The sequence below is a fragment of the Kitasatospora sp. NPDC114501 genome (assembly GCF_055633695.1).
This window is the reverse complement of record NZ_JBVKDS010000006.1, coordinates 1-57,671: the sequence shown is the minus strand read 5'-3', so window position 1 is coordinate 57,671 and position 57,671 is coordinate 1. Positions and strand designations below refer to the sequence as shown.

Genomic DNA, 57,671 nt, shown 5'->3' with positions numbered 1-57,671 from the left:
CTGCCCGTAGCCGGTGTCGGGGGTGCGTCCGGCCGGGAGCGGGCGCTCCGGGACCGGGGTGTCGCCGGCCGGCCCGGCCGGGCAGGCGGCGAGGGTGGAGACGAAGTGCACCATCGCCGGCCGGCCGGTGGCGGCGAGCCGGAGCAGTTCCACGGTGCCGGTCACATTGGTGCGGCGGTGGGCGCCGTAGCCGCGCACCAGGTTGACCATGGCCCCGGCGTGGACCACGGTGTCGACCTGTTCGGCCAGCCGGCGGTGGTCGGCCGGGCCGAGGCCGAGCCCGGGAGCGCTCAGGTCGCCGGGGACGGCGTGGATCCGGTGGCCGGTCCGGTCGGACCACAGCCGGTACCGGTGCAGGGCGTCCGCCACCCGCCGGCGGGCCGCCTCCGGGCCGTCGGCGCGGACCAGGCAGTGCACGGTGGCGTCGGTCCGTTCCAGCAGGTCGTGCAGCAGTTGGGCGCCGATGAACCCGGTCGCGCCGGTGAGCAGCACGTGCCGCGGCGGCCCGGACGGGGTGCCGGTCGGCCGGATGTCGGCGGGCAGCGTCAGGTCGGTGGCGGACGCCGCGGTGGCGGTCGGGGCGGCGGGCAGGGCGCGGCCGCCGTCGAGCGCGGCGGCCTGGAGCGCGATGGTCGGCGCGTGGACGATGTCCCGGATCGAGAGCGGGGTGTCGAAGCGGGCCGACACCGCGAGGGCGAGCCGCTGGGCGTGGAGCGAGTCGCCCCCGCTGTCGAAGAAGTCGGCGTCGGGGCTGGTGACGGGTTCCGGCAGCAGGGCGTTCCACAGCTCGGCGAGGGCGCGTTCGGTGCTGCTCCCGGTGGCCGTCCAGCCGTTCGGCCCGGTCGGCGCCGGGGACTTCAGGAGTTCCGCGAGGGCCCTGCGGTCCGTCTTCCCGTTGCCGTTCACCGGGACCGCGTCGAGCCTGACGAACCGCTTCGGGACGAGCTCCGCCGGAAGCGACGCGCGGATGTGGGACCGTAGCTGATGTGTCGTCAGATCGCCCCGCACGGTGAAGAACGCGGCCAGGTGCTGGCCGCCGCCGTGGTCGCTGACCAGCACCTTGGCCTCGCGCACCGCGGGGTGCGAGGTGATGGCGTGCTCGATCTCGGAGAGCTCGACCCGTACGCCGCCGATCTTCACCTGCTGGTCGCGCCGGCCGTCGAAGTAGAGCAGCCCGTCGGTGCCGTAGTGGCCGAGGTCGCCGGTGCGGTACATCCGCTCCCCGGGAAGTTCGGGGAACGGGTTCCCGACGAAGGCCAGGGCGGTGCGGTCGGGGTCGCCGAGGTAGCCGGTGCCCAGGCAGGCGCCGCCGATGCAGATCTCGCCGACCTCACCGGTGCGGGCCGGTTCCCCGTGCTCGTCGAGCACGATCGCCCAGGTGTTGTCGATCGGCCGACCGATCGGTACGGGGGCGGGGCCCTCGGGGGACACCTCGTGGAAGACGGAGCCGATCGAGGCCTCGGTGGGGCCGTAGGTGTTGGTCACCCGCAGGTGCGGGAGGAGCCGTTGCAGGGCGCGCACGCTCTCCGGGGCGATCTCCTCGCCGCCGACCAGCAGCATCCGCAGGCTCGCCAGGCCGTTCACCAACTCGGGCCGGGAGTCGAGCAGTTCGACGAGGGCGGTGAGGATGGTGGGCACGAAGTCGGTCATCGTGACGCGGTGGCGCCCGATGACCTCGACGGTGGCGGTGAGGTCGAGGATGTCGTGGGCGCGGGGGATGACGACCCGGCTGCCGCAGGTGAGCGGCCAGAGCAGCTGCCACAGTGAGGAGTCGAAGGTGTGCCGGCTGTTCTGCAGCACCACGTTCCGCGGGGTCGAACCGAACCGGCGGCCCATGGCGAGCAGTCGGTTCGCCAGGCCGCCGTGCAGGTTGAGGGCGCACTTGGGGGTCCCGGTGGAGCCCGAGGTGTAGAAGCCGTAGGCGAGTTCGTCCGGGCGGGGCGGCGCCGGCCTCGACCGCGCGGGGAGGTCCGGCGTGGGCCCGGAGACCGGGTCGACGGCGAGCGCCGGGGCGGACCAGCCGTCCGGGGCGGCGCCGGGGGAGAGCAGGACCGCGGCGGGGCGGCACGCGTCGACCATGGCGTGCAGGCGCGGACCGGGCCACTGTTCGTCCAGCGGGACGAACACCGCGGCGGAGCGCAGCACGGCGAGCATGGCGACCAGCAGTTCGGGCCCGCCGGCCATCACCAGCGGGACGAAGTCGCCCCGGCGCACCCCGGCGTCGGCCAGCCGGCCGGCCAGGGCGTCGACCCGGGCCATCAGCCCGCGGTACGTCAGGGTGCCGCCGGGATGCTCGACCGCGACGCCGTCGGGGGTGCGGGCGGCCGTGGCCTCGACGAGGCTCCAGGCGGTGGTGTCCGGGTGGTGGGGGACGGTGTCGCCGCGGAACTGGCCCAGCTGCCGCTCGGTCGGGGCTCGCATGGATCTCCCTTGGTCGCTGAACGAGGACGGGGGGACAGGGGGCGGGAACGGAGGGCGAGATGCAGGGGCGGGGACAAGGGACGGGAACAGGGGGCGGGAACGCGCGTGGGCGGCCCGGCGCGACCGGGCCGGCCCGCGGCCGCGGCAGATGCGGCACGGGCCGGCCCGGGAGCGGATCAGGGCCTCAACGGGACCGGGGCGGGGCTCAGACCTCCGTGGCCACCCAGCTGATGTACCAGCCGTGGCTCACCGCGTAGTCGACCGTCAGCGGACGGCCGTCCTGCCAGCGGACGTAGATCCGGAAGCCCTTCGAGGTGGGGGTGTAGATGGTGTTCCCGCCGGTGGTCGTCCACATCGAGTCGCGGCCGCAGAGGTTCGCGGTGTAGACCGGCGTCTCGCTGAAGTTGCCGGCGGAGGTGTCGACGTCGATGTAGATGCCGGTGCCGTTGTCCTCCTCGACATGCTGCTGCCAGTCGCCCACGGGCGTGTTGCCGGCGATGAACCTGGGGTTGGACATACCTGTCTCCTCGCTGTGATCACACAAACGGGCAGGGGGGTGGATCAGAATGGATCGCTGGCGCACCAGGGATCATCCACCGCAGCCGAGTCTGAGTGAATCTTCCAGTGATCACAAGAGTGCGGAATTCGAACCGTCGAATTCCGGTTACGCATTTGTGATCACCGCTCCGCCGCAGTGAACTGTGGGGCGGTTACCGCTCCTTGACGACACGTGGTTCGATCGTGCTATACCTGTGACTTCTGACGTGATCCGGTCACCGGACACCCGGGTGCGCTGGTCCACCTGTCTCGGGAAACGCGCCATCTCATATACCGGACCGTCATGATCTGAATTCCCGGGAATCTTCAGTACGCGAGGAGCGCGTGATAAGCATGCCCGAATTCTCTGCTGTCCCGGAGATATCCGTCCCGGATTCCTGGGAGGACCTCGTCCCGGTCGCGGAACTGGCGTACGGGGGCTACGGGCACTCCGTGGACTACCACGCCTCGGCGGCGTCGGTCTTCGAACCCAAACGATCGCTGGTCGCCCGGACCGGCGGCCGGGTCTGCGGGACCTGTGCCGTCTACTCCCTGGAGATGACCCTCCCGGGCGGGCCCCGGGCGGTGGCCGGTCTCGGCTACGTGACCGTCGCGCCCGAGCACCGGCGGCGCGGGGTGATGAGCGGCATGGTGCTGCGCGTCCTGCACACCCTGCACGAGGGCGGCGCCGAGCCGGTGGCGGTCCTCAACACCACCGAGGCCGGGATCTACGGCCGCTTCGGGTTCGGCCTCGCCAGCCAGGCCGCCAAGGTCCGGATCCCCCGGCACGCCCGGGAGTTGCGCGACACGGCCGGCGGCGAGCGGACCGTCCGGATCGGCGGGCCGGAGGAGCACTCCGCCGCGATCGCCGCGGTCTACGCGCAGTGCGTCGGGGAGCGCCCCGGGATGCTCCGCCGGGACGCGGCCTGGGCCGCCCGGGCCGTGCTGGACCTGCCCGACCACCGGGGCGGGAGCGGACGCCTGCTCTGCCTGGTGGTCGAGGAGGACGGGGAGCCGTCCGGCTACGCCCTCTACCGGCTGACCGCGGCCTGGGAGCACTCGGTGCCGCGCTACGAGGTGTCGGTGCGCGAGCTGTTCGCGCGCGACCCCGCCTCCGGCGCGGCGCTCTGGCGCGCCCTGCTCGACGTCGACCTGGCCGGCAGCGTGGTCGCGGACCGGCCGGTGGATGACCCGGTGCTCGCCCTGCTCACCGACCCCCGCAGCGCGGCGCCCGTCCTGCGCGACCAGTTGCACGTGCGGCTGGTGGACGTGGACCGGGCGCTGGAGCAGCGCGGCTACGCCGCCGAGGTCGACGTCGTCCTGGACGTCACCGACCCGCTCTGCCCGTGGAACGAGCGGCGCTTCCGGCTGCGCACCGGCCCCGAGGGCGGCGAGTGCCGGCCCACCACCGCGGCGGCCGACCTGGAACTGACGGTCCGGGAGCTGGGTGCGCTGCATCTCGGCGGCACCTCCCTGGTGCAGCTCGCCCGGGCGGGCCTGGTGCGCGAACTGCGCCCGGGCGCGGTCCGGGCCGCCGCCACGGCGTTCCGCCATGATCCGGCGCCGTTCTGCCCCATCGTCTTCTGACACCCCGACCGCCGAATCCGACGTTCCAACGACCACCGACCGAGCACCGACCGACGCCCGACCAAGGAGCCTCATGCCTGGTCCCGGATACGCGCACTTCGGCGCCGAGGAGCGCCGCAACCTCCTCGAAGTCGTCGACTCCTGGCTCGCCACCTCCGACGCCCACTCCCGCCCACCCGGCGTGGACGCCCAGGTCCGGGGCCTGGAGCGGGAACTGTCCGCACGCTTCGCCGCCCCGCACTGCCTGGCCGTCAACAGCGGCACCTCCGCCCTGCTGGCCGCGCTCGCCGCGCTCGGCATCGGCCCGGGCGACGAGGTCATCGTCCCCGGCTACCTCTACACCGCCTCCGTCTCGGCGATCGTCTTCGCGGGCGCCACCCCGGTGTTCGCCGAGATCGACGAGTCGCTGACCCTCGACCCGGCCGACGTCCTGGCCCGGATCACGCCGCGCACCAAGGCCGTCATGCCCATCCACATGCTCGGCGCGCCCTGCGACCTGGCGGCCCTCGGGCAGATCGCCGACGACCACGGGCTGTTCCTGCTGGAGGACGCCGCCCAGGCCTGCGGGGCGACCTACCGGGGCCGCCCGGTCGGCACCTTCGGCCAGGCCGGCGCCTTCTCCACCAACATCTTCAAGGTGATCACCGGCGGCGACGGCGGCTTCCTGCTCACCCCGGACGAGCGCCTCTTCCGACGCGCCTACTCCTTCCACCACCACGGCTGGTTCCCCTACGGGGAGGAGACCGGCGACGGGGACCTGCTCTTCGGCCTCAACCTGCGGATGAACGCCTTCACCGCGGCCGTCGTCCGCGCCCAACTCGCCCGGCTGGACGCCATCCTGGACCACAACCGCACGCTGGCCCGGGCGCTGTCCGCGGCGATCCCGGCCCGCGACGGCCTGCGCCCGCGCCTGCTGCACGACCCCGACGGCGACTGCGCGACCCTGCTGGTGTACCTCTTCGACGACGCGGCGAGCGCCGACGCGGTGGCCAAGGAACTCGGCACCCGCACACTGCTCCACTCGCCCAAGCACTACTACGGCGGCCTGCCCGAACTCACCGCCCTGATGGCCGGCGACGCCCGACCCAGCCCCTTCCGCCGGCCGCCCGACACGACGCGGCACGACTACCGGGCCGGCGCGCTGCCGAGGACGGACGACGTCCTGGCCCGCTCGCTCGCGCTGACCGTCGGGCTCACCGACACCTACCTGGGCGCCGACTTCGGTCTGACCGCGCGCAGCACCCCGGCCGACGTCGACGCGGTCGCCGAGCGGTTCCGCACCGCCGTGGCGGGAGTGCTGGGCCGGTGACCGCCGCCGACCCGGCCGACCGCGGCGGCCGGCCCGACGCCGCCGACACGGCGCCCGGCACAGGAACCGGCGCCGGCGCGGGTGCCGACGACGCCGACGTGATCGTGGTCGGCGCAGGCTTCACCGGCCTGGCCGCCGCGCACGAACTCGCCCTGGCGGGCCTGCGCTGCCGGGTCGTCGAGTCGGCCGACCGGATCGGCGGCCTCGCCGCGACCTTCCCGGTCGGCGACCGGCAGCTGGAGCGGTTCTACCACCACTGGTTCGACTCCGACCACGAGATCTTCCGGCTCTGCGCCGAACTCGGCTGCGCGGACCTGATCGAACGCCACCCCACCAGCACCGGCGTCTACCACGCCAACTCGGTGTACCGCCTCTCCAGCCCGCTCGACGTGCTGCGCTTCGCCCCGCTGCCCCCGGTCGACCGGCTGCGGCTCGGCCTGTCGGCCGTGCGGGCCGGCCGGGTGCGGCACTGGCGCGAGCTGGAGACGCTCACCGCCGAGCAGTGGCTGGTCCAGCTGGGCGGGCACCGGGCCTTCGAGGTGGTCTGGCGCCCGCTGCTGGAGGGCAAGTTCGGCTCCTACGCCTCCCAGGTCGGCGCCACCTGGATGTGGACCAAGCTGCACCTGCGCGGCGGCAGCCGGTCCCGCTCGGGCAAGGAGGTGCTGCACTACCTGCGGGGCGGTTCCGGCGCGCTGCTGGACGCCTGGCGCGACCGGCTCCAGCACCTGGGCGTGGAACTGCGCACCGGGACCCCGGTCGACGCGGTGCTGGTCGGGGAGCGGGGCGTGACCGGCGTCCGGACGGGCGGGCGCACCCTGCGCGCCCCCCGGGTCCTGGTGACCACCGCCCCCGGCCCGCTGGCCGCCATGCTCGACGGGGCCGCCGGCGCCCACCCCGCCGTCCCGGCGCTGGTGCGCAGGCTGCGCTCCGTCCCGTACCTGGCCAACCTCTGCCTGGTCCTGGAGAACCGCCGGGCCCTGTCCGACACCTACTGGCTCAACGTCACCGACCCGGCGTTCCCGTACGTCGGCGTCATCGAGCACACCAACCTCGACGCACCGGAGCGCTACGGCGGCCGCCACCTCGTCTACCTGTCGAAGTACCTCCCGGTCGACGCCGAGCTGTACCGGATGAGCGACGAGGAGGTCTACCGTCACAGCCTGCCCCACCTGCGCCGGATGTTCCCGCGGTTCCGCGAGGACTGGGTGCACCGCTACCACGTCTGGCGGGCGGAGCACGCCCAGCCGGTGATCACCCCCGGCTACTCCCGGCGCGTCCCCGACGTCGAGTGCGCCGTGCCCGGCCTCTACATGTCGAGCATGGCGCAGGTGTTCCCGGAGGACCGCGGCACCAACTACGCCGTACGACACGGCCGTTCTGCCGGACGGCTGATCGCGGACCGGATCCGCACCCGCGCGCACGCGGGGCTCCGCACGGCACCGACCGAGGAGGCGGTATGAACGACCTGCTGGACATCGCGGCCGCCGAGAACCTGACCGGGGACCAGGTGCACGCGCTCTACCGGAGTTTCGTCAGCCGCAGCCAGGTCTCCCTGGTCGGGGCGTTCGGCTTCGGACACGACCTGGTCGAGAGCGCCGAGGGCTGCTGGATCACCCTGCGCGACGGCCGGCGCATCCTGGACTTCACCGGCGGGATCGGCGTCCTCAACCACGGCCACAACCACCCGAGGATCCTCGCCGCCCGCCGGCGCTTCGCCGAGCAGCGCCGGATGGAGGTCCACAAGAACTACCTCTCGCCCTACGTCGCGGCCCTCAGCCACAACCTCGCCCGGCTGCTCCCCGGCGACCTCGACGTCAGCTACTTCCCCAACTCCGGTGCGGAGGCTGTCGAAGGCGCCGTCAAGCTCGCCTACAAGTACCACGCGGGCCGCCGCGGCACGGTGCTGCACACCGACATCTCCTTCCACGGCAAACTGCTCGGCGCGGGCAGCCTCACCGCCTCGCCCGAACTCCACTTCGACTACCCGGGGATCCCCGGCACCGACTACTTCGGCTACGGCGACCTCGACTCCTTCGCCCTCGCACTGGACCGGCACCGGGCGCTCGACGGCGGCAGCGACGTCTACGCGGTGGTCCTGGAGCCGTTCAGCGCCTCCAGCCTGCGCGAGTGCTCGGCGGAGTTCCTGCGCGAGGTCCGCCGGCTGTGCACCGAACGGGACATCGTACTGGTCTTCGACGAGGTCTACACCGGCTGGGGCCGCACCGGCGCCCTGTTCCACTTCATGCACCACCCCGGGCTGGTCCCCGACGTGGTGACGATGTCCAAGTCCTTCGGCGGCGGCAAGGCGTCCATCGCCGGGTACGTGGCCCGCGGCCCCGTCTTCCGCCGCGCCTACGACAACCTCCAGGACGCCACCCTGCACAGCACCACCTACTACGGTTTCGGCGAGGAGACCGCCACCGCGCTGGAGGCCGTCGCCGTCGCCGTCGAGGACGACTACCCGGGACGCGCCCGCAAGCTCGGCGCCGTCCTGGAGACCGGCCTGCGGGACCTCGCCGACCGCCACCCCGCCCTGGTCGCCTCGACCTCCGGGTGCGGCGCCCTGCACGGCGTCTTCCTCAAGGCCGGGCCGGCCTCGCTCGACCGCCTGCTGCCGCTGCTCCCGGCAGCACTCGGACGCGACGCCCGGCTGCGGACCAAACTGATCACCGGCGCGGTGATCGCCGCCCTCTACCGCGACCACGGCGTGCTCACCTTCTTCGGCTCCAACCACGGACTGCCGCTGATCGTCGCGCCGCCGCTGGTCGCCGAGGAGGCCGAGGCGCAGACCTTCCTCCGGGCGCTCGACGAGGTGCTCGGACAGGGCGCGGTGCGCCTGCTCGGCCGACTGGCCAAGGACCTGGCCGCCGGGAGGCTCCGCCCGTGATGATCGACCTCCTCCTGCGGATCTGGACACTGCGCTACCCCGCCCTGGGCGGGCCGGCCGCCCGCGCGGCGGCCCGCGCCCACGTCCTCGGCAGCCTCGCCGAACTGGCCCCGCACTACCGGGCGGGCCTGGCCCCGGCACTGCGGCTGGTGCCCCTCGCACTCCTGCTGCTGACCGGCCACCGCCCGGCCACCGCCCCGCCGGACGCCCTGCTGACCGGCCTCCGGCGGGTGGAGCGGCTGCCGCTGCTCGGCCGGGCGGTGCGGACGGCGGAGACCCTCGCCCTGTACAGCGGGCTGGACGCCGCCGCGGCCACCACCGCCGGGGACGGCCCCGACCTGCGGCCCGCGCGCGTCCCGGCGTCGTGGACCGCCGAACGGATGGCCGCCCGATGAGCCGGCCACCGCGCCCGATCGACTGCGACGCCCTGGTGATCGGCTCCGGCGCCGGCGGCAGCGTCGCCGCCCTCGGCCTGGCCCGGGCCGGACGCGAGACCGTCGTCCTCGAGGAGGGCCCGCGGGTCACGACGGCCGAACTCGCCGCCGCCTCGCCCGCGCAGAACCTCCGCCGCCTCTACCGCCACGCCGGCCTGGCCCCCATCCACGGCCGGCCCGTCATCGCCTTCGGCGAGGGCTGCTGCGTCGGCGGCACCACCGTCGTCAACGGCGGACTGCTCTGGGAACCGCCCGCCGACCTGCTCGACCGCTGGGCCCACCGGGCCGGCACCGACGGCTACCGCCGCACCGACCTGGCCGGCCACCTGCGCGAGATCACCCGCCGCCTGGGCGTCGCCGCCCAGCAGCCCGGCGACGGCAACCGCGACTCCCGGCTGCTCGCCGACGGCGCCGACCGGCTCGGCTGGCACTGGGCCCCCGCCCGCCGCGCCGCACCCGGCTGCTCGCACGCCAACCGCTGCCCGACCGGCTGCCCGTCCGGCGCCAAACAGAGCATGCTGCTCAGCTACCTGCCCGCCGCCGAACGCCACGGCGCGCGCATCCACCCCCGCACCCGGGTGCTGAGGCTGGGCCACCGCCGCCGGAGCGTCACCGAGGTCCACGCCGTGGGCCCGGACGGCGAACCGGTCAGCTACCGGCCGCGCACCGTGGTGCTCGCGGCCGGCCCGATCGGCACCCCCGCCCTGCTCCAGCGCAGCGGCATCCACCGCCGCCACGCCGGGCGGCGCACCGCCGTCCACGTCAACCTGAAGGTCGTCGCCCGTTTCCGGGAGCCGGTACGGGCCACCAACGGCACCATCTTCACCGCCCAGCTCCAGCACTTCCAGGACCAGGGACTGCTGGTGATGCCCGCCAACCTCACCCCCGGCGCCCTCGGGGCCGCCCTGGCCGGCCACGACCCGCGGACCGTCAACACCGTGCTGGCGGACCTGGACCGGGTCGCCCTGTTCACCGCCCAGGTCCGGGTGGACGGACCGGTCACCGTCACCGCCCTGCCCGGCGGCCAGACCCTGCTGCGCCACCGGATCACCGCCGCCGACGGCGCCCGGCTGCGCTCCGCGCTCCACCGCACCGCCCGCCTGCTGTTCGCCGCCGGCGCCACCGAGATCCACCCGCCGTTCCCGGGCTCCCCGCTGCGCTCGGAGGCCGAGGCCCGGCAGTGCGCCGACCACAGCGCCCTCGCCGACTGGCCGCTGGTCTCCGTCCACGCCATGGCCTCCTGCCCGATGGGCGACCCGGCCCACGGCGGGCTCTGCGACACCGCCGGACGGCCGTACGGCTTCGACAACCTCCACCTCTGCGACGCCTCGGTGCTCCCGGGCGCGACCGGCATCAGCCCCCAGGGCACCGTGATGGCCTTCGCCCACGAGATCACCGAACGGCTGCTCCAGACCACCCGACGGGAGACCACCGGATGACGGACGACCAGACACCGCACCGGCTCCCGGGCGTGATCGAGCCGGACGGACCGGAGGTCACCTGCGACCTCGCCGTCATCGGCTCCGGCATGGGCGGAGCCACCCTCGCCCATGCGCTGCGCTCCTCCGGCGCGCGGATCCTCGTCGTCGAACGCGGCGACTTCCTGCCGCGCGAGCAGCAGAACTGGTCCCCGGAGGCCGTCTTCGTCCAGGGCCGCTACCGCAACGGCGACCAGTGGCAGGACGCCCAGGGGCGTCCCTTCCAGCCCGGCGTCCACTACTACGTCGGCGGCAACACCAAGGTCTACGGCGCCACCCTGCCGCGCTTCCGCGAGACCGACTTCGGCCCGGTCGCCCACGCCGAGGGCGACTCGCCCGGCTGGCCGATCGACTACGCCGACCTGGAACCCCACTACGGCCGGGCCGAGGACCTCTACCGGGTGCACGGCGCCGGCGGCGAGGACCCCACCGACCCGTGGCGCTCCACCGACTACCCCCACCCGGCCGTCGAACACGAGGGCGCGGTCGTCGACCTCGCCCACCGCCTGCGCGACCAGGGCCTGCACCCCTTCCACCTGCCGACCGGCGTCGACCTGCGCGAGGGCGGCGCCTGCGTGCGCTGCGCCACCTGCGACAGCTTCCCCTGCCTGGTCGGCGCCAAGAGCGACGCCGACGTCCGCGCGCTGCGCCCCGCCCTGGCCGGCGGCGACGTCCAACTGCTGACCCGCACGCTGGTCGGCCGGCTGCACGCCGACGCCACCGGGCGGGTGACCCACGCCGTGGCGACCCGGGACGGCAGGGAGCTGACGATCCGGGCCGAGCGCTTCGTCCTCGCCTGCGGCGCCGTCAACACCGCCGCCCTGCTGCTGCGTTCGGGCCTCGCCAACGGCTCGGGCCAGGTCGGGCGCAACTACCTGGTGCACAACAGCACCTTCCTGGTCGCCGCCGACCCCGCCCGCCGCAACCGGGCGGTCTTCCAGAAGACCCTGGGCCTGAACGACTGGTACCTCGCCAAGGGCGGGCGCCCCCCGCTGGGCAACGTCCAGATGCTCGGCAAGCTCCAGGAGCCCATGGTGCGCGCGGCCAGTCCGAACGTACCGGCCGCGGTCCGGCGCTTCGTCACCGACCGCAGCCTCGACCTCTACCTGACCAGCGAGGACCTGCCGACCCAGGACAACCGCGTCCTCCTGGACGCGGCCGGGCGGATCACCGTGCACTGGCGGCCCAACAACCTCGGCGCCCACCGGGAACTGGTCCGGCGCACCACCCGTGCGCTGCGCGCGGCCGGCTACCCGCTGGTGTTCACCCGGCGGATGGGCATCGAGACCAACTCCCACCAGTGCGGCACCGCCGTGATGGGGACCGACCCGGCCACCAGCGTGGTCGACCCGGCCGGACGCACCCACGAGCACGACAACCTCTGGGTGGCGGACGCCTCGGTGTTCTGCTCCTCGGCGGCGGTCAACCCGGCGCTGACCATCGCCGCCAACGCCTTCCGGATCGCCAAGGGCGTGCTGGCCTGAGCCGGGCCCCGGAACGTCGACCGCCCCGGCCCGCAGCGGAGTCCGTCCGCTCGCGGGCCGGGGCCGCTCGGCTGGTCAGTCGGCGAGCTGCTTGGTGCTGAACGGGATGACGACGCGGTAGTTGACCTCGTCGCCGTGGACCGGATGGCCGGCCGGGGAGAGCATCGAGTAGGCGGTGACCTGGGCGCGGTAGATCCGGATCGGGGAGTCCCCGGTGAAGTCCTGCGGCGGGCGGGCCCGTCGGGCCCGCGCCGCCTCGTCCGGGTAGCGCCGCCGGTAGTACAGCTCGCAGCCCTCGACCAGCTCCGCACCCTCCAGGACCTCGGCCCGCGCGAGCGCGTAGAGCGCGTCGCCGCCCCCGCCCGCCGGGTTGGAGTCGTAGACCGTCAGCGAGACCACCGGGTTGGCCGCGATGTTCCGGGAGTGTTGGGTGTCCAGCCCCGAAATCCAGTAGAACCGGTCCTCGTCGTCCCAGGCGTGGGCCAGCGCGGACACCCACGGGACGGCCTGCGGCGAGGCGGTGCCGAGGGTCAGGTAGCGGGTGGAGCGGAGGATCTCGCGTGCGGAGGTGCAGAGTTCGTCGTCCGAGCTGGGCACAGTGCCTCCGGTTCGGTGAGCTTGGGCTGCCACGGTTTCGCACAGGCAAGGCGGGCGGATCGATCGCTCCGCCGGGCGTCCTGCGGCCGTCCGCCGGGACGCCGGTCTTCGCGTCCCCACTCTACCGAGGCCCGGCGCAGCCCAGAAGAGGGCCGCGACCGGCGCCCCGGTCGAGGGCGGTCAGGGGGCGGTCAGGGGGCGGCGAGCGAGCTGAGGACGGTCTGTACCGAGCCGCCCCGGGCGACGGTGACGAGACTGCTCCGGTCGGCCCGGCTGAAGCAGCCGAGGACGGTGCGGTCCAGGACGGCGACGCGGAGGTCCCGGGTCAGAGCGCCGACTGCGGCGGGGAAGACGCGTTCCTGGACGAGCCGGCCCCGGTGGCGCGGGGAGCCCGTGAGTGCGGCCCACTCCCCGGGGCTGTGTTCACGGCCGATGCGCACGCTGCTGCCGAAGTCGATGAGCGGGAGGTCATCCATCGTCCGTCCCTCAGAGGTAGAGCGGGTGGAGGCCGCCGGTGAGGCCGATGTTCAGGCGCGCGTCCTGGCCGGTGCGGACGAAGGCGGAGACCAGGTGGCCGTCGACGGCGCCGACCGCCACGTCGTGGTGGGCGGTGGATCCGTCGGCGCCGCCGCCCAGCCGCGGGCTGGGCAGGTGCTCCTGGACCAGCCACCCCTCGGCGACGGCGAGGGCGACGGCGTCCGCCCAGGCGGCGTCGTCGGTGTCCGGGCCGACGACCACGCCGTGGCCGTTGCTGCCCAGCGGGCGCTTGAGGACGTAGTGCCCGCGGTCGCGGGTGACCCGGCGGACGGTCGGGCCGTCGCAGTGGGCCAGGTTGCGCGACCACGGGACGGCCGGCTGGACGAGCCGGTGGTCGGCCGGGTCGAAGAGGTCGGCGAAGCGGGGGTCGGAGAGGACGGCGAGGCAGAGCTTGTTGTCGCCGAGGAGCCGGGCGCGCAGGCCGTTCTGCACGAACAGGGCGCGTTCGCGCACGGCCCGCAGGTACGGGCCCAGGTCGCCGGCCAGCTGCTGGAGGTCCCGCAGTCGGATCTTGGCGTAGGCGTGCCGGATGGGCTCACCGTCCAGGGTGGCGCCGCCGCGCCGGCCGGTGCGCAGCGCGCGGGGGTCGGCGTGCAGGACGCGGACGCCGAGGGCCCTCAGGCCGTCCTCGTAGGACCGGACGGCGTTGCGGTCGGCGCGGTGCGGATACAGCAGCGCCACGGTGTCCGGTCGTCGGCCGGTCTCCTGTTCGGCGAGGTCGAGCAGCCAGCGGCCGGTCCACGTGGCGTCGTCGGCGGGCAGCGGGCGGGGCAGGTCGATCCCGTGCCGGGTGAGCAGCGGCCGCCAGGCGGCCCGGGCCCGGCCGACCACGGCCAGCCCGCCCGGACCGTTGGCATTGGTCTCCAACACGCCCCACCGGCCGTCGGGTTGGGGTAGCAGGTCGAGCCGCAGCAGGTGCACCCGGGTGTCCCGGGCGGTGGCCGCCAGGGCGCCCAGCGGCTCCGGGACGGTGAGGACCCGGCGCACCCGCGGGTCGTGCTCCCAGGCGGTCACGACGGCTTCGAGCATCCGGGTGCAGGCGGCGACGAGGGCTTCCAACTCCGCGCGCAGGCCCGGCCGCAGCCGCAGCGGGAGGCCGAGCGGCCGCGCCTTCCCCAGTGCCGGGTCGCCCACGGTGTGCGACTCGGCCAGTGCCCGCCCCTCCGCCGTCCCGCCGACCGCGGCGACCTGCCGGGTGAACTCCTGGTCCAGCCCCGGCCAGTCCTTGTCGTCAGCCATGGGAACGATCACGTCCTCAACTGGTCGGGAGCCCGGGCGCGAACCGAGGGTAGTCGTCCGACTACCCGGTCTCAAGGGGGCGGGCGGCCGGCGGCATCGGCGCCCGGCGCGTTCCGGCCGGGGCCGTTCACCGGATGGTGTCGCCGCGCTCCCGGACGACCGTCCAGCCGTCGCCGTCCAGCGCGTGGACGGGCGGCCGGGGCCGCACCCACAGGTGGGCGAACGGCTGGTCGTAGCCGCCGGCGCCGCCGATCACCACCAGGTCGCCCGGCGCCGCGCCGGCCGGCCCGGCGACGTCGTCCGCGAACACGTCGCCCTCGTAGCAGTTGGCGCCGAGCAGCCGGTAGCGGCCGTCGAGGTCGCCCGGCGCGGCGGGGAACTCGATGGGGTGCGCCCGGCTCTTCACCGTACGGGCCAGGTTCGTACCGCCGTCCAGCACCAGGAGTTCGCGCCCGTCCCGGGACTTGCGCACCGCCACCCGGCAGACCAGCGCGCCGTGCTCCTCCACGAGGGAGCGCCCCGGCTCGATCAGCAGGTCCAGCCTCTCCGGGCGCAGCCCCGCCTCGCGGCACCCGGCCGCCACGGCCGCCGCGTACACCTCCCACCCGCGGCCGGGGACTCCGCGGGGCGGGAACCCGCCGCCGACGTCGACCGTCAACCGGCCCTCGGCCGCCTTCGCCAGGTCCCGCAGCACCTCCGCCCAGAACACCAGCGCCTCGCGGTACGCTTCCGGCCCGGAGAGCGTCCCGACCCCGGCGTGCACCCCCCACACCGGCCGGTCGGCCCGGTCCAGCAGCTCCCGCGCCCGGGCCACCTCGTCCGGCACCAGCCCGAACCGCGACCATGCGCCGTCGCCGCCCCGGGTCGCGAGCCGCAGGCCCACCGGCGGGGGCCCGTCGGGCAGTGCGAGCAGGCCGTCCAGCTCGGTCAGCGAGTCGACCTGCACGGGCACGCCGAGCCGGGCCGCCTCGGCCAGCTCCGCCGGGCTCTTCACCGGCCCGTCGAAGACGATCCGCCCGGGGGCGAAGCCGTCCGCCAGGGCCAGGGACATCTCCGGCCCCGACACCACCTCCGCCGTCCCGCCGAGCGCCGCCAGCCGCCGGGTCACCGCCGCCAGCGGATTGGTCTTGTACGAGTACGCCACCGTCAGGTTCGGGAACTCCCGCCGCCAGACCCGCTCCATCTCCCGGTAGCCGGCCCCGAGTCGCTCCAGGTCGAACAGGTAGAACGGCGTCGCACAGCGCTCCGCCACCTCCAGCGCCCCAGCCCGCAGACGATCGTTCAGCACGGTGCACCCACCTCCCGGCACGGTTCGTACGGCTGTGAGGCACGATAGGCCAGCACCACCGGGTTGTCAGTGCCACCTCAAGATGGTCGTGGTGGGCGGGCGACTGCGGAGGGGGGCCCGGGCGAGCGAGCCGGGCACCTGACTTCGACCGGTTCCCGGGGCGGCCGAGACAACGCCGTGCTACAACCTTCTGCGGGCCGCAACTCCCGTTGCCCGCCGGCCCGGTACCGCATGTCCCGTCCTTCCCGCGCCACGCCGCTCGTCCGGCCACGACCCTGGGAGAGCCATGCCCACCGCACACTTCCGCCCCGCCCGCCTGTTGCTCGCCGCGCTGGCCGCCCTCGCCCTCCTGCTCCCGGGCGCGGTCGCCGCGCCACCCGCGAGCGCCTCCACCAGCAGTCTCGACGGCGCCTGGGCCTGCGAGGTCCCGGCCGGGTACGTCTACGACCAGGTGGCGATGAACCGCTCCTGTAGCGGTGGCGGCAGTTGGAACTCGCCGCAGTTCCACCTGCGGACCCCCTACGACGGTCTGACGGCCTGCAAGAGCGCGCCGGGCTTCGTCTACGACTCCATCAGTTGGGGCTACGCCTGCAGCGACATGGCGGGTGTGCGGTCCAACATGTTCCACCTGCGCAAGCCGGCCGACGGCCTCGTCGCCTGCGACGGCACCCCGGACTTCACCTACGACTACCTCGTCTGGGGCCTGGCCTGTAGCACCATCGAGGGCGTCCAGACCAACGCCTTCCACCTCCGCAAGCCGTACAGCGGCCTCTGGGCCTGTGACGTCCCCACCGGCTTCACCTACAGCACGACCACCCAGAACTACGACTGCAGCACCTACCGGAGCGCCACGTCCACCAAGTTCCTCCTGCTCGGCTGACCGGGACCGCTCCCGTCCGCCCGTCCCAGCTCCCCTGCGTCACGACGGCACCACCACGTCCCAGACGACCGTCAGAGGCAGGCCGTCCCAGGCGGCGCGGGCGGGGTCGGCGGCGAACTCCTCGTGGCCGCTGGGGGCGAGGCGTCCGTTGAACACCGGCTCGTGGCAGCCGCGGACCTGGAGTCCGGCCTCGGCGAAGGCGTTCAGGTAGTGGCTGGGCAGGTGGAGGTGGTCGCGCGCGAACCCGCGCCGGCCCTGGTCGGGGACGAGGAGACGCCGGCCCCGGAGCGCGGTGACGAAGGTGACGAAGGGGTGCGGGTCGGAGACGACCACCCGCCCGCCGGGACGGACCACGCGGGCCAACTCGCGGACGGCCGCCGACGGTTCGGGCAGGCGGGTGAGGGCCATGGAGCAGACCGCGAGGTCGACGGAGTCGTCGTCGAGCGGCAGTGCCTCCAGCCGGCCGGCGCAGTACGCGGCCCGCGGGGCCCGCCTCCGGGCCTGTGCGATCAGCTCCGGCGACTGGTCCACCCCGACGGTGCGGTGGCCGCGGGCGAGCAGGGCGGCGGTCTGCCGTCCGGTGCCGCAGGCCGCGTCGAGCGCGGTCCCGGCGGGGATTCCGTCGAGGATGCCGTGCACCACCGGCTCCGCCACGCCGACGACGGCGCCGGGCAGGGACTCGTCCTCCTGGACGGCGAGCCTGCGGATCTCCTCGACCCGGGCCCGCAGAAGCCCCTCGTCGCCGCCGACGGCGTTGCGCAGCAGGGCCGTTCCCTCGGTACCCAGGAGCAGCTCGCGGACCTGGAGTTCGTCGTCCATCCGGTTCCCTTCGGTGGAGACCTCTGTGGTGCGGCCGCTCTTGCCTACCCGGGCCCCCGGCGCGGCAGACGCGCCCGGGATCCGCTTGTCCGGAAGACGCCTGCCCGCTGGCCGAGGCCGGGCCCGGCAAGGCCCGGTTACACCTGCCACCTGGCAGTGGATCAGCTGACCGGCGCAGACCCCGCCGGTCGCGGACTATCGCCGGTCACGGCCCGCCGCCGCTCGCCGTGGCGGCCCGCCGGGCGAGCGAGGTGGTCGAGTGCCCGTCGAGGTAGGGCAGGACGACGGCGTGGCCGTCCCAGCCGCGCAGCACGGCCCGTTCGGGCAGCGTCTCGGCGGTGTAGTCGCCGCCCTTGACCCACAGGTGGGGCCGCAGCCGCCCGAGCACGCGCTCCGGGGTGACCTCGTCGAAGACCTCCACCGCGTCGACGCAGCCGAGGCCGGCCAGGACCCGGGCCCGGTTCTCGGCGGCGTTGATCGGCCGTCCGGGGCCCTTGAGCTGCCGGACGGAGGCGTCGGAGTTGAGGCACACGATCAGGCAGTCGCCGAGCCGCCGGGCGGATTCCAGCAGGGCCACGTGGCCGGGGTGCAGCAGGTCGAAGCAGCCGCCGGTGGCGACCACCGTGCCGCCCCGCGCGCGGACCGACCGCGCCAGCCGCGCGGCGTCGGAGGTGGCCCGGCGGGCCGCGACGCGGTCGGACGCCGGCGCGTGGTGCCAGAGCGCCGGGTCGCCCACGCCGCCGCGGGCGACGAAGTCCGCGGCGGCCGTGACGCCGCGGTGCACGGCCTCCTCGGGCAGACCGCCGTCGGCGAGCGCGGCGGTCACCGTGGCCGCGAAGCAGTCCCCGGCCCCGCAGGTGTCGCCCGCCGCCTCGTACGGGGCCGGCAGCAGGATCGGGCTGTCCGGACCGCGGCTGAGCAGCGCGCCGAGAGGTCCGAGGGTCACCGCGACCCCGGCGGCCCGCCAGTGGCGGGTGAGCAGGGCGGCTCGGCGGGTGTGCGCGGGTAGGTCCTCGCCCAGGGGCTCGCCCTGCGCGAGCACGGCGGTGAACAGGCGGGCCTCGGCGGCGTTCGGGGTGGCGAGCCGGACACCGGGCACCGGTGGACCACCGCGGGGGTGCGGGTCCCACACCAGCGGGACGCGGTCGGTCGCCGCGGCCAGCAACGGCCGCAGCCGGTCGGCCGTGCCCCCGCCGTAGTCGGAGACCAGCACCGCCCCGGCAGCCGCGATCGCCTTCCGGACGGCTTCTCCGGGCGCGCCGGGCACGCCGCCGCCCCGGTCGATCCGGACCAGCGGCCGGTCGCCGGCGCGGACCCGGGTCTTGACGGGCAGGTCGCCGTCCAGGGGGCACCCGACGAGGGTGACCCGGTCCGCGAGCAGACGGCGCAGCTCGGCCGAGGCCTCGCCGTCGCTGACCGCCGTCACCAGGACGACCTCACGGCCGCCGCTCGCCGCCAGCCAGGCGGCCAGCGCGGCGCCACCGGGCCGGTACCGCTCACCCGTCACGTCCACCACCGGCACGGGCGCGTCGGGGGCGAGCCGGGTCGCCTCACCGTCGATGTCGCAGTCGAGCACGCTGTCCCCGACGACGACCAGCGGACCGCGCCGGTCCGTCCGCCGTACCGCGACGCCGCTCATACCGACCCCCTGGAGGCGCGTGTGGTCATCGGGCCACCTCCTCGATCAGGTGCTGCCAGTCGTCCAGGAAGCGCTTCAGGCCGTAGCGTTCGAGCGCGGCCCGGCGGGCCAGTCGGCCGTCCGCCTCGGCCGCGGCGGGGTCGTGCAGGTAGTGGCGGGCCGCCTCGGCCAGCGCCTCCGGCCGGGTGGAGAGCACTCCGGCACCGGGTGGAACCGCCCGCACCACCTCGGTCGTGGCGAGCGCCACCACGGGCATCCCGAGGTGCATCGCCTCCAGCAGCGACAGTCCCAGGGACGTCCAACGGACGGGGTGCAGGTAGACGCGGCGCCGTGCGAGTTCCGCGTGCAGGCGCGCCTGCGGCAGCTCGTACGTCCGGCAGCGTTCCCGGGCCAGGCCGAGGTGGTCGGCCAAGCCCTCGGTGCGCATGCCGAAGACGTCCAGCGGAGCGGCCTCCGACAGCGCGGGCAGCAGATCGCAGCCGACGGTGCGCCCGCGCCGCACGGGCTCGTTGACGACCACGGCGGCCCGCTCCAGCTCGCCGCTGTACAGGCGGCCCGGGTCGACCACGCCGTGCTCCACGACGGTGGTCGGGGCCCGCCCGTTGTCCCAGAACAGCCGGTTGAAGTGGGTCACGTGGACGATCGGCACCCGGTCCTGGCCGGCCATCGGATGACGGGTGTCGGGGACGTCCCCGTGGGGGCTGTTGTGCTCCAGGTAGACGGCCGGCACATCCCGGCCGGGCCGGCGCCCGAGCCAGCGCTCGGCGAGGTCCTGCTCGTGCGGTCGCTGGAGCACCACCAGGTCGATGTCCGTGCCGCGCAGCTCGTCGGGGGAGAGCTCGACCACGGAGGACGGCCAGTCGAAGGTCCGGGCCCGCCCGAGGCCGTCCGGCCCGCGACCGGGCAGGACCGGGACGAGGTAGCGGTGCGGCCCCTGGACGAAGGCCGTCGTCCAGGATCCGTGCACGTGCCACAGCAGGATGTTCACGAAGCCTCCTCGGTACGGTGGAGCGGATCGTCGACGGCGCGGGCCCCCTCGGCCCGAGCCCGGCGAGCGCGGCCCGGGGCGGCCCGGAACCGGGCAGGCGGGTTCCTCCTCACCGGGCGCAGCAGCAGGAACAGCATCGGTGACCGGCCCGCCGACCCGCGACCGGAGTCGGCGGCGCCGCGTTCCCCACGACGGTGCCCGGCCGGTGTCGCACCGCGGTACGGCGGCGGTCGCCGGCGCGTGGCGGCCCGCCGCCACTCGGGTGATCCCGGCTCGGGGACCTGCGACCGGGCGAAGCACGAGCACGTCGTGGACGTCGCGGCCCGCCTCCCGACCTTCGCACCGCCGCCGAACGGTGGCGTGCTCCGAAGGGGTGGGCCACACTGACCGGGAGGTGAGGCTCCGATGACTTCGCTGCGCATTGCCCTGGTGTCCGAAAGGGTCAGCCCCCTCGCCCCGCCCGGCGGCGACGCGGACCTGTTGCGCGCCCACGTCGCGGCCCTGTCCCGGGCCCTGGCCCGCCGCGGCCACCAGGTCACCGTGCACACCAGGCGGGACGACACCCGCCTCGGCGAGCACGTTCCGCTCTGCCCGGGCGTCCTGGTGCACCACGTGGGCGAGTGCCTGGCTCGCGGCACCTCCGAGGAGGACCTGCTGCGGCGCATGGCGGACTTCGGTGAGCGGCTCGCCGACTACTGGATCCACCACCCGCCGACGATCGCGCACGCGCACTTCTGGACGTCCGGGCTCGTCGGTCTGCCCGGCGCCCACTACCTGGGCATCCCATTGGTGCAGACCTTCCACGCACTCGGCGGCAGCGCGGTACGGGGCCACGACGACGGTCGGGGCGTGAGCGCGTCCGGCCGGATCGCCATCGAGACCGCGGTGGGGCGGCAGGCCGACCGGGTTCTCGCGGGCTGCCGGGACGAGCTCGGCGTCCTGAGGGCCATGGGCGTCGCCGAGGAGCGGATCCGACTCCTCCCGCCGGACGGGGACCGCTCGGCGTCGCCCCGGCCGCGGATGGCGGCCCGGCACGACCGCAACCGGGCCGCCGCCTTCACCGAACTGGTCTACCGGGAGGCACTCGGAACCCGGTCGCCCCGCCGAGGGCACCCGTAGCGGGACGTTCGCGGCCGTCCGGCGGAGAGCCGCCGAGTACCGCGCTCCGCCGTGCCGGCCGGCCTCAGGCCGCGACGGCGACCTGCTCCGCGGCCGTGACCGGACCGGCCGACCGGCGTCGCACCGCGGCGGCTCCGCCCACCGCCCCGCCGACCACCAGCCCGCCGGACAGCAGCGCGCCCCGGGCCCCCAGCGACTGGATGGACACCCCGAGCACCAGCGGTCCGGCGAGGCCCCACACGGTGCTGACGCTGCGCCAGGCGCCCAGGACCCGTCCGCGCAGATGGGCCGGCGGGTCGGTCTGGAGGATCGTCGAGACGGCGGTGTCGCCCAGCGACTCCAGCACGGCCATCGGGACGACCAGCAGGGCGAGGAACAGCAGCGTGGGGGAGAGCGCGGCGAAGCACTGGAGCACGCCGCCGGCCGCCGTCAGGACGGCCACCATCCGTACGGAGGGGTTGCGCAGCCGTCCGGCCAGTACCGCCCCGGTGGTTCCGCCGACGGCCAGGACGGTGGCGATCACCCCGAATTCCTCCGCTCCGCCGTGCAGGGCGCCACTGACCAGTGCGGCGAGCGTCAGGCCGTAGTTGCGGCCCAGCACCGAGCCCAGACCGGTCAGGCACGCCAGCGCGACCAGGCGGCGCCTGCTGCAGAAGAAGGCGACGCCGTCCCTGACGCCCTGTCCCGCGGCCGGCGTCCGTGGCGCGTCGGCCGTGACCGCGCCCGCCGCCGGCCGCAGGAACGGGATGACCGCCGCCACCAGGACGAAGGTGATGCCGTTGACCACGTACGCGCTCGCCATCCCGAACAGGGCGACGACGACGCCGGCCGACGCGGTGCCGGCCAGCCTTCCGACACTGTGCACGACCGAGCCGACCGAGATCGCCGAGGGGACGTCCTCCGGCGGCACGAGGTCGTTGCCCAGGAGGGCGCAGGCCGGCCCCTCGACCGTGGCGACCAGCCCGGTGACGACGGCCAGCACCATCAGGACCGGGACACTGAGTGCCCCGAACGCGACCAGGGCCGCCGTGGCGAAGGCGATCACGGCCAGCACCACCTGGCTGACGGTCGCCGTGAGCTTGCGCGGCCAGCGGTCGACCGCGGCTCCGCCCACGAGTCCGAGCAGCAGGCCGGGGGCGACCTGGAGGGCGAGCGACAGTCCGGTGACGGTGGCCGAGCCGGTCAGCTGGAGGACCAGGAGGTTCTGGACGGTCAGCTGCATCCAGGCGCCGACGTTCGAGACCAGGTTCGCCAGTGACCACCAGCGCATGCTCCGGTGGCGCAGGGCGCGCCACGGGGCGCGCGGGGCGCGCGGTCCGGGCGGGACGGCCGGGACGGTCGGGGGGACGGCGGGACTCGGGGCAGGACTCGCGGCAGGACGGGCCGGGCCGCTTCGCTGGGCGGGGAGCAGGGTGTCCGGGGTCGCCGGCGACGCCTTGGTGGTGGGCAGCACGTCTCACATCTGGATCAGGTGGGCACGGGGAGGGCTCCGGGCGGATACCGCGGCGCGGAAGCCGGGCCGGCTCGACGCCGGAGCGACGGAGCGGCGCCGTCCATCCTGACCGGTCGCGGCGGGGTCCCGGACTGACGATCGCGTCACAGCGGCGGGTGGGGAGCCGTCACACCCGGCCTGACCAGCGACGTCGCGCGCCCGGTGGCGTCCGTCACAGCGCGTCGGCCGCTCAGCCGGTCCGGTTCGGTGTGACGCTCCGCGACCGGGCCGGTGCGGCCGGCCCTCCCCCCCCCCCCCGCCGTGGGCGCAGCGACCGCCGGTGGGGCGGGCAGACCCAGCGCGGACTCACCCGACGTAGCGGCGTACGGTCGACGACCGCTGGGGCTCCTCCAACAGCCGCAGGCCTTGTTCGACCCGGGCCGGCAGCCGCCGGCGCTCCCGCAGGACCCAGGGCAGGCCGGCGGCGGCTTCGGCGAAGGCGCGGGCGGAGACGGCGTCGCGGGGGACCGTACGGGCAAGGTGGGCGGTACGCCGTACGACGGTCGCGGGATGACGCCGGAGCCAGGTCGTCCACAGGGTGTTCCGGATCCCGTGGCGGCGTCGCAGTGTCGGGTCGCGCAGCGGTGACGGCCGGTGGTGGACGGTGAGATCGGCGGCGTAGACGAGCCACCAGCCCTTGGAGGCGAGGTCGTGGGCGAGGAGCTCCTCCTCGCCGCCCAGCCAGAGCCGCGGTGAGAAGCCGCCGGCCGCCCGGAAGGCCGAGAGCCTGACGACCGTGGCTCCGGCCAGGAACGAGCCGAGGGCAGGGCCGGGCAGACCCGGCGGGGCGGGCACGGGGGAATCGCGCAGTTCGGCCACGATCGGGTCCTCCGTCGGCGGCCGGTCCGGCGCGGCCGGATCCTCGACCACGATCCGGGCGGTGACGGTGGCGACGTCCGGATGGGCGTCCAGCAGGTCGGCGGCGGCGCGCAGCGAGCCGGGCTCCCACCAGGTGTCGTCGTCGCTGAAGGCCAGGTAGGGGCAGTCCAGCTCGCGGGCGGCGAGATTGCGGCCGCAGGCGCCGAGGTTGCGGCCGGGGGTGAGCAGGCGGACCTCGGGATGCAGCACCCGGACGGCGGCCGGGCTGCCGTCGGCGGAGGCGTTGTCCACGACGACGACGGGCGGCTTCTCGGGCAGGAGCGCGAGCCGGGCGAGGGTGTGGAGGAGCTCGTCGCGGCGGTTGTGCGTGATGACGGCGACGGCGACGCGCTGGTCGGTCATCGGGCCCTCCCGTCGATCGCGCCGGCCTCTTCCAGACGGGCCACGGACTTCTCCACCTCCGGCGGGAGGGGTCTGCGCAGTGCGAGCGCGACGGGGATCCGGGGGAGCGCTCCGGCCAGTGCGCGGGCGGCCTGGGGACTGCCCGCGGCCTCCCGCAGAAGGCCGGCGCTCTGCCGGGCCACGTGGGGCCACGGCCGACGCAGCCAGCAGGTGAGCAGTTCGTTGCGGCGCATGCGCGCGTGCCGGCCGGGCCGGGGGCCGGGATCCGGGTGGTGATGGGCGACGACCTGGGGGCAGTGGGCGACTCCCCAACCCGCCGCGGCCAGGTCGAGGGCCAGCAGGGCTTCCTCCCCGCCGAAGTGCAGCACCGGATGGAACCCTCCCACCTCCAGGAACGCGCTTCGGCGGACGATGCTCGCGCAGGCGAGGAAGCCCAGGACGGAGGGCCCGGGCAGATCGGGGGCCACCCCGAGCGGGGAGGCGGCGAGCTGGTCGTCGATCGGGTCGGCCCGGCCGCCGGGCCCGACGCGGGTGGCTGCCGCGAGCAGCCCGAGCCGCCGGTGCCGATCGAACAGCCCGGCCGCCAGGGACAGCGCCCCGGGCCGCCACCACGAGTCGTCGTCACTGAAGGCGACGTAGGGCGTGCCGAGTTGCTCGACTCCCAGGTTCCGGGCCACCGCGCCCCGGTTGCGGCGCAGGACCCGCACCGCCACGGCGGGGTGGCGGTCGCGTACGGCGGCGGCCGTGCCGTCGGTGGAGGCGTTGTCGAGAACGAGGACGGGCGGGGCCTCGGGCAGGCTCTGGAGCCGGTCGAGGGTGTGCAGCAGGCGTTCCCGGCGGTTGCGCGTGATGACCACGACGCCGATGCGGGGCGCCGGAGCGGGACGGGGGTTCTTCATCGGTCGCCGTCACGTCCTTCCTTCGCACGGGTGTGGAGGGACCGGAGTTCGGACAGGACGTCGTCCGGACCGATCCGCAGCAGCCGTGGGTCGGGGGACTCGCCGTGCGCGTCGCCGGGCCGGTCGTCGTCGGGGCGCTCGGGCCGCCACAGGATCCGGTGGCGGCCGTCGGCCGGCGGTCCCCAGAGACGGGGCGACACCGGGCCGAAGAGGGTGACCGAGGCGGTGCCGAGGGCCGTGGCGAGATGGGAGAGGCCGGTGTCCCCGGCGACCACGGCGCCCGCCTCGGCGACCAGCGCCGCCAGGGTCTCGAACGGCACGTCCGCGGCCCCGCCGAGGACCGATCCCGGAGGCAGGCCGGCCAGGGCGGCCACCTCTTGGGCGAGTTCCGCCTCGCCCGCGCCGGCGGTGACCACCACCGGCCGGCCGGAGCGGCGAAGCTCGCGGGCCACCGCGGCGAAACGGGCGGCCGGCCACCGGCGGGCCCCCGCGTCGGCGCCCGGGTGCAGCACCACCGCTCCAGGAGCGGGGGAACGGACCGCCGGTCGTCGGATCAGCAGGTCGGCGGGGTCCGCGGGGATGCCGTGGGAGCGCAGCAGACGGCACCAGCGGTCCCGTTCGTGTTCGTCCGCGCGCCACCCGGCGCCGCCGGCCCCGCGTGCCGCGTACCCGATGAGCCGCCGGGGCTCCAGGGCCCGCAGGAGGCTCAGGCTCTCCTCGCCGCAGCCGTGCAGGTCGACCGCCAGCTCCGGCGCCGGCCCGTCCCAGCGCAGTTCGCCCGGCACCTGGCGCCCGGTGGCGTCGGTGGCCAGCAGCCGGTCGACGCAGCCGGTGGCCGCCGCCGCCGGGGCCAGGCGGCCGGGCGCCGCCAGGACCAGCTCGTGGCCGGGGTGGTGGCGGCGCAGTGCCCGCAGGGCCGGGATGCCGGTGAGCAGGTCGCCGAGGCCCAGCGCGCGCAGGACGAGCAGCCGCGGCCGGCCGTCGCCGGCGCTCACGCGCCCGCCCCCGCGGGTCCCGGCCCGCCGGGGCCGACGGCGCCGGGCCGCTCCGCCACCACGGGCGGCCGGTTCACGCGACCTCCCCCGCCGGCCGGACGTCGTCGGCCGGGGACTGCCCGCCGGCCCGGCGGGCCAGCGCCGCGTCGAACGCCTCACAGACCAGGTGGAGGGCCATCAGGTGGACCTCCTGGACGGTGGCGGTCGCCTCGGCGGCGACGGCGAGTGTCTCGTCGGCCCGCTCGGCGAGCGGGTTGGGTGTCGGGCCCGTCATCGCCCACACCCCGAGACCCGACCTACGGCCGACGTCGGCGGCCCTGAGCAGGTTGCCGCTGCGCCCCGAGGTGCTCATCAGGACCAGGACGTCGCCGGGCCGCCCGTGCGCGGCCACCTGGCGTGCGTACACCTCCTCGAAGCCGTAGTCGTTGCCGATCGCGGTCAGTGCGGACGTCTCGGCGTGCAGGGCCAGCGCGGAGAACGCGGGGCGCTCGGCGCGGTAGCGGCCGACGAGTTCGGCGGTGAGGTGCTGGGCCTGCGCGGCGCTGCCGCCGTTGCCCGCGACGAGCAGGCGCCCACCGGCCGGCAGCAGGCCGGCCAGGGCCTGGCCCCAGCTGGTGAGCAGCGGAAGCTGTTCACCGCGCAGGGCCCGCACCGCGTCCTCCAGCGCGGCGCAGTGCCGGTCGGCCTCCGCGAGGTCGTGCGCCGACTCGTGGAAGTGAGCGCTCATCACAGTCCTCCCGACGGTGCCGCGGTGCGGGCCTGCGGATCGGGGGCCACGGGGTGGGGGCGCACCGTCTCCCGGTAGATCTTCTCGGTGCTCGCCGCGACCCGGTCCCAGCCGTAGAGGGCGAGGACGCGCCGGCGTCCGGCCGCCCCGAAGTCGCGGCGCAGCCGGTGGTCGCCGAGCAGCCTGGCGGCCGCGGCGGCCAGCGCCGGACCGGACCCGCTGGGCACCAACAGGCCCGTGCGGCCGTCGGCGACCGTGTCGAGGTGCCCGCCGACCGCGGTGGCGACCACCGGCACGCCGCAGGCCATCGCCTCCAACGGGACGATGCCGAACGGTTCGTAGTGCGCGGGGCAGACCACGAGGTCGGCGCTGCGCAGGAGCGCCGGCATCCGGGTGTTGGGCACGCCGCCCAGCAGGACGAACCGGTCGGCCACTCCGTGGTCGACGGCCAGCGCGCGCAGCCGCCGGCACTCCGGGTCGGTGGCCAGGCGATCGGCCGGGGGGCCGCCGGCGACCACCAACTCGGTGTCGGGCAGCCGGGCGAGTGCCTCCAGGGCGGTGGCACCGCCCTTGCGCGCGACGAGCCGCCCGACCATGAGCAGCCGGTGCGGCGCCGAGCGCGGGGCCACGTCGCCCTGGGGGCTGAACCGGTCCGGGTCGACACCGCACGGCACGATCCTGACGCGGTCGGCGGGTACACCCATCGCGAGGAGCTCGGTCACCTCGTCGCTACAGGTGGCGATCACGCGGGTGGCCGTGCGGCCGAGGTGCGACTCCAGCGCGATCCGTCGGGCGGGGCTGGTGTCCTCGTGGCCCTGGTGCCGGCGTTTGACCGTACCGAGCGCGTGATAGGTGTGGGCGACCGGTATGCCCAGGTGCCGGGCTCCGCGCAGGGCGGCCAGCCCCGACATCCAGAAGTGCGAGTGCACGATGTCCGGTCTGCGGCGGGCCCAGTAGCGCGCCAGATGGTCGCCGAACTCGTCCATGTAGGGCAGGAGTTGGTCCTTGGGGACCGGGCGGGGCGGTCCGGCCGGCACATGGTGGACGACGACGCCCGGGCGCATCACGACCTCGTCGGGCGGTTCGGCGCGGTCGCGCCGGGTGTGCACGACCACCCGGTGGCCCAGGTCCGCCAGGGCGCCGGCGAGTGCGGCGACGTGGACGTTCTGTCCTCCGGCGTCCACCCCGCCGAGCACGGCGAGCGGGCTGGCGTGCTCGGACACCAGGGCGACGGTCAGCGGCCGGTTCACCGTGTCACCTCGCCGGTCTGGCGGTCCCGGTCCGCCGGGAACCGTTCCCGGACGGACGCTGTCGTCCGGGGGTCGGGCGCGTGCCGCAGCAGGATGTTCATGAGCTCACCTTTCCGGTGCCCGGCCGGGCGGGCGGGAAGTGCCCGCCCGGGCCCGGCATCGCTCCGTTCGTCAACCGGCCCACCGCCGCCGCGATCTGGGTGCCGGTCAGGGTGTCCAGGCAGGGATGGCCCTCGACGGGGCAGACCCTGGCACGGCTCGCGGCGCACGGCGCGTCCTGCCGGCCCAGCAGCAGGTGCGGCACGCCGAAGGGCCGCCAGCGTTCGGCCGGCACGACCGGTGAGAACAGGCTCACGACCGGGGTGCCGACGGCGGCGGCCAGATGGGCCGGACCGGTGTTGCCCGCGACCACGGCGTCGGCCGCGGCCAGGACCGCCGAGAGGCCCCTGAAGTCGGTGCGGCCTCCGAGGTCCAGGGCGTGCGCCCCCGCGACCTCGGCGGTGAGTTCCTTCTCCGCCGGGCCACCGGTCACCACCACCCGCCGTCCGCGGTCGGCCAGGGCACGCACCGCGGCCGCGAGCACCGCGGGACCGGCGGCGCGGGCGGGAACGGCCGCGCCGGGATGGACCACCACGTACGGGTCCGGACCGGTCAGGTGCCGCAGGTCGGGCGGCGGCAGCACCCGCAGCCGGCCGTCGTCGTCCGGGGGAAGCGGGAATCCGGCGGCCCGGGCCAGGTCGAGGGCCGCCTCGGCCTCGTGCCGACCGGGCGCGCGCCGGTGGCGCAGATCCAGCAGCGAACCCGGGTAGTCCTCGCAGTCGGCGGCGATCTCGGCCACGCCGGCCAGCCGGAGCAACAGGGCCGTGGGCAGCGGGCTCTGATGGAAGGAGGTGAACACGACGGCGCGGTCGAAGCGCTGCCGGGCGAGGTCCTCCACGACCGCCCGGACGTCCTCCGCGTCCACCGGAGGCGGGTCGAAGCCGACCCAGGGGGCCTCCCAGACGACGGTCCGGTCGACGCCGGGCAGGATCTCGGCCGCCGCGGCGCCCCGGGGCCCGCAGAGCATGGCCACGTACGCGGAGGAGCCCGCGACGGCTCGCACGGCGGGCCCGGCGAGCAGCACGTCGCCCGCGCTGTCGAGGCGTACCACCAGGGTCCTCGTCATGCGGCCCGCCCGGGGGGAAGGAGGTGGTCCAGCGCGGTTCCGACGGCCGCGAGGAGATCGCGCGCGACGGTCCTCGCCGCAGCCGTCTCCTCGGCGCGGGTGACGGCGTTGGGCACCAGGACGGGGAACGCCCCGGCGGCCTCGGCCGCGGCGCCGTCGGAGCCGATGTCCCCGATGACGACCGTCCGCCGGGGCGGGACGCCCAGGACCCGGCAGGCGGCCAGGACCAGGCCGGGGGCCGGCTTGCGGCAGCGGCAGCCTTCGTCGGGGCCGTGCGGGCAGACGGCCCACACGTCCATCGGGCCGAGCAGGGCCTCGATGCGCCGGTTCACCGCCTCGACCCGCTCCCGGGTGAGCAGGCCGCGAGCCACCCCGGACTGGTTGCTCACGACGCCCACCAGGATCCCGGCCGACCGCAGGGCCGCGACGGCGTCGGCCGCGCCGGTCACCGGACGCACGGCGCCCGGATCGCCGTTGTACGGCACGTCGTGGACGAGCGTGCCGTCGCGGTCGAAGAGCACGGCCGCACGCGGTGTCCCCGGACGGTCCGCGGCACCCGTGGACCCGGTCGCCCGAATCCATGGCAGCAGGCCGTCCGGAGCCGGGCGCCCGGGCCCGGCCGGCGCGGTGGAGTCGGTGGGAACGGTCATGGGGGTGTCCTCCTCGGCTGCGCGCCTACGGGGCTCAGTGGTGGGCCGGAACCGGTCGTCCGCCGCCGACCGGGTACCCCGGCCCGGACCCGGTGTCCGGCACGGGCCGCCAGGGCGCCACGCGGCGGTGCCGCAGAAGGCCCACGGCCCAGTGGTAGCCCGCGGTGGGCGGGATCGCCGCGCTGGTGAGCAGCATCGTCGTGACCTCGTCCGCGAGCCGCGGCCCGGGCGCGATCCTCGCCAGCGCGAACTCCCCGGTGCCCGCCAGCCAGAGCCCGGCGAGTGCGAGGCAGGCGCGGGGGCGGTGGGCCAGGGCCGCGACGGCGGCGCCGACCGCGCAGCCGGTGATCGCCAGGTGCCGTGGGAGCCGGCCGCGGGCCGCTCCGGCCCGGTGCCACCAGTGCCGCCCGTGGAGGCGGTTCATCAGGACGTCGTCCGCGTTGCCCGCCTGCTGGCGCAGGGAGACCCAGCGGTCGGCCGGCCGGACGGGGTGCAGGGTCGTGCGTGCGCCCTGGGTGAGGTGCCAGCCCGCGTCGAGGACGCGCAGGGCCAGGTCGGCGTCCTCGCGGAACGCCCTCCGGAAGCGCTCGTCGAAGCCGCCGACCTGCTCCAGAACGGCGCGGCGGTACGCCATGTCCGCTGTGATCCACAACGATCTGGCGAGCCCGGCCGTCGACCGTTCCCAGTCGGTCGGCCGCCGGTCGGCGGGCAGCGGCACCGCGATGGTGCCCTGGCTTCCGCCGGTGCGCCGCCCGCAGGCGGCGAGGTCGGCGGCCAGGTCGGCCGTCCAGGTCGGGCCGGGCACGGTGTCGTCGTCCAGGAAGGCGATCCATTCCTGTCCGACGCTCCGCCAGCCGGCGTTGCGGGCGGCCGCGGGGCCGTTCCCGCAACCCGCCACCACCGAGATCCGGTCCCGCAGGGACGGCGGGATCTCGACGTCCAGCGGCCCGCAGTCGGTCAGCGGGCGGTCGTCCACCAGGACCACGCGTTCCGGCGCCGGACCGCGGGCCCCGGCGAGGGCCGCGAGGGTGACGGAGAGACTCGGCCGGCCGAGCGTGGGGATGACGACGGCGTACGAGGGACCGGTGCCGTTCGTCATGCCCGGGCCTCCGACCGGTCCGGCCCCGCGAACAGGGCACCTCGGCGGACGACGAACGGGCCGAGGGCGAGCAGGTCGATCGGCGCGGAGCCGAAGCACTCCAGGGCGTCCCGGACGTCGTCCACCATCGGGCGCCCCGCGGTGTTGAGACTGGTGTTGACGACGACGGGGAGGCCGGTGAGCAGCTCGAACCGTTCCAGCATCCGTGCCGTCAGCGGGTCGTCCAGGGGGTCGACGGTCTGGATCCGAGCCGTACCGTCGACGTGGACCACGGCGGGGATCCGGTCACGCCACGCGGGCGCGACCTCGTGGACGAACAGCATGTAGGGGCTCGGGTGCCGGCCGTTGAAGATCTTCGGTGCCCGGTCGGCGAGGACCATCGGCGCGACGGGCCGGAACTGCTCCCGCCCCTTGACGTCGTTCAGCCGTTCGAGGTTCGCGGCCCGGCCGGGGTGGGCGAGCAGGGAGCGGTGACCGAGCGCGCGCGGGCCGAATTCGGACCGGCCCTGGAACCAGGCGACGATGCCGTCCGCGGCGAGCTCCCGGGCCACCTCGGCGGCGACGTCCTCCGGCCGTTCGTAGGGGACGGCGGCGCGGCGCAACCAGTCCTCCAGTTCCCGGTCCGACCAGCCCCGGCCGAGGTCGGCGCCGGGCATCGGCTCCGGCTGCTCCCCGGCGGAGGCCGCGAGGTGCAGCGCGGCGCCCAACGCGGTACCCGCGTCCCCGGCGGCCGGCTGCACCCAGACCCGTTCGAACGGGCCCTCGGCGGCGATGCGGGAGTTCGCCACGCAGTTCAGGGCCACCCCGCCGGCCAGGGTCAGCAGCCGGTCGTGGGTGCGCCCGTGCAGCCAGCGGGCCAGGTCCAGCAGCACCTCTTCGAGCACCCGTTGCGCGGAGCACGCGAGGTCGGCGTGGGCGGGAGTCCACTCCTGGCCGGGCCGCAGGGCCGGTGCGAACTCGGCCCACGGCACGCCGGCTGCGCGGAAACCGCCGTCGCCGGTGGAGTGGACGTGCCGGCGGAGTTCCGCCACCGATGTCGGCGACCCGTAGGAAGCCATCGCCATCACCTTGTACTCGTCCGAGGACCGGAGGAATCCCAGGTGCTGGGTCAGCTCCTCGTACACCAGGCCCATCGAGTGCGGGAGTTCCTGGGCCGCGAGCTGTTCCAACCGCGGACCGACCCGGCGGGCGGCCAGGTGTGACGTCGCCTCGCCCCGGCCGTCGAGCACCAGGACCGAGGAGGGGTCGCTGTTCCCGTCGGCCGCGAACGCGGCGGACGCGGCGTGCGCGACGTGGTGCGGGACGAACCTGACCTTGGCGGGGTCCAGTCCGGGCAGCGCCTCGGCGAGGAAGTTCGGGGCCTCGCGGGCGTAGGTGAGGCGCACGTGGTCCCAGGGGTCGTCCAGTCCCAGCTGCTCGGCGGGCCGGGCGAGTGCCGGATCGAAGGAGTAGCCCACCAGGTCGAGATCCGCGGGGCGGATGCCCGCGTGGTCCAGGCACCAGCGAGCGGCCTGTTCGGGCAGCTCCCAGGCGGAGAACGGCAGCGGACGCTTGCCGTGCTTGCGGCGGCTGAAACGCTCCTCCTCCGCTGCCGCCACCGTCCGCCCGTCGATGACGAGGGCGGCGGCAGGGTCGTGGAAGAGGGCGTTGATGCCGAGAATGCGCATGGTCATGACGGCCTTCCGGATCGGCGGCGGGCCCCGCACGTCAGGGTTCCCCGACGTGGAGGCGGGTCGGAGACGACTGCTCAGGCCTCGGGGTGCTCGCGGAACCAGGCGATGGTGCGGGCGAGTCCTTCGCGGGCGGGCACCGTCGGCTCCCAGCGGAGCTTTCCGCGGGCCAGGGTGATGTCCGGGCACCTGACCGCGGGGTCGTCGGTGGGACGCGCGATGAACTCCACCGTCGAGGTGGAGCCGGTGAGCTCGATGACGAGCCTCGCCAGCTCCAGCATGGTGATCTCGGTGTCGTTTCCGAGGTTCACCGGGCCGGCCAGCTCGGAGCGGGCCATGGCGAGGATGCCGTTCACGGTGTCGCTCACGTAGGTCAGGGAGCGCGTCTGGCTGCCGTCGCCGGTCACCGTCAGCGGCACGCCGGTCAGTGCCTGGCGGATGAACGTCGGCACCGCCCGCCCGTCGTAGGACCTCATGCGGGGCCCGTAGGTGTTGAACAGGCGGACGATCGCGGTGTCCACCCCCTCGGCGGCGGCCTCGGCCGTGGTCAGCGCCTCGGCGAACCGCTTCGCCTCGTCGTAGACGCTCCGCGGACCGACCGGGTTGACGTTGCCCCAGTAGCTCTCGCTCTGCGGGTGCTGTAGCGGATCGCCGTAGACCTCCGAGGTCGAGGTGAGCAGGAACCTCGCGCCGTGCCGCTGGGCCAGTGCCAGGGCGTTGCGGGTGCCCAGGCTGCCCGCGTCGAGGGTGTGGACCGGAAGCCGGAGGTAGTCGCTGGGCGAGGCGGGGGAGGCGAGGTGGAGGACGAGGTCCACGGGCCGGTCGATCTCCAGCCGGTCGGTGACGTCCGCCTCACGGAGTTCGAAACCGGGGCGGCCCACCAGATGGCGCACGTTGGCCGGTGAACCGGTGCAGAAGTCGTCGACACAGGTGACGGCATGGCCGAGCCGGACGAGTTCCGTGCACAGATGGGAACCCACGAAGCCGGCCCCTCCCGTCACGACGGCGTGCATGTGGTCGGTCGGCAAGCTGCCCATGGAAGTCCTTTCGGTCGTCGCGGACCTCCGGCCCGCGGTCCCCGGACCAGCTTCGGCAAACCGTGGGAGGTTCCGCCAGTCGGTCCGCGCCCGCCTCGGCCTCCGGCCCGCGCACCGCCCGACGCGTCCGCGGCCCGGTCACCCAGCCACCGCCCGGGGCGGTAGGAGCCCGCGGACGACCGTGAACGGACGGCAACCGCCGGCCCGGCCGGTACTCCATCCGAAGGAAGCTCGCGCGACCGCCACCGGTGCTCCGCGCCGACGCACGCGGTCGAGGGGGCAAGGTCTCGCACCTGGTCCAAGCGGAGTCAGGTCGACAGGGCGGTCCGTCGGTGGACGAGTATCTGACAGCATGTCACTGGCATGCGAGGAAGGGCTTCGGCGGCTGTTCCGCAGTAGCCGCAGCGACGAAGAAACGTTTCTCCGCCACGTGGGGCGGGCGTCCTGCGCCCGTGTCGACCGGAGCGGTGCGAGAAGGAGGAGGGATTGATGCGGGTCGGGGTCGTCGGGGGCGGGATTGCGGGGCTGAGCTGCGCGCTGAGCCTGCACGCGGCCGGGTTCCAGCCGTGGGTGTGCGAGGCGGCGCGGGCGATCGAGGCGGTGGGCGTGGGGATCAACCTGCTGCCGCATGCCGTCCGGGAGCTCGCCGAGCTCGGTCTGGCCGACGAACTGGCCACGATCGGCCTCGCGCCTCAGCGGCTGCGCTACTACGACCGGGCCGGCGCGCCCGTGTGGGACGAGCCGCTGGGTACGGCGGCCGGCTACCGGTGGCCGCAGTACTCCGTGCACCGCGGCCGCCTGCACACCCTGCTGCTGGCGGCGGTGCTCGAGCGGCTGGGCCCGGACGCCGTCCGTACCGGGCGGCGGCTGCGGCACTTCGAGACGGTGCCGGGCGGTGTACGGGCCCACTTCCTGGACCGGCCGAGCGGGGCGACGGTGGTGGAGGAGGCCGAGGTGCTGATCGGCGCCGACGGCATCGACTCCGCGGTCCGGGCCCGGCTCCACCCGCACGAGGGCGCCGCCCGTCGGCACGGCGTCCTGATGTGGCGCGGCATCGCGCCCCACCCGCGACTGCTCGACGGCCGCTCACTGGTGGTGGCGGGCGGCACGCCCGGCGCGAAATTCGTCGCCTACCCGATCGCCCCGGCCGCCGAGCCCGGCGAGGATCTGCTGAACTGGGTGCTGGAGGTACCCGACGAGTCGGCCGCAGAGGCGCCGGGGCCCTCCGGCCGCCCCAGCACCCCCACCGAGGTCCGCCCGGTCACGGCGGCCGAGGCCCGGGCCCGCCTGCGCGAGTGGCAGCTACCGTGGATCGACCTGCCGGCCCTGGTCAGGCGCACCTCCACCGTCGTCGCGTACGCGATGGTCGACCGCGACCCGCTGCCGTCCTGGAGCGCGGGACGGGTCACCCTGCTCGGGGACGCCGCCCACCCGATGCTCCCGATGGGCATGAACGGCGGCTCGCAGTCCGTTGTCGACGCCCGGGTCCTGGCCTGGTGCCTGGCCCGGGAGAGCGACCCGGTGGCCGCCCTGCGGCAGTACGACGATCTCCGTCGCCCGGTCCTGAACGCGCTGGTCCTGGCCAACCGTGCCCTCGGGCCGGAGGAGATCATCGCCCGCGCGGCCGAGCACGGTGGCCCGCTGCCCGCCGACCGAGCCGCCGCCGTCTCCGGACGATACAAGGAGCTGTCCCTGGCCACCGTCGCCGACGTCAACGACCGCCCCTCCTGGACCGTCCCGCGGCCCGACGTTCGCTGACACCGGCGGCGACCGCCCTCCGGCTGTTCGCCCCGCTGCCCGGGCGTAGCGAACCCCATCGGCATACATCGTTGTCGACATATGCGGCATAGCCGCCGGGACGGGTACGCCCAACTGCGGCGCGCCGCCCGCCGCGCCCCTGCAACGACGACGTAAGTGGCCGGGGAGGGTGTCGTGGTGGTGGGTCCGGCCCGCCAGCCCCTTCCAGCGCGTGTGGTCGGCGAGGGCGTGCTCGACGGGAATGCGCTGGGACGAGTGCTCGTGGCGGGCTCGCTCCCGGGCCTCGTGGCCGCCAGCTCGGTTGCAGGCAAGTGGCAGCCTCGGCCGATGCTCGGGACGGGCAGCGCGACGGCCTCGCGGCAGCCGGAGTGGGTCTCCCGACCTTCTCTCAGTGCTGCGGGAGTCGGGTGAGGTCGAAGACGGCTGTCACCGGTGCGTGGTCGGACCAGCGCTCGGCGTGGGTGGCGGCGCGTTCGACGTAGGCCTCGACGGCCTTGGCGGCGAGGGCGGGGGTGGCGACCTGGAGGTCGATCCTCCAGCGGAACGACACCTTTTCGAAAAAGGTCCACCCGTTCGAGTGCAGCCTGTTCGAGGCTGTCTGCTGGCCTGGGCGGTAGAGGACCTCCCGTGAGCATCATGACGGCTTCGGCGCCGGTTCGGGCAGTGGTGGGTTCGCGTGTCTCGGACACGCACGGGGACGAGGGCAAGGTCTCGCACCTGGTCCAGGCGGAGTCGGCGACGAGGCACGCGGTCTCGAAGGAGTGGGAGATCGTCGGGTCGTTCGAGGACCTGGACGTCTCCGCGGAGGTCACGCCGTGGAAGCGGCCGGACCTGGGTCCGTGGCTGACCGAGCGGCAGGGTGAGTGGGACGCGATGGTGTGGGCGAAGGTCGACCGGGCGTTCCGGTCGGCGAAGGACTGCGCAGACGTCGCGCACTGGGCGGAGGAGAACCACAAGGTCCTGGTCTTCACGGACGACGGCATCACCCTGGACTACCGCAAGGGTCAGGAACGGTCGTTCGGGAACGAGCTGGCCAAGGTCTTCCTGATGCTGGCGTCGATCTTCGCGGAGATGGAGCTCAAGCGGATCAAGGCCCGTGTCGCCGCGGCCCAGAAGCATCTGCGGAAGACCGACCGCTGGGCGGGTGGGCAGCCGCCGTACGGGTACCGGATCGTCGACCGCCCCGGCGGCGGCCGCACCTTGGAGCCGGACCCGGTCACCTCCGAGGCGGTCCGGTACATGGGCAGGCTGCTCCTGGAGGGGCAGAGTCAGTGGATGATCGCCACGGCTCTGGAGGCCGCTGGCTTCGACACGCCGTCGATGCACGCATACAAGCACCAGGGTGACACCTACACGAGCAAGCGCAAGACGCCGCCGTCGAACCATTGGAACCCCTCGAGCGTCGGGAAGATTCTGCGTTCGCCGGCGACGATGGGCTTGAAGCTGACCGGCCGCTCCGTGAAGGCGCGAAAGATCGCCCGCGACGCGAAGGGTCTGCCGATCCGGATGGCCAAGCCCCTGTTCACGGAGGGGGAGTGGGCTGTGATCCAGGCAGCGATGGACGAGCGATCGGTCACCAAGGAACGCTCGAACGGCGCGTCGCCCTGGCTGGGCGTGGCGCACTGCGACCGCTGCGGCGACCGGTTCTACCGGCAGCTGAACTTCGCGAAGAACGGGAAGGTGTACGAGTACTACCGGTGCGCGAAGACGGCCGGCAAGCCCGCCTGCAAGGGCCAGTCCGTCAAGGGCGAGCGCGTCACCGCCGCGATCGCCGCGCTGGTGGAACGCCTTGTGGTGTGAGGACTCAGGACTTTGTTGACAGCTTGGCCTCGGGACATCGTTGACGGTCTCAGCTGATGGGCGACAGTACGTCAGAGCTTTGGTGCGTGGATCTTGGCTCTGAAGCGGGTGACGGGGTGCTGGTTCTTGCGGGGGTGGACTACGAGGTCGGCGCCGTTGAGGGTGACTCGGAAGTAGGTGTCCTCGACGTGGACGGTGACGAGCTCGCCCGCGTAGGTGCGGCCGACGCGGAGCCGCTGGCGGGCGATCATGATGACGCCGGCGGCGGGGACCTTGCGCTCGACGCGTATCGCGCCAGCGGCGGGCGCGGGCAGTTCGCCGGAGGCGGCCTTGGCTCCGCGCAGTCCGGCGCGTTGTTCGGCGTCGATCGGGGCGGGCAGGGTCTTGGCCAGTACGCCGTCGTGGATCACGTGCATGAGCTGTCCGTCGAGTCGCAGGGTGACGCGATGGTTGGCCAGCTCGTAGCCGATCTTCACGCGTTCCTTGCCGAGCAGGGCTATGCCGTACTGGTTGACCTTTCGGTCCGCCTCGATGGCCGTGCCGGGGTCCACCTGGCCCTGCCAGACATCGGCAGCTGCTGGTGGCGGTCCGGCTTCGACCGCGCCGCGCATCGCAAGCTCCCGCAGGTCGTCCGGGCCCAGGCGTGAGGCTGCGGTCTTGGCGAGCTTGCCGTCGAGGCTGATGTGGATGGTGATCTCGTCGACCCAGACGTGGACCCGGCGTCCGGCGTGGTCCTTGCCGAAGCGGACCCGCTGGACCCGCGGCAAGACGCCGACGTGGCCGCTTGGAGTGACGACGGTCTCGAACTCCAGGGCCGGTGCGGACGTCGGCATCAATAGTGCGGACGGCCGCGGTTCGGCGACGAGCTCGGGCTCTGCATCGGGGCTCTGCACGGGGATGACGGTCGTGGGCTCGGGCGGAGGGTTGGGCCGGAACCGGCTGGCCGGGGTGGCCATGTCCAGCGCTTGGTGCGGGCGCGTGGTGTTGTAGGTGCGGACCCAGGCATCGACCGCGGCCTGGGCGGCGGGCAGGTCGGCGAACGGACCGGCGACGTCCAGCAACTCCCGCCGCAGGGTCTGGTGCCAACGCTCGATCTTCCCCGTGGTCGTCGGCGAGTAGGGCTTGATCAGCCTGGCGGTAATGCCGTTCTCCCGGCAGACGCGTTCGAACAGCACCTCGGCCGGGCGGGGCTTGGTGAACCGTCCGGTGAACTGCTTGCCGTTGTCGGTCAGCACCTCGGCCGGCACACCGTGGACCCGCATAGCCCGGACGAACGCGTCCGCCACGGCCCGCCCGGACGGCACCGCGAGGACCGTGGAGACGACGACGAACCGGGAGTGGTCGTCGATCCCGGTGAGCATCTTGCACTCGCGGCCGTCGGCCAGGTAGATCCCGCCGACCAGGTCCATCTGCCACAGGTGCATCGGCGTCTCGCGCTGCCAGCGCCGGTACTTGCGCCGGTGCTGCTGCTTCTGGTGCCGGATCAGGCCGCTGCAATCCAGCACCCGGTGCACGGTCGCCCGCGACGGCGCCGGGACCGTGCCGGTCCGCGCGATCTCGTAGGCGATCCGGCGCGCTCCCCACCGCGGGTTGGCTCGGCGCATCTCGCAGACGAGCGCCTCGGGGCTCGTGTGCGGCCGCCGGGACTTCTCCTTGAGCCCGTCCAGGCCGCCGGCCTCGTGCTTGGCCTTCCACGTATAGACCGTCTGGCGGGAGACCCCATAGCGCAGGGCCACCTCGCTGACCGACGAGCCGTCGAGCACCTCAAGAACTGCCCGGTACCGCTGCTCGACCAGCCAGCCCGGACCCTGCCCAGCAGCGTCGTCCCCCTCAGTCACAGCGCCCAATGATCAAGGAGGTTCCGCGACAGCGTCAAGGATGTCCCGGAACAACTGTCAATGAACTGCTGAGACTCTCGTGTCATCTATGTCTTGAGGCCACACACGACATGCCCCTCAAGGACGCGAAGGCCCGTGCCTCGGCCGCCCGACAGTTGCGCGAACTCACGGACGACAGCGCGCCGTTCGAGCTCTTCCTCGATCGGCTGGCCACGGTCGTGGTGACCCGTGCCGAGGCCGGCGCCGCCCCGAAGCGCGCCGTCTTCGGGCGGCGGGTGACCACGCTGTACAAGGCTCGAGGCCTCAGGATCGAGGAGGTGGCGCTGCGCCGCGGACGCCTGAAGCTGGTCCTGGTCCGCAGCAGGGTGCCGGAGGATCGCGTCCTCCCCGCCATCGCGGCCAGCGGCGATATGGGCAAGGCCTGGGATCGGTGGCGCGGCTCCGCCGAGGTGGTGGTGGCCGTTCCGGCGGGCGAGCCGCTGACGCGCGGCCGGCTCTACTCCTTCCTGCCGATGAGCGCCACGACCGAGTGCCCGGTCGACGGGTACGTCACGCGCCGTTCTTCGCCCACGTCAGCCGCCGCTCGCTCGCCGTCGAGACGCCCTGGAACCAGCTGCTGCTCGACGAGGTGGCCACGGCCTGCGCCCGGGCGGTCGTACTGGTCGACGAGGGGCGGGTGCGGCTGCCGGGCGAGGCCGTGATCGACCTGGTCCGCTGGAACGGCGCCGAACTGGAGCGGCTGCAGGAGGCGTTCCGGAGGCTGGACCGCAAGCTCAACGAGGTGGCTTTCATGCCGAGAGTCCATCCGGAGGGCTCCCGCGCCTCGTTCGACGATGGCTACCTCATGCGGCAGCCCGAGGGCATCGAGGTCTTCACCCCGCAGGCCGTCGGCGCGACCGGCAGGGCGGCGGTAATCGACCCGGCCCTGGACCCGCTGCGCGCCGAACGGCTGCGGACGATGGGCCGGCTGCTCCGCCTGCCCCTGGAGCCCCGGGCCGACCGACTCGCCGGGTGGGCGGAGGCGGTGGCCGAGGGACTGGCCGCAGCCACCGGCCCTGGCGATGTCGACCACGAGCGCTGGGCGGACTTCTACCACGATCTGGCGCTGTCGTTTCCCGACGCCGCCTTGCTGCGGGGTAAGCGGATCGTCCTCGACGCGGGCGGCCGGCTCGTCCCCGCCGGTGGCGAGCACGTCTTCTTCCCCGACACCGGCGATGTCCTGCTCAAGCCCGCCGCGCTGCCTACCCGCGTGCGCGAGCGCCTCTCCTTCGTCCATGACGCGATCCCGTGGTCGGGAGGCCGGGGCAGGGCCCGAAGCCGACGCGTGGCCGGTCGCCGGTGGCTCGAACAGCAGGGACTCGTGCAGACGTACACTCCGGCGGCGCTGCTGCCCGTCCTGACCTCGGTGATGCGGCAGGACGGGCAGGACGACGGGACCCGGCTGGAGTGCCTGCATCTGGCCTGCCGCTTGTGGAGCGCGCAGGGTCCGCGCGCGGGCCGCGTCGAAGGCCTGCTCGTGCCCACCCGGGGAGGTTGGTTGCCCTCCTCGGACGCGATGTTCGGTCCAGGCTGGGCGGGAGCGGCCTCGGCCGTCGACGACACGCTCGTCCGCTTCCTGGACCTGACCCGGACCCTGGACGGCTCCCTCCGGCAGGCCCACGAAGCACTCCTGCGGCCGGCCGCCGAGGTGTGCAAGGGCAGCGGCACCGATCCGGCCGTGCTCCATCGCTTCCTGGAACGCCACGAGGTGAGCCACGGCCTGCGCCCGACGTACCACCATGTCTGGGGGCCGGTGAAGGGGAGCCAGCTCAACCACCCGTGGTCCTTCGACGCCTACTGGTCGATCTGCCGTACCGTCCAGGCGCACCGGGACTGGGTGGCGACCGCTCAGAACTGGCGGAGCAGGCACGGGAGCCTCTACTCGACCGTCGCCTACCATCCCCAGAACCGTCAGCTGGCGAAGCTCCCGGGCCAGGACGCCTACGCCGAGTTCTCCGACGAGAGCCGTCGGCTCTACGCTGAGCTGATTGTCCACGGCCTGGACAGGTGGCGGGACAGCGCCCTGGAGGCCCGGTTCGTCCGAGGCCGCGACGGCTCCGGGACCCTCTGGCCGACCCCGCTCGCCGCCGTCCTCTGCCAGGCGCCGTGGATACCGCAGACCCTGGACCACCGGGGCCGGAGCACCTTCGCCCCGGTCTTGACCGCGTGGTGGTGGAGCGAGAGCGAGCAGCCGCCCGCCTACCTCTCGGTCGTGTCCGTGGGGCTGCGGCAGCGGGCGACCGGCAAGGCGCTGGAACGGCTCGACCTGCTCGGCGTGCGTCGCTGGTCCGACCCCCGCACCGCCCTCGACCGGCTCCGCCACCTGCCCCAACTGCTGCTGGAGGCACCTCAGTTGCGCTACGGGGTGCACGCCAACGCGATCCGCCGCGCCTACGAGCGGGCCTGGTCGGAACTGCTGCCGGCCCACCTGGGTCAGGACGGATTGCCGACCGGCGGCCGGTCCACCGACCTGGAAGCCCTCCTGGTCTCCCGGGCCGGCGCCCTGGAGGTCCTCCCCGCCGCCTCCGATGACGAGGTGGCCGAACCGGTCTACCTGCCGGGTCCGGGCAGCGGCCAGCAGCGCAAGCTGCTCGACCAGGTCCCCGTCCCCGTGCTGCCGTTGGACGACCGGGCCCTGGGCGGCCGGGTGCACGAGCACCTCGCGGACCACGACGGCTTCGAGCCTCGTCCGTGCAGCGAGGCGGTGGTCCAGGTGGTCGCGGATCAGCTGCCCGCGCCGCAGGAGCCGAGCACGCCCCTGCTGGAGTTCACCGGCCCGTGGCTGCGCGCCCTGGTGGCCGCGGTGGTGGAGTACGACGAGGACCGCGCCCTGCGTCCGGAGACCGTCACGGTCGCCCAGCTCCTCCGACGCCTGGGCTCCTGCTCCCTGGTGCTCGCCACCGAGGCCGTCACCCATGTCGCCGGACACGTGCTGGCTGCCACCGACCGTTCGGTGCTGCACGACGACCCCGAGCGCCCCTGCCTGGTCGTCGTCCAGGCACCGCCGCGGGCGGACTGGCCGGTCCTCCAGGCGGCTGCGCCGGGCATCGCGGAGCTGGTCGGCGCTCCCTATCTGGCCCGGGAGCTCGAACTCGCCTTGATGAGGCTGGGGCAACGGATGCAGGGCCGGGGAACCGCCGAGGTGACGGAGGCGGACCTGGCAGCAGCGCTCGACCTGCCGCTCCACCGGCTGGAGGCGGTGCTCTCCGACCGCGCTTCCGCCCGTTCGGGCAGTGCCCGGCGGGTGCCTGTCCTCGCCTGCGAGGACGTCGAGTTGGCGGAACAGCTGCAACAGCTTCAGGAGACCTTCAACGGTCGTGAGGAGCTGCGCAGCTGGCTGGTGGGGAAGCTCGGCGCCGACCGCGCCGAGCTGCTGCTCTCGCTCCCGGAGGACGACTGGCAGCGGCTACTGCTGCGGCTCGGCGTACCGCTGGAGCGGGCCAACCGCGCGTGGGAGGTTCTCGGGCTGGCCACGATCGACAACTCCGCCCTGCACACCCGCCAGTTCGAGGCATGGTTGCAGGGCAACCGCTCGCGGCTGGTGGACCGGGTGCGCGACGCGTTCGCGGCCTCCCACCGCGCCGGGCGGGAGCTGGGGAAGTACGTGCGGCTGCGCGAACTGCCGGAGTTCGGCCCCGACCCAGCGTGGCACCGGACGCTCTGGGAGCTCCCTGCCCAGCTGATGGCCGACCACGCGGACCGGTGGCTGGCCGAGCACCTGCCCCTGGCGGGCAATGGCCCGGGCGCGCTGCCGCCGGTGAGCGAGGTCCGGGGCATGTGCGTGGGCTTCGTGCACGCCCGGCTGCCGGAACTGCGCACCCTGATCGAGCGCTGGCTCATCCGGCAGGGGGGCGCCACGGAGTCCACCTGCCCCGGGGCCGCCCAGGTGGCCCGGGAAATGGAGGCGGAGGGGGCTCCTCGACTTCGCGCCCCTGACCCGCAAGGCCCTGATCGCCTGGCTGCACTTGCGCGGCCACTGGCCGGAGGGGATGCCGGCCACGACGAACCTCGGCGACCTCGGCCTGGAGGGCGGCGCGGCGGGCCGACAGCCGCCGGAGCCGCGTGACGGGAATGGAACGGCGCCGTCGGGGCGGTCCCAGGCGCCGACGCTGGAGTTCAACGGCGAGCACCTGCCCATGGGGAGTGACGACCTGCGCGAACTCGCGCGCCGAGTGGTGGCCGACCTGACCGAGACGCAGCTGGCGACGCCGGTCGACGTGGTGACCCCCGAGGCGCCCGGCCCCGCGGCAGCCATCCCGCGCCAGCGCGGATCCGGCGGCTCAGGGAACGGCACGGGCAGCGCGCGGGAGCCCGGTAGCGGTGAGAAGCCCGTCGCGGTCGGCCTCGCCGGCGAGGCCGCGGCCGGCGCCTGGCTGGAACGGCACTTCGGGGTGCCGCCCGAGGAGTCGTGGAAGTCGGAGATGCGCCGCCACGTCCTCGCCGACGGGCTGGGCGACGACAGCCTCGGCTACGACTTCCTGATCCGGGACGGCGAGCGCACGCTGCTCTTCGAGGTCAAGTCGTCCACCGGCGCGGACGGCGACATCCACCTCGGGGACACCGAGACGCGGGCTGCACGGGCGAGCCAGCTGGAGCCGGATGTTGAGTACCGGATCGTCTACGTCTCCCACGTCAACGACCACGAGCGCCGGAGGATCACCCCGCTGCCCAACCCATTCAGCGAGTCCGGCCTGGCTGGCTACCAGATCGTCAGCACCGCGATGCGTCTGCGCTTCGTCCTGCCGCAGGAGGAGTAACGGCTATGCGCGGGTGCCCGGTCCCGGCCGGGTGCTCTGGGCGTCCGGGGCGGCAGCGGACGGACGTGTTGTGGCGGCCGAGGGCCTGGCGGGTGCGGTCATGTATCAGGTTGTGGACCTGATGCATAGTGCCGGCCGCCTCCCACTCCGCGAGTAGTCGTAGACGTCTTGTAGGGCGGGAAGTCGTGTGGCAGGCACTTCGACGGGATACCGGTCCGGTTGAACAGAGGATCGCGTTCACGATCTCCCGCAGGTCATGGGGACGGGCCGCCTTGCCAGGGCTGGTGCGGCGAGCCCACCAGGCTACGAAGACCGGCCCGGTCACGCGCCCCAGACAAACCGCCTGCAATGTAGATCAGATGCCCTCAGCTTGATTTTTAAGCTGCCGCTGCGATTTTGGCGAGGTGGGCTTCGAGCGTGGGTTCGCGTTTGACGGTCTTCCCGACGTCATAGCGGGGTGCCGGCCTGCGGTTCCGCACGCCGGGTGGGCGGCCGGGGCCGAGGTGTGCCGGTTGTGGCACGGCTGCCGGGCAGGGCGCGTTCGCGCGGATGTTGCGGAACCCGCGTCGGCCCCCAAGACCCGCCGCCGGGCGAAGTACTACCAGTTCACCGCGATCGACGACTGCACCCGGCTGCGCGTCCTGCGGATCTACCCGCGGTGCGACCAGAAGACCGCCGTCCAGTTCCTGGACTATGTCCTGGAACGGCTGCCGTTCCGCGTCGAGGTGATCCAGACGGAGAACGGCGCGGAGTTCCAGTCCGCCTTCCACTGGCACGTGCTCGACAAGGGCATCGCCCACACCTACATCAAGCCGGCATCCCCGCACCTCAACGGCAAGGTCGAACGCTCACGCCGCATCGACGCCGAGGAGTTCTACCGCATGCTCGCCGGTGTCGTCGACGACGACACCGGCGTCCTGAACGACAAACTCCGAGAATGGGAGGACTACTACAACTTCCACCGCCCCCACGGGGCTCTCGGCGGCCAGACGCCCTACGAACGCCTCAAGCAGAAGACCGAGAGCCAGGTGTAACCAAGCTCCGGCAGATGCACACGAAGCAGGCCGGCCAGGGTGCGACGCAGCCGCGTCGGCTCAGGCCAGCCGCGGTCCAGCGCCTGGTACATCGCACCGTGCCCGCGCCGGTGTTCAAGGGCGAGCGACAACTCGACCAGCGTCTTCACCGGCCCGTCCGCGCACAGCACCGCGTCCGTCAGCTCGAAGAGCGCGTCGCCACGGGTGTACAGGCAGTCGTAGAACTCAACCTGAAAGCGGGACAACACGCCCAACGCCTCGCCTGCAGGCGGGTCGAGGGGGAGACTCATACGCAGCGGCCGTTCTCTCGTGCTTCGTGACTCGACATCTCGAAGCGTGGAGAACGGCCGCCTTCGCCCGGGTAGAAGCGCAGATCAGCAGGTCGAGTGACCGGCTAGTAAAACGCCAAGCTAATTGCATGGAGTCTTGATGTGACCCAGGGTTATCCTTGGCCAATTGGGCCAGTTATTTTATTTCTATTCGGTGCGAAGCGGGGGGCTGATGTCTGCCAAAATTTCGATTAGCTTACAAGCCCCCAGGGATACATTTTCATCGGAGTCCTGCGCCAAGTTCTCGCATACCCGCACCGCCTCGTCTAGATCGCTAGAAAATATTCCAAGAATATTGACGATCGCGGTGTAAAACCATTCGATTCGATCCGAGCTGGCAACTGCCAGTGCAGAGGCGACTATTGCTAGCCCAACGCTGTCCTTTCGTCGCAGCAGGGCTTCCGTGGTCTCCAGGCTAACGAAAGTGTCGCCAGTGTCGAGTATGAGATCCAAAAGTATCCCGACAGACTCATCCATCTCAGCGAAGTTGGCCAACCCGCGGCCCGCGTCCGCCCTGTCACGGTAGTCGTGGCTGCGCCCAAGCTCGCTGAGTGCCACGACAGAGGCGTGTCGAAGATTACTGTCCACCGCCTGCGCACCTCTTTCAAGATCTTCGTTATAGTCCTGTTGGATTTCTGCCCCATGGAAGCAGATTCGGGTCAACCGTACAGTGTGGATTCCGGGGTGGCAATTTCTTCTTTGCGCGCTTAGAATGCACACCCTTCAGGTGGCCCGCCGGCCGGACCAAGGCCAGGAAAGGCATCGGGGGTCTTGTTGACGTACACCTTGCCGTCGGGGGCGGTTCTGGTCACGTATGGCTGCCAGTGAGGGGTTTCGACGCCCTTGTGTGCAGAGCCGAAGAGATCGACTCGGTACCGCAGATTTCCATTCTGATCATATACTCCCCAGCCGGTGAGTGCGCCATCCCCATCTTGATACCTTTTGAACAGGATGCCATTTGCGGGCCCTCCGGTGGTCGGGAAGAATCCCTTCTGCCATTCGATCGCATTGTTCCAGGGATTGTCATCAGAATTGTGTACAAGTATCGGCGTGTTTCCTGCCAGCACATAGTACGTGTGGAGGTTCGCGATGGTGAGGTTGTAGGCCGGCCGCGGGCTGGTCTGGTAGTTGCGGACCTGGAGGATGGAAGCGGTCTTGCCGTCGGAGGTGCGGAGGAGATCGCCGATCTGCAGGTCGCTGGCGTTGGTCCAGCGTTGGCTGCTTTCGTTCCAGTAGGGATGTTTCTGGGTGGAGGTGATGGTGGAGGGCTTGGCTGGGTCGGAGGGATTGGAGGCGGTCAGGTCGGTGAACTCGCGGTCGTCCGAGCCGATGATGGTGTTGGTTACGAGCTCAGGAGTTGTGGTGCCGGTTTTCGGGTCTGTCGCGATGACTTCGTCGCCAGGTTGAATCTCGCTGATGGGCTTGGTGGTTCCGTCGGCGAGGAGGACTGGGGTGTCGGGTGTGAAGCTGTTCGGCGACTTCCTCCAAGGGCAGGCGCCTGGGATGCTCGGGTTCTCGGGCTCGTTTGTGGAGGGCTTCTTTTCGGGTAGTGCCTCCTTAGCTATGGTCTCTAGGCCTCGTTCGAGCATTTTGGCCTTGTTGTAGCCGACCAGATTGAGCCCTGTGTTGAGGCAGCCCATCGCCGAACCTTGATAGCAGGAGATCGCGTCGGAAATTCCGGTGAATTCGGCTACGAGTTGGGTGGCCTTGGTCCAGGCGGGGTTGCCCTTGGGCTTGTACGCGCTAAAGAAGGATTCGACAGGTGGTTGACGCTTGACGGGCTTGGCGTTGAAGTTGACTCTCTGGTGGATGACGACCACGTTCTTCGAGGCCATGGAGCCGTTGGGGACGACGTCGCGGGCCCAGTTCCAGCCGCCGTCGCCGTCGGGTGCCCAGAACTCCATGGTCCCGTCAGGCAGTTTGTTGCTGAAGCCGCCGGCTGAGCCGTCGGGGCGCAGTCCGTTCGGGTCGCTGAGGTTGATGGGGTTGTTGTTGCTGTAGGAGTAGGCGTTCCACTGTTGTGGGTTGGTTTGGTCGAGGATGGGGTCGGGGCTGATGAATCGGCCGGTGGTGGGTTGGTATTGGCGGGCTCCGAGGTTGGTGAGGTTGGTGGTGTCGTCCTTGGTTCCGCCGACGTAGCCCTTGGTGCCGAGCCAGGTTCCGGGTGGGGGCTGGTTGCCTCGGGGGTTGCCGAAGGGATCGCTGGTGCGGCGGGTGGTGGCGGTGGTTGCCAGGTCGATGCTGGTGGTGCCGGTGCCGTGGTGGTCGGTCGCCTGGACGACGAAGGTTCCGGGTGCGGTACCGGCCCCTTGGCGGACGATGGTGAGACCGTCGGGGATGGGGTAATAGCGGGTGCCGGTCTGGGCCTTGGTCGTGGTGTTGACGGTGAGTTCGTCGCCGCCGAGGGCGATGGTGGTGCTGTCGGGGTTGCGGCGGATGAGCTGGTTGCCGTCGGCGTCGTAGAGGTAGGTGGTGGTGGTGTTGGGGACCGTCCACTTCTGCCCGGCCGGGACGGTGCCTGCACAGGTGCCGAGGGCGAGGGCGGTGTTGTTGGTGATGACGTCGCCGGGGATGGCGAGGCACAGGTTGGTGGCGGGGTTGTGGATGGTGCCGTCGGGGCGGGTGCTCCAGGTCTGTGCGGCGGAGTTGTCGCAGGTCTGTAGCTGGACGGCTGATCCCGCGGTGGTGCCCATGGCCTGGACGCACTTGTCCAGAACGACGAGTTTGGCGTTGGCGACGGTGTAGAGCTGGCTGCTGCTGTTGTTGCAGGTGTTGATCTGCAGATTGGTGCCGTTGGCGTTGCTGCCGGCGGCGGTGGCGATGCACGTGCCGCCGTTTCCGGTGATCTGGGCGGGGGCGGTGTAGCTGGCGAGTCTGCCCTCGCTGTTCCAGGTCATTGCGGAGGTGCCGGTACTTGAGACTCCGGTGCGGATGGCGGTGGTGTTGCCGGCGGCGTCGTACTGAGCGGCGCCGGTGGCGGTCGTGGTGGTGCCGGTCTTGACGGTGGAGCCGAGCAGGGCGTGGGCGCCGCCGGTGCCGCCGCCGGTGTTGGCCGCGGTGGTCGGTGTGTTGATGGTGCCGGGGGCCGGGAACTGCTGGGTGGTGGTGACGTCCTTGGCGGGGTCGCCGTACTGGTCGTGCTGGATGAGGGAGGTGCGGTTGCCGGTGAGGTCGTAGGTGTATTCCTGCCAGTAGGGGTTGCCGCCGCCGACGGTGGTCTTGGCCGGTGCCACGGCGCCGCTGGTGGGTGTGGTGTTGGTGCAGGCGCCCTGGTCGAGGGTCTTGTGCTGGAGAGGGTCGGGGGTGGTGATGCCGCCGGAGTCGGTCCAGGCGGTGGTGAGGCGGCCGAGGTAGTCGTAGGTGAAGCACTGCCGGTCGGTCGCAGCGGGGGTGTTGTCGGGGATATCGGTGATCGAGGTGATTGAGCCGACGGGGTTATAGGTGTAATTGGTCTGCTGGACGGCTCCGAGGGTGGAGGTCTGCTTGTCGAGGAACTGGCCGCGGACGCGGCCGGTGGACTGGTCGTAGTCGGTGGTGGTGACGACCTGGGTGCCCCACGGGTTGACGGTCGAGCGCAGGGGTCGGCCGAAGGCGTCGTACTCGCTCTGCACGTCGTAGGTGGTGGCGCCGGCGTAGGAGAACATCTGGCCGTAGCTGTTGTTCGAGTACGCGATTTCTTCGTACGGTAGGCCGCCGGTGGCGGGCAGGGTGGTCTGCTTGGGGTTGCCGGTGATCTGGTCGTATGTGGTCGAGGTGGCGTAGGTGTAGGTGCCGGAGTCGAGTCCGGCTTCGGTTCCCGGGATGGTCAGGGTGGTGCCGGTGGGCCGGTAGCCGTTGTCGTAGCCGGTGACCGTGGTGGTGTAGGCCTGGCCGCTGCTGTTGCCGCCGACGTAGCGGGTGGAGGAGGCGGGCTTGCCCTTCATCACCGTGTCGAAGGTCCACCCGGCGAGCTGCGTGGCGGGTGTGGTCGTGCCTTGGTAGAGGCCGGTCTTCCGTCCGAGCAGGTCGTAGGTGTAGGTGAGGACCTGGCCCTTGGCATCGGTCGAGGTGGATACGCGGGACGCGTTGTCGTAGGTGCGGGTCGTCGTTCCGGTGTCCGGATCGTTGGCGTTGGTCTGGCGGCCGCGTAGGTCGTAGGTGTAGGTCCAGGTGTTGCCTGCGGCGTCGGTCATGCCGGCGATCTGGCCGGCCGGGGTATAGGTGCGGCGGGTGACAGCGGCGTCCGAGGCCTGGCCGGTGACGGTGGCGGTGCGGTACTGCCACGCTTCGGTGGTGCGGCCGCGGGCGTCGGTCAGGGTGGTGGTGGGCCAGGCGCCTTGCGGGGGAACGGTGTCGGTGCGGCCGGCGTCGGGGTAGGCGGTGGTGGTCTGGTTCTGCAGGACGCCCAGCGACCAGAACTCTGAGTTGACGGTCCGGCCGAGGCCGTCGAAGGTCAGGCGGGTCTGCGTCGGGATGGTGCTGTTCGGGGCGCTGACCAGTGTTGTCGAGGGGCCGGAGTCGTTGTTGTACCAGGCGGCGTTGGATGCCCAGGCCCGGCCCTGGGAGTCGTACTGGGTGTCGGTGATCAGCCGGCCGGTGTAGCCGGGGCCTGCCGGGGTGGACTGGGTCTGGCGGGTGCGGGTGAGGCCGTCGAACAGCGTGACCTGCCGCATGTAGACGGGGGTTGCGCCGTCGCGAGTGAGGGTGGAGGTGGTGGTGGTCGAGGGGACGCCGGTGGTGTTCGAGACGGTGTAGCTGAACGTCATGTTGGCGTTCGGGGTGAGTGCCGGGGTGCGGCCGGGGTACCAGACCGCGGTCAGACGGCCGAGACCGTCGTAGGTGTCGGTGGTCGTCTTGCCGTTGGCGTCCTTGACCGTCAGCGGCAGGGACCGTCGGCTGTCGAAGGTGGTGACCGAGTCCCAGGTGCCGCTCGCCGCACCTGGGATCGGGGCAGACACGGTGATGGTGGTGGGCAGTTCTCCGGCTGCGGGAGCCGTGTAGGACGTTGTGCTCGTGGTGCCGTTGGGGTGCTGGGCGTCGGTGCTGTTCGGGTCGGTGACGGAGACGGGTCGGCCGTAGGTGTCGAACGCGGTGGTGCTCACGGTGGTGAACACGGGTGCGCCGGTGCTGTCATAGCGGTCGAGGACCTGCTTGGACGTCGGGTCGGCCGTCGTGGCGGCCTGCTGGTAGGGCTTGCTGTCGTAGAAGCCCCGCTCCCTGGAGACGGTGTTGGTTGCCGTGGCCGGGGCGGTGCAGGCGTCAGTGCCCGAGACGGTCAGGGTTTCGGCGATCAGGTCGGTGCGCTGGAGGTCCGGGCCGGTGGCGTAGGAGGTGCGGGTGCACAGGTCCGGTAGGCCGTCTGCTTGATCGAGCGAGGTGATCGGCCGGTTGGCGTGGTTCTCGTCACCGGTGGTGGTCTGGGTCGTGGACCGCCAGGTGTCGTCGGCCTTGCGGATGCGGTTCGTGGTGTTGTTGATGGTGGCCGGGAAGCGGGCGACGAGGTCCGGGAGTCCGCTGCCGCGCGGCTGAGTCGCTGTGGTCCGCTCCCGGGTCGCACTGTGGACGACCTGTGCCATGGTCTTGCCGGTCGTCAGGTCGATCGTCTCGGTCTGCAGGACCTGCCCGGAGAGCCATTCGACGTCGGTGACGTTGCGGCCGAGGGCATCGGTGAGCGGGGGGACGGTCCGCTGGGTGCCGTTCTTGAGGATGTCGCCGGCCATGCCCGGCCGGTAGGTGGTGACGGCCCGGGTCTTGGGACCGTCGTTGCCGCTGCCGACCGTGGTGGTCACCGTTGAGAATCCGCGGAAGTCGTTCCAGGTACGGGCCTTGGGGTCGGTGAACTGGCTGTCGTCACGGTGCCAGGCCGCGGGGCCGTACTCGTAGCTGGTGGTCTTGGCGGGCGCGCCGGTGGCGAAGTCGTTCTCGGCGAGCGTGCGGACGGTGTAGTGGTTGAACCAATCGAGGATGGGGTCGGCGCCGGCGACGGAGCCCGGGACGACCCAGCGCACCGGGAAGCAGGCCCGGGTGTTGTCGTCCTCGGCGGTCGGCATCACGTGGTTGACCCGGGAGCAGTCGCGGTCGTTGTAATCGACGGTGAGGACACCGCCGGTCTCGTTGCGGATCTGCTGGATGCGCGGCCGGTTCATCCGCGGCGGTGCCGGGACTAGGTCCGATCCGTCGACCCGGTTCGCCAGCATGACCGCCGTGAACGACACCGCGGGCGTGCTGACGTTCGGCGTGGCGGTCTTCCCAGTGCGTTGCACGGAGTCGAGCCAAAGGACGCGCTGGCTGAGTGCGTCCTTCGGGTCGCTGGTGACGTCCATGGGGTCGAGGAAGGAGTGCTTCAGCTCGTAGGAGTCGACGTCCTGCCAGGCGTTGTTGACCCGGACCTGGGTGGTGATCGACGTCAGCCGCTTGGTGGAGAAGTACGTCGGACTCGGGATGATGCAGGTTCCGGTGTCCTTGCATTCCTGGTCCACCGGTACATCGGGCCAGTTGCTCTTGTTCGCGACGGTGCGGTTCGCCGGGTCGCAGGCGGAGCCGGTGGCGAGACAGCGCTCGGCGATGCCGAAGGCGACCCGGGCCGCGGGCTGTAGGCTTCCCTTCGCTGCGACCTGGTCGGCGAGGCGCTGGCCGTAGTCGATGCGCGCGAGCGTGTTCGCCCGGGTGTAGGACGTCAGCGTTCCGTTGCCGTTGTTCTGGCCGGCGCCCCGGGAGTAGGAATTCTTCTCCGGTGCCCAGGTGTAGGTGATCAGGTTCCCGTGGGCGTCCACGACGTAGTCGAGGGACAGGCGCTGCCACATCTGGCACCACGAGGCCTTGCCCTTGGCGGCGTCGTAGCACGGGTCGCCACTGTTGGGGGCGTAGACCGGAACGGTGGAGGCGGACTGGGTGGCGGGGTCGCTCCTGTCGCCTCCGGGCAGGTGGTTGAGGCCGAAGTAGTACACCGTGCCGGAGGTGTCGGTGACCTTGGCGTAGGCGCCGTTGTAGGTGCCGTTGCCGCCGGCCGGGTCCGCGCCGAACTCGATCCGGGTGCCGTCGTCGTTCTTCAGGTGCCACACACCGGTGGCCTCATCGGACGTGGTCGCTGTGTTCGACTCGCGCACCAGCGGTCCGGCATGTGAGCCCATGGACAGCGTGGCGTTGAATCCGCCCCAGCACAGGTCACCGGATTTGGTGATGCCGTCCTTGTCGCACGGGGTGTAACTGCGCTCGATGAAGCCGGGGTTGAAGTCCCAGCCGTCACCGATCCAGGACGCCTGGGCGTTGGTGGCCGAGGTCTTCCCGTCCACCGAGGACGAGTTGTACCCGAAGGAGACCAGCGGTGCAGCGTTGCCGAGCGCCGGCGGTGTCTGGATGTCGTAGCTGTAGGTGAGGGCGCCGGAGGAACCCCCCGCTGCCCAGCCGGACGAACTCGACAGATTCGTAGCCTGATAAGTTCCCCCGCCGCCGGAAGAGCCCGTCTCCGCACTGAGGAGAACGGCCCCGGTCTCAGCGGTCGAGGTCGATGTGCTGGAGAACGTGGCCTTGACCGCTCCGCCGGCCGCCTGAGGGGGCTGCGTGCCGGTGTGGTCAGCAGGGAGTTCCAGGTCGGCGACCAGGCGCTTCGATGCGGCGTCATAGGCGGTGGCAACGGGGGTGCGGACCAGGCAGGACGGCACCTGCGGGGTGGTCAGAGCGCAGGTCGGCATGGTGACCAGGCGGCCGCGGGAGGCGAATTCACCGACTGTCCCGCTCGCCGAATCCAGTGCCGCGACATCGACGGCGACCTTCACGGCCGCCTTCTGCGTGCCGTCGCCTGCCGTGGACGATGCATTGGCCGCTGATGGGGCGGCGCTCAGGGAGAGCAGGAGGCCGTTCACCTGAGCGGAGTCCGCGGACTTCGTGTCAGCCTGCATGACCGTTACCGCGCTTGGGGTGGAGCCCTGTTCGGATGGGCTGACCCAGACCGGGAGCGTCCCGGCCCGCGAGGACGTGGCCGTCAGGTCCGTTGTCGCACTCTTCTGCTCGACGGGGGTTCGGGCGGGCGCGGTGTTCGCGGCCGCAGGGACGGGGTAGTGCGGCGCGGTTTCGGACGGTTTCGGTGCCGCCGCCGCGTTGACCGACGGGGTGCGCGGCAGCGGCGTGTTGGGTGGCGACCACACCCGGGAGAAGTCGGGCCCGGCCGCTATGGCCGGGGAGACGACAGGTCCCAGCAGCGATGAGGTCAGGGCCAGCACCACGGCGCAGGCTATGCGCCTGCTCACCGGTGGTGACCCGTTTCTTCTACGAATTTGCATCGACGATTCCGTTTTTCTGACGACAAGTTAACTAGAGCCCCGCTAAGGGATGGTGGATTCTATGGGAAGAGATGAAAGTTGATCTCTTCGTATCGAGAACGCGACGATGTGACATGCGTCACGGCACGCAGGGTGGGGGTGTCTATGCCAGTCAATGCGGATATTCCGGAAAGAAAATCGTTGACGACCGGACCGATTCCCTGAGACCGTCCGCCTGACCTCTGCGCGTCCGGCGTCGAGGGTTCACACCGGAAAGAGCCAATGGGTGTTCCAGGTAGGAAAATGACTGACAGTCGACTGCTGCTCGGAAGGACCGCCAGGCGGCGGCCAGCTCGACTCCGCTTCTCGTCACTGGCGGCGCTGCTGGCGCTCGCGGTGACGCTGCCAGGCCTCGCGTCGCTCCCCGCCGCAGCCGAACCGGCGACCGATCCATGGCAGGCCGCGCAGGACGCCGTCACCGCAGGAGACGCCAGGCACGCGGGGGAGTTGCTGGAGCCCCGGCCAGCCGAGCTGGCGCTCGCCGAGGCGAAGAAGACCGGCAAGGACGTCCCGATACCGTCACTGACGGACGAGTTCAGCACCACGGTCGCCACACCCTCCGGCAAGCTCCGCCAGGAACGGCACCTGGACGCCCAGCGTGTGAAGCGCGCCGACGGAGCGTGGACGGCGCTGGACGACACACTGCTCAAAAGCCCCGACGGCACCCTCGCTCCGGCGGCAGCGAGTGACAACCTCGTCATCTCGGGCGGTGGCAGCAGCACGCTGGCGACCATGACGACCAAGGACGGCAAGCAATTCGCCGTCGGCTCGCCGTTCCCGGGGCCTCTGCCGATCCCGACCGTGAGCGGCAACAGCGCCCTGTACGCATCGGTGGCACCGGACACCGACCTGAAGGTGACCGCGACCCGGTTCGGCGGCTACAGCACTGTACTGATCCTCCACACGCCCGCCGCCGCCTCGAACCCGGCGGTACGCTCGCTCACCTTCCCCACCATCACCAAGGGCGTGGAACTGTCCACGAACGAGGACGGGAGCCTGAAGGCGGTCAGTGAGGGCAAGGAGGTCTTCACCGCCCCGAAACCGCAGATGTGGTCGGCCGCGGCACCGGTGTCCGGGGGCACCGCGCCGACGCAGACCTCCACAGCAGTGAAGGCGTCGTTCGCCACCCAGTCCTCGGCGACGGCGCCCAGCCCGTCAAGCTCGCTGGCTGAGGGCGGCGGCTCCGGCCAGGCCACCGGGCAGGCAACGAACACACCGAGTACGACGGACGGCCCCGGAGCCGGGGCCACGGTCGCCGACATCCCCGTGGCAACCGGAACGGGCGCGAACGGCAGCAAGAGCATCGTCCTGTCACCCAGCCCGGAACTCCTGGACGGCCCGAACACCAACTACCCGATCTACGTCGACCCGACGTGGTCGAACGACGCACGCGGCAAGAGCCACCACGCCTGGGTCCAATCCGCATACCCGGGGACCGGGAACTACGACCGCACAGGTTCTGCCGACCGCGACCACCCCGGCGTCGGCTATCAGGGCTGGGAAACCACCAAGGGCATCGAACGGTCGCTGTACGAGTTCAACCTGAACGGCTACCTGCCCGACACCGCCATCAACTACGCCAACCTTCGCATCTGGCAACACGTGTCCGCCGACCACTCCTGCACCACTCCGTACCCGGTGAGCGCTTACCGGGCCGGAGCCTTCGACAGCAGCATCTCCTGGGGCACCCACCACATCTTCGAATTCCTCGAAGGCAAGGACGTCCCCGGCAACGGAGGCGACAACGCCTGCATGGCCGGTGTCCCCATCGACTTCAACGTCACCAGCGCGATGCGCAACGCCCTCTCCGACACCGGCACACCCCTGGCGTTCGCCCTCATCGGCCGGGAGGGGACCGGCGACAAAATGGCGTTCAAACGCCTCGCCTACGACGCCGTCCTGTCCACCGAGTACGACCATGTGCCGCTCCAGCCGGGCGACCCCCGCGCACTGCCGGCCCCGCGCAGCGTCACCCGAGGCGAGAGCGACGCCTGCGGCGACGGGACGCTCTCCTCGTTCCGCTGGGTGACCGACACCACGGTCAACCTGACCTCGGTCGTCAGCAGCCACAACCAGGGCCAGCTCACCGAGTACGTCAGGATCTGGGACGACACCGTGACCGGATCGCCCATCGTCAGCAACGGCTGGTCCGACTTCGTCCCCAACGGCAACCGCGCCTCCTACACCGTCCCCCGCTTCACCCTGCAGGACGGTCACATCTACGGCTGGGCCGCCCAGGGCGACGACGGCATCCTTCGCGGACCGGAGACGGCCACATGCCACTTCGCCGTCGACACCACCCCGCCGGTCGCGGCGTTCGGTACCTTCATCGACCCGAACACCCAGTTCCCGCCGTCCGGCAACGGCCAGACCACCAACCTGCGCCTCGGCCAGCAAGGCTCGATCCCCTTCACGGCCTACGACCCCAACCCTTCAGGCAAGCTGGCCTCGGGCGTCGTCTGCGTCCGCTACGGCTACGACCCACAGCTCGCCAACTACACGCAGAACTGCTCCGCGGCAGGCAGCACCCTGAACGTCACCGAGATCAAGACCAAGCCGACCCACTGGGGCACCAACATCCTGTACGCCCAGGTCTTCGACGACGCCGCGAACGCCTCACAGACCATGTCGTACTCCTTCTACGTCCCCTGGGCCCCCGGCCCGGTCGCCTTCGGCGACACCACCGGCGACGCCAACCCCGACATCCTCGTCCCCGACAGCGCCGGCAACCTGATCACCCACGGGCGCGCCACCGACCCGGGCAACACCGACGTCCCCCCGACCGGCACCGCCGCCCCCGCCAACCAGGCACCCGAAGTCAGCTCCGGCCGGACCTGGAAGGACTTCAAGGTCACCCACCGCGGCTCCCGTGACCCGGGGAAGAACACCGACGACCTGTTCGTCCACAGCGACGGCGGCGACCAGCTCTACTACTACGCCAACAAGGAATCCGACCCGGGCCACTTCACCCTGGGCACCGCAGCAACCCTCGACCGCCCCAACTGCTCCGGGGGAGACACCACCTGCCCGGGCTACCACCAGGACGCGCAGTGGAGCTACACCAGCCAGATCACCCCGATCGGCTCCGCCAAGGACACCCGCACCCCCAACCGTGAGGTCAAGGACGCCACCGGCTTCCTCGCCGTGGAGGCCGGCAACCTCTGGTACTACCCGGTCAAGCCCAACCACACCTTGCGCGCGCCGAACCTCGTCGCCACTGGCGGCTGGGACACCCTCGACCTGATGGTCCCGGGCAACACCCTCGCCGTCGACCCGGCCGGCACCACGCCGGTCACGCCGGCCCTGTGGGCACGCGCCCGTACCACCACGGGTGCCCGGACCGCCGGTGACATCCTTCAATACACCCTCCCCACCGAGACCCGCACCGACGGCCTCGGCGAATACACCACCGTCACCGCCGCCACCCCGGCGAGCACCCACCGCATCGGCACCGACGTCACAACCGGGGCCTTCCCGACCGTCGGCGCCGACGGCGACGTCACCGGCGACGGCGTCCCGGACCTGTGGGCCCTGGACAGCTCCGGCAAGCTCCATGCCTGGCCCGGCTCCCTCACCGGCAAGACCGTCACAGGCTTCGGCACCGACCACTACCGCGGTAACACCCAGGCCCCGGCCGCACAGTGGAAGCTCCAGGGCGACACGACCGCCCTCAGCGTCGACCCGGCCGTCACCTACAACGCGACCGCCACCGACCTCGCCTTCGCGGTGGACACCGTCGACGGCCGCGGCACCAAGGCCGCGGTCTTCAACGGCTCTACCTCGACCATGACCACCGACAAGCCGGTCATCGACACCCGCAAGAGCTTCACCATCAGCACCTGGGCGAAGTCCAACGGCAACGGCCAGATCGTCGCCAGCCAGAACACCGCCCATGCCAGCAGCTTCCTCCTCTGGAGCGAAGGCACCGGAGGCGCCTGGCGCTTTGGCCTCGCACGAGCTGACGACAACACCTGGCCCTACGAGTTCACCAGCATCAGCAACACCTCCGCCCTGGTCCAGAATGGCGCCTGGACCCGCCTGACCGCCAGCTACAACGCCGACACCGGCCACATGAACCTCTACGTCAACGGCATCCTCGCCGGCACCGGCTACCACAACGCGGCCACCAGCCCCGCCCCCAGCGGCGGCCTCGTCCTCGGCCGCTACCAGTACCAGGGCCAGCCGACCGGATACTTCAACGGCAACGTCACCAACCTCGCCGTCTACACCAGCCCCGTCAACCCGCGCAGCGCGGCCATGGCCATCCGCCATGCCGCTAGGGCCTGTGTGAGGTTGTGATCAGTCTTCGGGTTCTGCCTTCGTCCGAGGGTGAAACCCGGTACGACTGTGTCTGTGACGCGTAGGCAACTC

At 72.7% G+C, this 57,671-nt stretch carries 39 protein-coding genes and 2 pseudogenes (1 of these 41 running past the window's edge); 15 read left to right on the top strand and 26 right to left on the bottom strand.

The window, feature by feature from the left end:
* Together ACZ7RU_RS13135 and ACZ7RU_RS13130 are read right to left on the bottom strand one after the other, a co-directional pair.
* Positions 1-2,421, bottom strand: partial view of a non-ribosomal peptide synthetase gene (locus tag ACZ7RU_RS13135; protein WP_470340995.1) — the 5' portion only. Its footprint begins 597 nt before the window's first position; the window shows 2,421 of its 3,018 coding nt (coding positions 1-2,421); it begins with the start codon at positions 2,419-2,421; its stop codon lies off the left edge, out of view.
* A gap of 205 nt (positions 2,422-2,626) precedes the next feature.
* Positions 2,627-2,938 carry a hypothetical protein gene (locus ACZ7RU_RS13130; RefSeq protein WP_355269781.1) on the bottom strand — a complete coding sequence of 104 codons (312 nt, stop codon included), beginning with the start codon at positions 2,936-2,938 and terminating at the stop codon, positions 2,627-2,629.
* A 374-nt stretch (positions 2,939-3,312) separates the two neighbouring features.
* Here ACZ7RU_RS13130 and ACZ7RU_RS13125 point away from each other — a divergent pair, with 374 nt between their 5' ends.
* The 7 genes from ACZ7RU_RS13125 (at position 3,313) to ACZ7RU_RS13095 (ending at position 12,137) form a co-directional block, all read left to right on the top strand.
* The gene (locus ACZ7RU_RS13125) at positions 3,313-4,545 is read left to right on the top strand and encodes a GNAT family N-acetyltransferase (protein ID WP_470340994.1); all 1,233 of its coding nucleotides are present in this window, start codon (positions 3,313-3,315) and stop codon (positions 4,543-4,545) included.
* Between the two features lie 73 nt (positions 4,546-4,618).
* Positions 4,619-5,854, top strand: coding sequence for a DegT/DnrJ/EryC1/StrS family aminotransferase (locus tag ACZ7RU_RS13120; protein ID WP_470340993.1), 1,236 nt, complete (start codon positions 4,619-4,621; stop codon positions 5,852-5,854).
* Positions 5,851-7,314: an NAD(P)/FAD-dependent oxidoreductase gene (locus tag ACZ7RU_RS13115; RefSeq protein WP_470340992.1), complete on the top strand. Its 1,464-nt coding sequence runs from the start codon at positions 5,851-5,853 to the stop codon at positions 7,312-7,314. The genes ACZ7RU_RS13120 and ACZ7RU_RS13115 overlap by 4 nt, the downstream gene beginning before the upstream one ends.
* On the top strand, positions 7,311-8,741 hold the full coding sequence (locus tag ACZ7RU_RS13110; protein ID WP_470340991.1) for an aspartate aminotransferase family protein: 1,431 nt from the start codon (positions 7,311-7,313) through the stop codon (positions 8,739-8,741). The genes ACZ7RU_RS13115 and ACZ7RU_RS13110 overlap by 4 nt, the downstream gene beginning before the upstream one ends.
* A complete protein-coding gene (locus ACZ7RU_RS13105; protein WP_470340990.1) occupies positions 8,738-9,136 on the top strand; it encodes a hypothetical protein in 399 nt (132 codons plus the stop codon). The genes ACZ7RU_RS13110 and ACZ7RU_RS13105 overlap by 4 nt, the downstream gene beginning before the upstream one ends.
* Positions 9,133-10,614: a GMC family oxidoreductase N-terminal domain-containing protein gene (locus ACZ7RU_RS13100; RefSeq protein ID WP_470340989.1), complete on the top strand. Its 1,482-nt coding sequence runs from the start codon at positions 9,133-9,135 to the stop codon at positions 10,612-10,614. Before ACZ7RU_RS13105 ends, ACZ7RU_RS13100 begins: the two co-directional genes overlap by 4 nt.
* Complete coding sequence (locus tag ACZ7RU_RS13095) at positions 10,611-12,137, top strand: GMC oxidoreductase (RefSeq protein ID WP_470340988.1); 1,527 nt, start codon at positions 10,611-10,613, stop codon at positions 12,135-12,137. Before ACZ7RU_RS13100 ends, ACZ7RU_RS13095 begins: the two co-directional genes overlap by 4 nt.
* Before the next feature lie 75 nt (positions 12,138-12,212).
* Here ACZ7RU_RS13095 and ACZ7RU_RS13090 read toward each other — a convergent pair whose 3' ends face one another.
* The 4 genes from ACZ7RU_RS13090 to ACZ7RU_RS13075 all read right to left on the bottom strand — a co-directional run bounded on the left by ACZ7RU_RS13090 (position 12,213) and on the right by ACZ7RU_RS13075 (position 15,798).
* The gene (locus ACZ7RU_RS13090) at positions 12,213-12,734 is read right to left on the bottom strand and encodes a pyridoxamine 5'-phosphate oxidase family protein (RefSeq protein WP_470340987.1); all 522 of its coding nucleotides are present in this window, start codon (positions 12,732-12,734) and stop codon (positions 12,213-12,215) included.
* Between the two features lie 191 nt (positions 12,735-12,925).
* Complete coding sequence (locus ACZ7RU_RS13085; protein ID WP_470340986.1) at positions 12,926-13,210, bottom strand: hypothetical protein; 285 nt, start codon at positions 13,208-13,210, stop codon at positions 12,926-12,928.
* Positions 13,211-13,220: 10 nt separating this feature from the next.
* Positions 13,221-14,510, bottom strand: a complete 1,290-nt coding sequence (locus ACZ7RU_RS13080; protein WP_470340985.1) for a hypothetical protein — start codon at positions 14,508-14,510, stop codon at positions 13,221-13,223.
* 127 nt (positions 14,511-14,637) lie between these two features.
* Positions 14,638-15,798 carry a type III PLP-dependent enzyme domain-containing protein gene (locus ACZ7RU_RS13075; RefSeq protein ID WP_470340984.1) on the bottom strand — a complete coding sequence of 387 codons (1,161 nt, stop codon included), beginning with the start codon at positions 15,796-15,798 and terminating at the stop codon, positions 14,638-14,640.
* 286 nt (positions 15,799-16,084) lie between these two features.
* On the opposite strand from ACZ7RU_RS13075, the gene ACZ7RU_RS13070 reads away from it, so the two are divergent.
* Positions 16,085-16,678 (top strand): hypothetical protein, encoded by a 594-nt coding sequence (locus tag ACZ7RU_RS13070; protein WP_470340983.1) that lies wholly within the window; start codon positions 16,085-16,087, stop codon positions 16,676-16,678.
* A gap of 39 nt (positions 16,679-16,717) precedes the next feature.
* Here ACZ7RU_RS13070 and ACZ7RU_RS13065 read toward each other — a convergent pair whose 3' ends face one another.
* From ACZ7RU_RS13065 to ACZ7RU_RS13055, 3 genes are all read right to left on the bottom strand, one after another.
* Positions 16,718-17,497, bottom strand: a complete 780-nt coding sequence (locus ACZ7RU_RS13065) for a class I SAM-dependent methyltransferase (RefSeq protein WP_470340982.1) — start codon at positions 17,495-17,497, stop codon at positions 16,718-16,720.
* Positions 17,498-17,702: 205 nt separating this feature from the next.
* A complete protein-coding gene (locus ACZ7RU_RS13060) occupies positions 17,703-19,136 on the bottom strand; it encodes a PfkB family carbohydrate kinase (RefSeq protein WP_470340981.1) in 1,434 nt (477 codons plus the stop codon).
* A 25-nt stretch (positions 19,137-19,161) separates the two neighbouring features.
* Positions 19,162-20,124, bottom strand: coding sequence for a glycosyltransferase (locus ACZ7RU_RS13055; protein WP_470340980.1), 963 nt, complete (start codon positions 20,122-20,124; stop codon positions 19,162-19,164).
* Positions 20,125-20,529: 405 nt separating this feature from the next.
* Here ACZ7RU_RS13055 and ACZ7RU_RS13050 point away from each other — a divergent pair, with 405 nt between their 5' ends.
* Positions 20,530-21,243, top strand: a complete 714-nt coding sequence (locus tag ACZ7RU_RS13050) for a glycosyltransferase (protein ID WP_470340979.1) — start codon at positions 20,530-20,532, stop codon at positions 21,241-21,243.
* 64 nt (positions 21,244-21,307) lie between these two features.
* Here the strand turns inward: ACZ7RU_RS13050 and ACZ7RU_RS13045 are convergent, their stop codons facing one another.
* The 11 genes from ACZ7RU_RS13045 to ACZ7RU_RS12995 form a co-directional block, all read right to left on the bottom strand.
* Positions 21,308-22,654, bottom strand: coding sequence for an MFS transporter (locus ACZ7RU_RS13045; RefSeq protein ID WP_470341236.1), 1,347 nt, complete (start codon positions 22,652-22,654; stop codon positions 21,308-21,310).
* 387 nt (positions 22,655-23,041) lie between these two features.
* Complete coding sequence (locus ACZ7RU_RS13040) at positions 23,042-23,956, bottom strand: glycosyltransferase family 2 protein (RefSeq protein WP_470340978.1); 915 nt, start codon at positions 23,954-23,956, stop codon at positions 23,042-23,044.
* Positions 23,953-24,855, bottom strand: coding sequence for a glycosyltransferase family 2 protein (locus tag ACZ7RU_RS13035; RefSeq protein ID WP_470340977.1), 903 nt, complete (start codon positions 24,853-24,855; stop codon positions 23,953-23,955). Before ACZ7RU_RS13035 ends, ACZ7RU_RS13040 begins: the two co-directional genes overlap by 4 nt.
* Positions 24,852-25,850 (bottom strand): glycosyltransferase family 9 protein, encoded by a 999-nt coding sequence (locus ACZ7RU_RS13030; protein WP_470340976.1) that lies wholly within the window; start codon positions 25,848-25,850, stop codon positions 24,852-24,854. Before ACZ7RU_RS13030 ends, ACZ7RU_RS13035 begins: the two co-directional genes overlap by 4 nt.
* Before the next feature lie 73 nt (positions 25,851-25,923).
* Complete coding sequence (locus ACZ7RU_RS13025; protein WP_470340975.1) at positions 25,924-26,577, bottom strand: D-sedoheptulose-7-phosphate isomerase; 654 nt, start codon at positions 26,575-26,577, stop codon at positions 25,924-25,926.
* Entirely contained in the window at positions 26,577-27,827 is a 1,251-nt protein-coding gene (locus tag ACZ7RU_RS13020; protein ID WP_470340974.1) for a glycosyltransferase, read from the bottom strand. The genes ACZ7RU_RS13025 and ACZ7RU_RS13020 overlap by 1 nt, the downstream gene beginning before the upstream one ends.
* A gap of 97 nt (positions 27,828-27,924) precedes the next feature.
* Positions 27,925-28,992: a glycosyltransferase family 9 protein gene (locus ACZ7RU_RS13015; RefSeq protein ID WP_470340973.1), complete on the bottom strand. Its 1,068-nt coding sequence runs from the start codon at positions 28,990-28,992 to the stop codon at positions 27,925-27,927.
* A complete protein-coding gene (locus ACZ7RU_RS13010; protein ID WP_470340972.1) occupies positions 28,989-29,642 on the bottom strand; it encodes a D-glycero-alpha-D-manno-heptose-1,7-bisphosphate 7-phosphatase in 654 nt (217 codons plus the stop codon). The genes ACZ7RU_RS13015 and ACZ7RU_RS13010 overlap by 4 nt, the downstream gene beginning before the upstream one ends.
* Positions 29,643-29,676: 34 nt before the next feature.
* Positions 29,677-30,741 carry a glycosyltransferase family 2 protein gene (locus ACZ7RU_RS13005; protein ID WP_470340971.1) on the bottom strand — a complete coding sequence of 355 codons (1,065 nt, stop codon included), beginning with the start codon at positions 30,739-30,741 and terminating at the stop codon, positions 29,677-29,679.
* Positions 30,738-32,408 (bottom strand): carbamoyltransferase family protein, encoded by a 1,671-nt coding sequence (locus ACZ7RU_RS13000; protein WP_470341235.1) that lies wholly within the window; start codon positions 32,406-32,408, stop codon positions 30,738-30,740. The genes ACZ7RU_RS13005 and ACZ7RU_RS13000 overlap by 4 nt, the downstream gene beginning before the upstream one ends.
* 80 nt (positions 32,409-32,488) lie before the next feature.
* Positions 32,489-33,448 carry an NAD-dependent epimerase/dehydratase family protein gene (locus ACZ7RU_RS12995; RefSeq protein ID WP_470340970.1) on the bottom strand — a complete coding sequence of 320 codons (960 nt, stop codon included), beginning with the start codon at positions 33,446-33,448 and terminating at the stop codon, positions 32,489-32,491.
* Between the two features lie 489 nt (positions 33,449-33,937).
* Between ACZ7RU_RS12995 and ACZ7RU_RS12990 the strand changes: the two genes are divergently transcribed.
* On the top strand, positions 33,938-35,206 hold the full coding sequence (locus ACZ7RU_RS12990; RefSeq protein WP_470340969.1) for an FAD-dependent monooxygenase: 1,269 nt from the start codon (positions 33,938-33,940) through the stop codon (positions 35,204-35,206).
* A 388-nt stretch (positions 35,207-35,594) separates the two neighbouring features.
* On the opposite strand, the gene ACZ7RU_RS12985 is transcribed toward ACZ7RU_RS12990, so the two are convergent.
* Positions 35,595-35,756, bottom strand: coding sequence for a hypothetical protein (locus ACZ7RU_RS12985; RefSeq protein ID WP_470341247.1), 162 nt, complete (start codon positions 35,754-35,756; stop codon positions 35,595-35,597).
* 86 nt (positions 35,757-35,842) lie between these two features.
* Between ACZ7RU_RS12985 and ACZ7RU_RS12980 the strand changes: the two genes are divergently transcribed.
* Positions 35,843-37,006, top strand: coding sequence for a recombinase family protein (locus ACZ7RU_RS12980; RefSeq protein WP_470341234.1), 1,164 nt, complete (start codon positions 35,843-35,845; stop codon positions 37,004-37,006).
* A 71-nt stretch (positions 37,007-37,077) separates the two neighbouring features.
* On the opposite strand, the gene ACZ7RU_RS12975 is transcribed toward ACZ7RU_RS12980, so the two are convergent.
* Positions 37,078-38,844, bottom strand: a complete 1,767-nt coding sequence (locus ACZ7RU_RS12975; protein ID WP_470340968.1) for an IS481 family transposase — start codon at positions 38,842-38,844, stop codon at positions 37,078-37,080.
* Between the two features lie 529 nt (positions 38,845-39,373).
* On the opposite strand from ACZ7RU_RS12975, the gene ACZ7RU_RS12970 reads away from it, so the two are divergent.
* Both ACZ7RU_RS12970 and ACZ7RU_RS12965 read left to right on the top strand, forming a co-directional pair.
* Complete coding sequence (locus ACZ7RU_RS12970) at positions 39,374-42,949, top strand: hypothetical protein (protein WP_470340967.1); 3,576 nt, start codon at positions 39,374-39,376, stop codon at positions 42,947-42,949.
* Entirely contained in the window at positions 42,873-43,640 is a 768-nt protein-coding gene (locus ACZ7RU_RS12965; RefSeq protein ID WP_470340966.1) for a protein NO VEIN domain-containing protein, read from the top strand. Before ACZ7RU_RS12970 ends, ACZ7RU_RS12965 begins: the two co-directional genes overlap by 77 nt.
* A gap of 377 nt (positions 43,641-44,017) precedes the next feature.
* Here the strand turns inward: ACZ7RU_RS12965 and ACZ7RU_RS12960 are convergent.
* A pseudogene (locus ACZ7RU_RS12960) lies at positions 44,018-44,209 on the bottom strand (hypothetical protein); the annotation flags it as partial.
* Here ACZ7RU_RS12960 and ACZ7RU_RS12955 point away from each other — a divergent pair.
* A pseudogene (locus tag ACZ7RU_RS12955) lies at positions 44,177-44,674 on the top strand (integrase core domain-containing protein); the annotation flags it as partial. The pseudogenes ACZ7RU_RS12960 and ACZ7RU_RS12955 sit on opposite strands and share 33 nt — an antisense overlap.
* Here ACZ7RU_RS12955 and ACZ7RU_RS12950 read toward each other — a convergent pair.
* From ACZ7RU_RS12950 to ACZ7RU_RS12940, 3 genes are all read right to left on the bottom strand, one after another.
* The gene (locus ACZ7RU_RS12950) at positions 44,635-44,964 is read right to left on the bottom strand and encodes a transposase (RefSeq protein ID WP_470340965.1); all 330 of its coding nucleotides are present in this window, start codon (positions 44,962-44,964) and stop codon (positions 44,635-44,637) included. The pseudogene ACZ7RU_RS12955 and the gene ACZ7RU_RS12950 overlap by 40 nt on opposite strands.
* A 186-nt stretch (positions 44,965-45,150) precedes the next feature.
* The gene (locus ACZ7RU_RS12945; RefSeq protein WP_470340964.1) at positions 45,151-45,666 is read right to left on the bottom strand and encodes a hypothetical protein; all 516 of its coding nucleotides are present in this window, start codon (positions 45,664-45,666) and stop codon (positions 45,151-45,153) included.
* 44 nt (positions 45,667-45,710) lie between these two features.
* Positions 45,711-52,880: a polymorphic toxin type 24 domain-containing protein gene (locus ACZ7RU_RS12940; protein WP_470340963.1), complete on the bottom strand. Its 7,170-nt coding sequence runs from the start codon at positions 52,878-52,880 to the stop codon at positions 45,711-45,713.
* A 663-nt stretch (positions 52,881-53,543) separates the two neighbouring features.
* Here ACZ7RU_RS12940 and ACZ7RU_RS12935 point away from each other — a divergent pair.
* On the top strand, positions 53,544-57,599 hold the full coding sequence (locus ACZ7RU_RS12935) for a LamG-like jellyroll fold domain-containing protein (RefSeq protein WP_470340962.1): 4,056 nt from the start codon (positions 53,544-53,546) through the stop codon (positions 57,597-57,599).
* The last annotated feature ends 72 nt before the right edge of the window (positions 57,600-57,671 follow it).

What these genes read in the sequence shown, in the direction of transcription:
- ACZ7RU_RS13095 (WP_470340988.1), top strand. Translation starts at nt 10,611, where the DNA reads ATGACGGACGACCAGACACCGCACCGGCTCCCGGGCGTGATCGAGCCG.
- ACZ7RU_RS13110 (WP_470340991.1), top strand. Translation starts at nt 7,311, where the DNA reads ATGAACGACCTGCTGGACATCGCGGCCGCCGAGAACCTGACCGGGGAC.
- ACZ7RU_RS13130 (WP_355269781.1), bottom strand. Translation starts at nt 2,938, where the DNA reads ATGTCCAACCCCAGGTTCATCGCCGGCAACACGCCCGTGGGCGACTGG.
- ACZ7RU_RS12995 (WP_470340970.1), bottom strand. Translation starts at nt 33,448, where the DNA reads ATGGGCAGCTTGCCGACCGACCACATGCACGCCGTCGTGACGGGAGGG.
- ACZ7RU_RS13015 (WP_470340973.1), bottom strand. Translation starts at nt 28,992, where the DNA reads ATGACGAGGACCCTGGTGGTACGCCTCGACAGCGCGGGCGACGTGCTG.
- ACZ7RU_RS13050 (WP_470340979.1), top strand. Translation starts at nt 20,530, where the DNA reads ATGACTTCGCTGCGCATTGCCCTGGTGTCCGAAAGGGTCAGCCCCCTC.
- ACZ7RU_RS13040 (WP_470340978.1), bottom strand. Translation starts at nt 23,956, where the DNA reads ATGACCGACCAGCGCGTCGCCGTCGCCGTCATCACGCACAACCGCCGC.
- ACZ7RU_RS13000 (WP_470341235.1), bottom strand. Translation starts at nt 32,408, where the DNA reads ATGCGCATTCTCGGCATCAACGCCCTCTTCCACGACCCTGCCGCCGCC.
- ACZ7RU_RS13010 (WP_470340972.1), bottom strand. Translation starts at nt 29,642, where the DNA reads ATGACCGTTCCCACCGACTCCACCGCGCCGGCCGGGCCCGGGCGCCCG.
- ACZ7RU_RS13065 (WP_470340982.1), bottom strand. Translation starts at nt 17,497, where the DNA reads ATGGACGACGAACTCCAGGTCCGCGAGCTGCTCCTGGGTACCGAGGGA.
- ACZ7RU_RS13035 (WP_470340977.1), bottom strand. Translation starts at nt 24,855, where the DNA reads ATGAAGAACCCCCGTCCCGCTCCGGCGCCCCGCATCGGCGTCGTGGTC.
- ACZ7RU_RS12940 (WP_470340963.1), bottom strand. Translation starts at nt 52,880, where the DNA reads ATGCAGGCTGACACGAAGTCCGCGGACTCCGCTCAGGTGAACGGCCTC.
- ACZ7RU_RS12935 (WP_470340962.1), top strand. Translation starts at nt 53,544, where the DNA reads ATGACTGACAGTCGACTGCTGCTCGGAAGGACCGCCAGGCGGCGGCCA.
- ACZ7RU_RS13085 (WP_470340986.1), bottom strand. Translation starts at nt 13,210, where the DNA reads ATGGATGACCTCCCGCTCATCGACTTCGGCAGCAGCGTGCGCATCGGC.
- ACZ7RU_RS13070 (WP_470340983.1), top strand. Translation starts at nt 16,085, where the DNA reads ATGCCCACCGCACACTTCCGCCCCGCCCGCCTGTTGCTCGCCGCGCTG.
- ACZ7RU_RS12950 (WP_470340965.1), bottom strand. Translation starts at nt 44,964, where the DNA reads ATGAGTCTCCCCCTCGACCCGCCTGCAGGCGAGGCGTTGGGCGTGTTG.
- ACZ7RU_RS13025 (WP_470340975.1), bottom strand. Translation starts at nt 26,577, where the DNA reads ATGAGCGCTCACTTCCACGAGTCGGCGCACGACCTCGCGGAGGCCGAC.
- ACZ7RU_RS12990 (WP_470340969.1), top strand. Translation starts at nt 33,938, where the DNA reads ATGCGGGTCGGGGTCGTCGGGGGCGGGATTGCGGGGCTGAGCTGCGCG.
- ACZ7RU_RS13080 (WP_470340985.1), bottom strand. Translation starts at nt 14,510, where the DNA reads ATGGCTGACGACAAGGACTGGCCGGGGCTGGACCAGGAGTTCACCCGG.
- ACZ7RU_RS13060 (WP_470340981.1), bottom strand. Translation starts at nt 19,136, where the DNA reads ATGAGCGGCGTCGCGGTACGGCGGACGGACCGGCGCGGTCCGCTGGTC.
- ACZ7RU_RS12965 (WP_470340966.1), top strand. Translation starts at nt 42,873, where the DNA reads ATGCCGGCCACGACGAACCTCGGCGACCTCGGCCTGGAGGGCGGCGCG.
- ACZ7RU_RS13120 (WP_470340993.1), top strand. Translation starts at nt 4,619, where the DNA reads ATGCCTGGTCCCGGATACGCGCACTTCGGCGCCGAGGAGCGCCGCAAC.
- ACZ7RU_RS13125 (WP_470340994.1), top strand. Translation starts at nt 3,313, where the DNA reads ATGCCCGAATTCTCTGCTGTCCCGGAGATATCCGTCCCGGATTCCTGG.
- ACZ7RU_RS12980 (WP_470341234.1), top strand. Translation starts at nt 35,843, where the DNA reads ATGACGGCTTCGGCGCCGGTTCGGGCAGTGGTGGGTTCGCGTGTCTCG.
- ACZ7RU_RS13100 (WP_470340989.1), top strand. Translation starts at nt 9,133, where the DNA reads ATGAGCCGGCCACCGCGCCCGATCGACTGCGACGCCCTGGTGATCGGC.
- ACZ7RU_RS13005 (WP_470340971.1), bottom strand. Translation starts at nt 30,741, where the DNA reads ATGACGAACGGCACCGGTCCCTCGTACGCCGTCGTCATCCCCACGCTC.